The 56,218-nt window shown below is 70.0% G+C and carries 54 protein-coding genes, 1 tRNA gene and 2 pseudogenes (1 of these 57 cut by a window edge); 35 read left to right on the top strand and 22 right to left on the bottom strand.

From position 1 onward, the window contains the following. Positions 1-101: 101 nt before the first annotated feature. On the bottom strand, positions 102-323 hold the full coding sequence (locus ACIREO_RS28020) for a nuclear transport factor 2 family protein (protein ID WP_404115110.1): 222 nt from the start codon (positions 321-323) through the stop codon (positions 102-104). A 111-nt stretch (positions 324-434) separates the two neighbouring features. Between ACIREO_RS28020 and ACIREO_RS28025 the strand changes: the two genes are divergently transcribed. After that, positions 435-656 (top strand): DUF397 domain-containing protein, encoded by a 222-nt coding sequence (locus ACIREO_RS28025; protein ID WP_404115112.1) that lies wholly within the window; start codon positions 435-437, stop codon positions 654-656. 42 nt (positions 657-698) lie between these two features. On the opposite strand, the gene ACIREO_RS28030 is transcribed toward ACIREO_RS28025, so the two are convergent. Beyond that, positions 699-1,553 carry an alpha/beta fold hydrolase gene (locus ACIREO_RS28030; RefSeq protein ID WP_404115115.1) on the bottom strand — a complete coding sequence of 285 codons (855 nt, stop codon included), beginning with the start codon at positions 1,551-1,553 and terminating at the stop codon, positions 699-701. Between the two features lie 197 nt (positions 1,554-1,750). Between ACIREO_RS28030 and ACIREO_RS28035 the strand changes: the two genes are divergently transcribed. Genes ACIREO_RS28035 through ACIREO_RS28060 form a run of 6 tightly spaced genes read left to right on the top strand, consistent with a single transcriptional unit; the run spans position 1,751 to position 10,245 of the window. Beyond that, on the top strand, positions 1,751-3,043 hold the full coding sequence (locus ACIREO_RS28035; RefSeq protein ID WP_404115117.1) for an ABC transporter substrate-binding protein: 1,293 nt from the start codon (positions 1,751-1,753) through the stop codon (positions 3,041-3,043). A gap of 31 nt (positions 3,044-3,074) precedes the next feature. Next, entirely contained in the window at positions 3,075-4,016 is a 942-nt protein-coding gene (locus ACIREO_RS28040) for a carbohydrate ABC transporter permease (RefSeq protein ID WP_404115120.1), read from the top strand. A gap of 14 nt (positions 4,017-4,030) precedes the next feature. Next, positions 4,031-4,858 carry a carbohydrate ABC transporter permease gene (locus tag ACIREO_RS28045; protein ID WP_404115122.1) on the top strand — a complete coding sequence of 276 codons (828 nt, stop codon included), beginning with the start codon at positions 4,031-4,033 and terminating at the stop codon, positions 4,856-4,858. Further along, positions 4,855-5,907, top strand: coding sequence for a LacI family DNA-binding transcriptional regulator (locus tag ACIREO_RS28050; protein WP_404115125.1), 1,053 nt, complete (start codon positions 4,855-4,857; stop codon positions 5,905-5,907). The genes ACIREO_RS28045 and ACIREO_RS28050 overlap by 4 nt, the downstream gene beginning before the upstream one ends. A 50-nt stretch (positions 5,908-5,957) precedes the next feature. Further along, positions 5,958-7,892, top strand: a complete 1,935-nt coding sequence (locus ACIREO_RS28055) for a cellulase family glycosylhydrolase (protein WP_404115127.1) — start codon at positions 5,958-5,960, stop codon at positions 7,890-7,892. Between the two features lie 28 nt (positions 7,893-7,920). Continuing rightward, on the top strand, positions 7,921-10,245 hold the full coding sequence (locus ACIREO_RS28060) for a glycoside hydrolase family 3 N-terminal domain-containing protein (protein ID WP_404115129.1): 2,325 nt from the start codon (positions 7,921-7,923) through the stop codon (positions 10,243-10,245). On the opposite strand, the gene ACIREO_RS28065 is transcribed toward ACIREO_RS28060, so the two are convergent. Then, a complete protein-coding gene (locus ACIREO_RS28065) occupies positions 10,229-10,810 on the bottom strand; it encodes a TetR/AcrR family transcriptional regulator (RefSeq protein ID WP_404115132.1) in 582 nt (193 codons plus the stop codon). The two genes, ACIREO_RS28060 and ACIREO_RS28065, sit on opposite strands and share 17 nt — an antisense overlap. A gap of 123 nt (positions 10,811-10,933) precedes the next feature. On the opposite strand from ACIREO_RS28065, the gene ACIREO_RS28070 reads away from it, so the two are divergent. Next, positions 10,934-11,668 carry an SDR family oxidoreductase gene (locus ACIREO_RS28070; RefSeq protein WP_404115134.1) on the top strand — a complete coding sequence of 245 codons (735 nt, stop codon included), beginning with the start codon at positions 10,934-10,936 and terminating at the stop codon, positions 11,666-11,668. Between the two features lie 76 nt (positions 11,669-11,744). Here the strand turns inward: ACIREO_RS28070 and ACIREO_RS28075 are convergent, their stop codons facing one another. Beyond that, positions 11,745-12,221 (bottom strand): Asp23/Gls24 family envelope stress response protein, encoded by a 477-nt coding sequence (locus ACIREO_RS28075; RefSeq protein WP_404115136.1) that lies wholly within the window; start codon positions 12,219-12,221, stop codon positions 11,745-11,747. A gap of 267 nt (positions 12,222-12,488) precedes the next feature. Here ACIREO_RS28075 and ACIREO_RS28080 point away from each other — a divergent pair, with 267 nt between their 5' ends. The 4 genes and pseudogenes from ACIREO_RS28080 to ACIREO_RS28095 form a co-directional block, all read left to right on the top strand. Next, positions 12,489-13,646: an acyl-CoA dehydrogenase family protein gene (locus ACIREO_RS28080; RefSeq protein ID WP_404115138.1), complete on the top strand. Its 1,158-nt coding sequence runs from the start codon at positions 12,489-12,491 to the stop codon at positions 13,644-13,646. A 21-nt stretch (positions 13,647-13,667) separates the two neighbouring features. Then, positions 13,668-14,543, top strand: a complete 876-nt coding sequence (tesB, locus tag ACIREO_RS28085) for an acyl-CoA thioesterase II (protein ID WP_404115140.1) — start codon at positions 13,668-13,670, stop codon at positions 14,541-14,543. 28 nt (positions 14,544-14,571) lie between these two features. After that, positions 14,572-15,579, top strand: coding sequence for a cation diffusion facilitator family transporter (locus tag ACIREO_RS28090; protein ID WP_404115142.1), 1,008 nt, complete (start codon positions 14,572-14,574; stop codon positions 15,577-15,579). Between the two features lie 4 nt (positions 15,580-15,583). Then, a pseudogene (locus tag ACIREO_RS28095) lies at positions 15,584-15,958 on the top strand (helix-turn-helix domain-containing protein); the annotation flags it as partial. Here ACIREO_RS28095 and ACIREO_RS28100 read toward each other — a convergent pair. Together ACIREO_RS28100 and ACIREO_RS28105 are read right to left on the bottom strand one after the other, a co-directional pair. Continuing rightward, positions 15,910-16,707 carry a phosphatase gene (locus ACIREO_RS28100; protein WP_404115145.1) on the bottom strand — a complete coding sequence of 266 codons (798 nt, stop codon included), beginning with the start codon at positions 16,705-16,707 and terminating at the stop codon, positions 15,910-15,912. The pseudogene ACIREO_RS28095 and the gene ACIREO_RS28100 overlap by 49 nt on opposite strands. Before the next feature lie 78 nt (positions 16,708-16,785). Further along, complete coding sequence (locus ACIREO_RS28105; protein ID WP_404115147.1) at positions 16,786-17,400, bottom strand: TetR/AcrR family transcriptional regulator; 615 nt, start codon at positions 17,398-17,400, stop codon at positions 16,786-16,788. A gap of 109 nt (positions 17,401-17,509) precedes the next feature. Between ACIREO_RS28105 and ACIREO_RS28110 the strand changes: the two genes are divergently transcribed. From ACIREO_RS28110 to glmS, 7 genes are all read left to right on the top strand, one after another. Beyond that, on the top strand, positions 17,510-19,126 hold the full coding sequence (locus ACIREO_RS28110) for a carboxyl transferase domain-containing protein (RefSeq protein WP_404115149.1): 1,617 nt from the start codon (positions 17,510-17,512) through the stop codon (positions 19,124-19,126). 13 nt (positions 19,127-19,139) lie between these two features. After that, positions 19,140-21,188 (top strand): biotin carboxylase N-terminal domain-containing protein, encoded by a 2,049-nt coding sequence (locus ACIREO_RS28115; RefSeq protein WP_404115151.1) that lies wholly within the window; start codon positions 19,140-19,142, stop codon positions 21,186-21,188. 17 nt (positions 21,189-21,205) lie between these two features. Continuing rightward, positions 21,206-22,135: a hydroxymethylglutaryl-CoA lyase gene (locus ACIREO_RS28120; protein ID WP_404115607.1), complete on the top strand. Its 930-nt coding sequence runs from the start codon at positions 21,206-21,208 to the stop codon at positions 22,133-22,135. Between the two features lie 7 nt (positions 22,136-22,142). Next, positions 22,143-23,309 carry an acyl-CoA dehydrogenase family protein gene (locus ACIREO_RS28125; RefSeq protein ID WP_404115153.1) on the top strand — a complete coding sequence of 389 codons (1,167 nt, stop codon included), beginning with the start codon at positions 22,143-22,145 and terminating at the stop codon, positions 23,307-23,309. A gap of 173 nt (positions 23,310-23,482) precedes the next feature. Beyond that, positions 23,483-24,334 carry a siderophore-interacting protein gene (locus ACIREO_RS28130; RefSeq protein WP_404115155.1) on the top strand — a complete coding sequence of 284 codons (852 nt, stop codon included), beginning with the start codon at positions 23,483-23,485 and terminating at the stop codon, positions 24,332-24,334. Between the two features lie 428 nt (positions 24,335-24,762). Then, positions 24,763-25,038 carry a hypothetical protein gene (locus tag ACIREO_RS28135; protein WP_404115157.1) on the top strand — a complete coding sequence of 92 codons (276 nt, stop codon included), beginning with the start codon at positions 24,763-24,765 and terminating at the stop codon, positions 25,036-25,038. 53 nt (positions 25,039-25,091) lie between these two features. Beyond that, positions 25,092-26,921, top strand: a complete 1,830-nt coding sequence (glmS, locus tag ACIREO_RS28140; protein WP_404115609.1) for a glutamine--fructose-6-phosphate transaminase (isomerizing) — start codon at positions 25,092-25,094, stop codon at positions 26,919-26,921. Between the two features lie 128 nt (positions 26,922-27,049). Here the strand turns inward: glmS and ACIREO_RS28145 are convergent, their stop codons facing one another. After that, a complete protein-coding gene (locus ACIREO_RS28145) occupies positions 27,050-27,571 on the bottom strand; it encodes a universal stress protein (protein ID WP_404115160.1) in 522 nt (173 codons plus the stop codon). 825 nt (positions 27,572-28,396) lie between these two features. On the opposite strand from ACIREO_RS28145, the gene ACIREO_RS28150 reads away from it, so the two are divergent. The 3 genes from ACIREO_RS28150 to ACIREO_RS28160 all read left to right on the top strand — a co-directional run bounded on the left by ACIREO_RS28150 (position 28,397) and on the right by ACIREO_RS28160 (position 30,442). After that, the gene (locus ACIREO_RS28150; protein WP_404115163.1) at positions 28,397-29,629 is read left to right on the top strand and encodes a helix-turn-helix domain-containing protein; all 1,233 of its coding nucleotides are present in this window, start codon (positions 28,397-28,399) and stop codon (positions 29,627-29,629) included. Positions 29,630-29,639: 10 nt separating this feature from the next. Then, complete coding sequence (gene orn, locus ACIREO_RS28155; protein WP_404115165.1) at positions 29,640-30,245, top strand: oligoribonuclease; 606 nt, start codon at positions 29,640-29,642, stop codon at positions 30,243-30,245. Between the two features lie 124 nt (positions 30,246-30,369). Beyond that, positions 30,370-30,442, top strand: a tRNA-His gene (locus ACIREO_RS28160). A gap of 377 nt (positions 30,443-30,819) precedes the next feature. Here ACIREO_RS28160 and ACIREO_RS28165 read toward each other — a convergent pair. From ACIREO_RS28165 to ACIREO_RS28180, 4 genes and pseudogenes are all read right to left on the bottom strand, one after another. Further along, positions 30,820-30,915 (bottom strand): annotated as a pseudogene (locus ACIREO_RS28165) (DUF2662 domain-containing protein); the annotation flags it as partial. Positions 30,916-31,099: 184 nt separating this feature from the next. Further along, a complete protein-coding gene (locus ACIREO_RS28170; RefSeq protein WP_404115168.1) occupies positions 31,100-32,212 on the bottom strand; it encodes a hypothetical protein in 1,113 nt (370 codons plus the stop codon). Next, a complete protein-coding gene (locus ACIREO_RS28175) occupies positions 32,209-33,114 on the bottom strand; it encodes a lactate dehydrogenase (RefSeq protein ID WP_404115169.1) in 906 nt (301 codons plus the stop codon). The genes ACIREO_RS28170 and ACIREO_RS28175 overlap by 4 nt, the downstream gene beginning before the upstream one ends. Then, on the bottom strand, positions 33,111-33,656 hold the full coding sequence (locus tag ACIREO_RS28180) for a hypothetical protein (protein WP_404115171.1): 546 nt from the start codon (positions 33,654-33,656) through the stop codon (positions 33,111-33,113). Before ACIREO_RS28180 ends, ACIREO_RS28175 begins: the two co-directional genes overlap by 4 nt. Before the next feature lie 190 nt (positions 33,657-33,846). On the opposite strand from ACIREO_RS28180, the gene ACIREO_RS28185 reads away from it, so the two are divergent. From ACIREO_RS28185 to ACIREO_RS28240, 12 genes are all read left to right on the top strand, one after another. After that, a complete protein-coding gene (locus tag ACIREO_RS28185) occupies positions 33,847-34,182 on the top strand; it encodes a hypothetical protein (RefSeq protein WP_404115611.1) in 336 nt (111 codons plus the stop codon). Positions 34,183-34,294: 112 nt separating this feature from the next. Beyond that, positions 34,295-34,603, top strand: a complete 309-nt coding sequence (locus tag ACIREO_RS28190; RefSeq protein ID WP_404115173.1) for a gas vesicle protein — start codon at positions 34,295-34,297, stop codon at positions 34,601-34,603. 60 nt (positions 34,604-34,663) lie between these two features. Continuing rightward, a complete protein-coding gene (locus tag ACIREO_RS28195) occupies positions 34,664-35,122 on the top strand; it encodes a gas vesicle structural protein GvpA (RefSeq protein WP_404115175.1) in 459 nt (152 codons plus the stop codon). A gap of 3 nt (positions 35,123-35,125) precedes the next feature. Continuing rightward, positions 35,126-35,839, top strand: a complete 714-nt coding sequence (locus ACIREO_RS28200; RefSeq protein WP_404115177.1) for a GvpL/GvpF family gas vesicle protein — start codon at positions 35,126-35,128, stop codon at positions 35,837-35,839. 40 nt (positions 35,840-35,879) lie between these two features. After that, entirely contained in the window at positions 35,880-36,137 is a 258-nt protein-coding gene (locus ACIREO_RS28205; RefSeq protein WP_404115178.1) for a gas vesicle protein GvpG, read from the top strand. Positions 36,138-36,163: 26 nt separating this feature from the next. Next, positions 36,164-36,754, top strand: coding sequence for a hypothetical protein (locus tag ACIREO_RS28210; RefSeq protein ID WP_404115180.1), 591 nt, complete (start codon positions 36,164-36,166; stop codon positions 36,752-36,754). Then, positions 36,747-37,913: an SRPBCC family protein gene (locus tag ACIREO_RS28215; protein ID WP_404115183.1), complete on the top strand. Its 1,167-nt coding sequence runs from the start codon at positions 36,747-36,749 to the stop codon at positions 37,911-37,913. Before ACIREO_RS28210 ends, ACIREO_RS28215 begins: the two co-directional genes overlap by 8 nt. A 37-nt stretch (positions 37,914-37,950) precedes the next feature. Beyond that, positions 37,951-38,370, top strand: a complete 420-nt coding sequence (locus tag ACIREO_RS28220) for a gas vesicle protein (RefSeq protein WP_404115185.1) — start codon at positions 37,951-37,953, stop codon at positions 38,368-38,370. Further along, positions 38,367-39,185 carry a GvpL/GvpF family gas vesicle protein gene (locus tag ACIREO_RS28225; protein WP_404115187.1) on the top strand — a complete coding sequence of 273 codons (819 nt, stop codon included), beginning with the start codon at positions 38,367-38,369 and terminating at the stop codon, positions 39,183-39,185. The genes ACIREO_RS28220 and ACIREO_RS28225 overlap by 4 nt, the downstream gene beginning before the upstream one ends. Next, a complete protein-coding gene (locus ACIREO_RS28230; RefSeq protein WP_404115189.1) occupies positions 39,182-39,442 on the top strand; it encodes a gas vesicle protein in 261 nt (86 codons plus the stop codon). Before ACIREO_RS28225 ends, ACIREO_RS28230 begins: the two co-directional genes overlap by 4 nt. A gap of 51 nt (positions 39,443-39,493) precedes the next feature. Then, positions 39,494-39,907: a gas vesicle protein K gene (locus ACIREO_RS28235; RefSeq protein WP_404115191.1), complete on the top strand. Its 414-nt coding sequence runs from the start codon at positions 39,494-39,496 to the stop codon at positions 39,905-39,907. A 47-nt stretch (positions 39,908-39,954) separates the two neighbouring features. Then, complete coding sequence (locus tag ACIREO_RS28240; protein WP_404115193.1) at positions 39,955-40,428, top strand: hypothetical protein; 474 nt, start codon at positions 39,955-39,957, stop codon at positions 40,426-40,428. 135 nt (positions 40,429-40,563) lie between these two features. Here the strand turns inward: ACIREO_RS28240 and ACIREO_RS28245 are convergent, their stop codons facing one another. The 10 genes from ACIREO_RS28245 to ACIREO_RS28290 all read right to left on the bottom strand — a co-directional run bounded on the left by ACIREO_RS28245 (position 40,564) and on the right by ACIREO_RS28290 (position 55,463). After that, the gene (locus ACIREO_RS28245) at positions 40,564-42,615 is read right to left on the bottom strand and encodes a TerD family protein (RefSeq protein ID WP_404115613.1); all 2,052 of its coding nucleotides are present in this window, start codon (positions 42,613-42,615) and stop codon (positions 40,564-40,566) included. Between the two features lie 167 nt (positions 42,616-42,782). Further along, positions 42,783-44,513, bottom strand: a complete 1,731-nt coding sequence (locus ACIREO_RS28250) for a TerD family protein (RefSeq protein WP_404115615.1) — start codon at positions 44,511-44,513, stop codon at positions 42,783-42,785. A 164-nt stretch (positions 44,514-44,677) separates the two neighbouring features. Further along, on the bottom strand, positions 44,678-45,724 hold the full coding sequence (locus ACIREO_RS28255) for a LacI family DNA-binding transcriptional regulator (protein ID WP_404115195.1): 1,047 nt from the start codon (positions 45,722-45,724) through the stop codon (positions 44,678-44,680). Between the two features lie 242 nt (positions 45,725-45,966). Next, the gene (locus tag ACIREO_RS28260) at positions 45,967-47,424 is read right to left on the bottom strand and encodes a GH1 family beta-glucosidase (protein WP_404115197.1); all 1,458 of its coding nucleotides are present in this window, start codon (positions 47,422-47,424) and stop codon (positions 45,967-45,969) included. Positions 47,425-47,555: 131 nt separating this feature from the next. After that, on the bottom strand, positions 47,556-48,479 hold the full coding sequence (locus tag ACIREO_RS28265; RefSeq protein WP_404115199.1) for a carbohydrate ABC transporter permease: 924 nt from the start codon (positions 48,477-48,479) through the stop codon (positions 47,556-47,558). Between the two features lie 15 nt (positions 48,480-48,494). Continuing rightward, positions 48,495-49,493 (bottom strand): carbohydrate ABC transporter permease, encoded by a 999-nt coding sequence (locus ACIREO_RS28270; RefSeq protein ID WP_404115201.1) that lies wholly within the window; start codon positions 49,491-49,493, stop codon positions 48,495-48,497. Positions 49,494-49,656: 163 nt separating this feature from the next. Continuing rightward, the gene (locus tag ACIREO_RS28275) at positions 49,657-50,979 is read right to left on the bottom strand and encodes an ABC transporter substrate-binding protein (protein ID WP_404115202.1); all 1,323 of its coding nucleotides are present in this window, start codon (positions 50,977-50,979) and stop codon (positions 49,657-49,659) included. 695 nt (positions 50,980-51,674) lie between these two features. After that, positions 51,675-53,162: a cellulose binding domain-containing protein gene (locus ACIREO_RS28280; RefSeq protein ID WP_404115204.1), complete on the bottom strand. Its 1,488-nt coding sequence runs from the start codon at positions 53,160-53,162 to the stop codon at positions 51,675-51,677. A gap of 130 nt (positions 53,163-53,292) precedes the next feature. Next, positions 53,293-54,762, bottom strand: a complete 1,470-nt coding sequence (locus tag ACIREO_RS28285; protein WP_404115206.1) for a sensor histidine kinase — start codon at positions 54,760-54,762, stop codon at positions 53,293-53,295. After that, positions 54,759-55,463: a response regulator transcription factor gene (locus ACIREO_RS28290; protein ID WP_404115208.1), complete on the bottom strand. Its 705-nt coding sequence runs from the start codon at positions 55,461-55,463 to the stop codon at positions 54,759-54,761. The genes ACIREO_RS28285 and ACIREO_RS28290 overlap by 4 nt, the downstream gene beginning before the upstream one ends. A gap of 78 nt (positions 55,464-55,541) precedes the next feature. Between ACIREO_RS28290 and ACIREO_RS28295 the strand changes: the two genes are divergently transcribed. Next, positions 55,542-56,096, top strand: a complete 555-nt coding sequence (locus ACIREO_RS28295) for a hypothetical protein (protein WP_404115210.1) — start codon at positions 55,542-55,544, stop codon at positions 56,094-56,096. 3 nt (positions 56,097-56,099) lie between these two features. Here the strand turns inward: ACIREO_RS28295 and ACIREO_RS28300 are convergent, their stop codons facing one another. Then, positions 56,100-56,218: the end of a spermidine synthase gene (locus tag ACIREO_RS28300; protein WP_404115212.1), read on the bottom strand. 769 nt of this gene lie beyond the right edge of the window; 119 of the gene's 888 nt are visible here — the last part of the coding sequence; its start codon lies off the right edge, out of view; the stop codon is at positions 56,100-56,102.

Genomic DNA, 56,218 nt, shown 5'->3' on the forward strand with positions numbered 1-56,218 from the left:
TCCCGAACCCCCGCCGTCACCCTCGCCGCATAAACGGGACCGGCACCCCTAAAACCGACAGCGCGGGATTGACGAACGACATAGAGGCACCCCCCGGCCTGTCAGCAGAACGGATCGCCGGCCGGCCGGAGCACCCCGAAGTCTCCGATCCGGATCCTCATGTCGAAGTCCCGGTGGTTCAGCCGCCAGCCGGACTCCGTACGCACCCACCGGTCGTCGTACTCGCCCATGCACTCGAAGAACTTGCCCTGCATGCTGCCGATCCCCACGTGGTGGGCCCGCATGTAGCTGAGACTCTGCGCGCGGTCGCCCTCAATGACCACCCTCGTGTTGCCGAGCAGGTGCTGGGTCGGACGATGTTGCGCTGGGCGATGCAATGCCGCTCAAGGAGACATTGGCCTTCATGAGGTCGACCGCAAAGGACTACGGATACCGTGACTGACCGCACCCTCCCCGACGCCTCCGCACTGACCGGCTGGCGCAAGTCCACCTACAGCGGCAACGAAGGCGGCAGCTGCCTAGAGGTCCTGGACGGCCACCCCGACGGCGTCCCCGTCCGTGACTCCAAGTCGCCCCAGGGGCCCGCCCTCCTGATCCCGGCAGCAGGCTGGTCCTCCTTCGTCGCCGCCGTCAAGGCCGGGCGCTTCCCCGCCTGACCGCCTGACCGAGGGCGCATCCGAGCCCGGCCCGGCGGGGTGTCAGTGCGCCGCGAGGCCCGCGAGCAGCGCGGCGGCAGGCTTCGGGTGGACGAGCCAGCGCAGGTGACTCCCCTCGAGTGTCCGGACGTCGAAGGGATTGTCCGGTGTGAGCGCGTCGGCTTCGCGAATCATGCGGTCCTGCACGGCGGGCGGAACGCTGGCATCGGCGGCCAGGCGCACATACGTCTTCGGAATCCGGCCCCAGGTCGCGGCCTGTGCCCGGTCGGCGGACGTACCGGCGTCGAGGTTCTCGTCGGGCTGGAAGGTGTTCAGGAAGGTCCGGAACTCGTCATCGGCGAGGTCGGCGGCGAACGCCTGCCTGAACGCGGCGAGCGCCACCGGGTCGGCGGTGCGGAAATTGACCCGCAGGAGGCCCAGTTCGGCCGGGTTCCCGACGAGAGCGGGAGCCAGGGTCCCCGGGTCGACATCCGCCATCTCCGGCTCGGCGTAGTAGCCGGCCACGTCCAGATCGACGGGGCACCAGGCGGAGACGTAGACGATCCGGTCGACCAGCTCGGGCCGGGCGTTGGCGACGGCGGTGACGGTGATGCCGCCCCTGCTGTGGGCGACGAGGATGGTGGGGCCGTTCCGCTTGGCCCGTTCGAGGGCTTCGATCACGCGGGCGGCGTTGTCCGCGAGCGTGACTCCCTTGATGCTCCCCGGTTCCGCGGAGAGGGCGTCCAGCTCCTGAGGGGCCTGGTAGGCCGGGGGGAAGGTCGCCTCGAACCCGTGCCCGGGAAGGTCGACCGCGACCGAGCGGTGCCCCAGCAGGGCGAGTTCGGCTTGCAGAGGCGCAAACGAGAACGAATTCGCGAAGGCGCCATGGACGAGGACGAAGGTCGGCAGATTCTGCATGTCTCAGCCTCCAACAGAACGATCTTCGGAGCAATACCCGTACCAGGACCGGCACCTCACTCCCGCCCGAAATGTCGGCTCTTCCAGCATGTGCAACCGGGGGTTGACCATTCATTCGCGCGGCTCTAAGTTTCTCGCAACCTGCTGGTACATCGATTAACCACCCTGGTCAACGTCCTGGTTGGAGACATCCCGCTGTGCGCTCACCCCTGAGTCGGCGCGGTTTCCTAGCCGCTGGTTCCGGCCTCGCCGCCGCTACCGCGCTGCCCGCAATGTCCGGCTGCTCCACGCTCGCCTCGGCCGATTCCGACCCCGGCACGCTCCTCGTCCACACCCAGCTCGGAACCACCGCGCCGGGCTCCGCCACCTACACCGCCGTCGTCAAGGCCTTCGAGAAGGAGAACCCGGACATCCGGGTCAAGAACCTCGTCAACGGCGACGACCTCCCCCAGGTGTACGAGACCTCGCGTCTGGCCCGCAAGGAGCCGGACGTGGTCATGGTCAACCTGTACGACAAGACGCTCGCCTGGACCGATGTCGGTGCCACCGTCGACGTCAAGGGCTATCTCGACGACTGGGGTCTGCGCGGCCGCGTCCTGCCCGCCGCACTGACGGAGTGGACCGACGACAAGGGCAGGCTCCGCGCCTTCCCGTACTTCGCCACCAACTGGCCCGTCGCCTTCAACACCCATCTGCTCGACCGGGCCGGCGTCGGCTCCGTCCCCACCACTGGGGACCAGCTCATCGGCGCCGCCCGGAAGCTGCGGGCCAAGGGCATCGCGCCGGTCACCGTCGGCGGCAACGACTGGACGGGGCAGAAGCTGCTCGCCCAGATCGTCCAGACCTTCCTCACCCCCGAGGAGGCCCGGCAGGTCTACACGACCGGGGACTTCAGCGGCAGCCGGGGGGCGCGCGCGGGCATCGACTACTTCGTGACCCTGCGGGACGCCGGGGTCTTCGCCGACAAGGCGCAGGGGCTGACCTCCGACACGATGACCACGCAGTACAACACGGAGGCGGCGGCCATCCAGTCCGCGATGTCCTCCGCCCTGGCCAAGGTCCCGGCCAAGGCGGCCGGGCACACCGAGATCGGAGGCTGGCCCCTCGCGCCGGGCGCCGCGCACGACAACCCGACCATCCTGCGCTCGTACACCCTCATCGGCTTCTGGATCAGCCCCAACGGCGTCAAGAAGCTGTCGTCCGTCGAGAAGTTCCTCCGCTTCATGTACCGCCCCGACGTGGTGTCGCGCTTCATCACCGAGAGCGGCCGGGACATGGCGCTGGTCACCGACACGGTCAGCAAGGACTTCCCGCTCGTGGCGAAGGCCCAGCAGCTCGGCGACCGGGTCGGCCAGGTGCTCCTGCCCGATCTGTACGTCCCCCCGACCGCCACCCAGCCGCTGATCACCGCGACCAGCACCGCCTTCACCCGGGGAACGAGCGCGGCCTCCGTGCGCTCCGCCCTGGAATCCGCCTACCGCACGGCCTGATCCGCGCGCCCGAGCCTCTGCGAGTCCTGCTATGACGATGCTCTCGTCCGCCCCGGGCGGCGCCTCGGTCCGCGGACCGGCCACTCCCCCGACGCCCGTCTCCACCACGAAGCGCCGCACCCAGGGCGGGGTCATCCTCGCCGTGCCCGCGCTGGTCTGGTACCTCGTCTTCATGGTCGGCCCGCTGGTCGCCATCTTCGTGATCGCCGTCCTGCACTGGCCCGGCATGCTCCAGCCTGTCTCCTTCGCCGGCACCGGCAACGTCCGCGCCGTCCTTGACGACCCGGTCTTCTGGGACGCGGTGCAGAACACCGCCGTACAGCTCGCCGTGGCCGTGCCCCTGATGATCATCGGCGCGTACATGCTCGGGTACTACGTCGCCCAGAAACCGCCGGGCCACCGCGTCCTGCGATATCTGCTCTTCATCCCCGGGCTGATCTCCACCCCCGCCAAGGCGATGGTGTTCTACGCGGTCCTCTCACCGGACGGCCTGCTCAACGGTGCCCTGGACAAGGCCGGTCTCGGCTCGCTGACCGACGCCTGGCTCGCCTCGCCCTCCACCGCGCTCGGCTCGCTCATCCTCCTCGACGTGTGGAGCGGCATCGGGTTCACCGCCGTGCTGTTCGCGGCCCGGCTCGGCAGCGTCCCGGACGAGATCAGTGAGGCCGCGCAGCTCGACGGCGCCGGGCACTGGCGCGCCATGTGGCGCATCCACTTCCCCGTCATACGTGACTTCGTGGGCGTCGTGACGATGCTCCAGTTCCTCTGGACGCTGTTCGGCTCCGCGCAGAACGTGCTGCTGCTGACCCAGGGCGGGCCGGGGAGCTCGTCCACGACGTTGTCCTTCCTCGTCTACCAGAAGGCGTTCATCGCGGCCGATCTCGGCTACAGCCAGACCGTCGGTGTGGTCCTCTTCCTGGTCGGCCTGGCCGGGCTGCTGGCCATCCGTCGTGTCTTCCGCCAGAACTACTGATCGGAGCTGGTCCCATGAAGTTCGGAAGGTCCTGGCTGCCGGCGCACATCTTCGCGTGGCTGTACATGGTGCTGCTGGTCGTCCCCCTCTACTACCTGCTGGTCTCGGCGTTCAAGACGAACGACCAGATCTTCGGAAGCCCGTTCTCCCTGCCGACCTCCCTCTCCACCGCCAACTTCACCGAGTCGTTCTCCTCGGCGCACCTCGGGCCGGCGATCATCAACTCGATGCTGGTCACGGTGCTGGCGCTGGTGCTCACGCTGGGGCTCGCGATACCGGCGGCCTTCGCCATCGCCCGTACCGAGGGGCGCCTCGGGGCCCTGGTGGAGCGGGTGTTCTCGCTGGGCTTCCTGATCCCCACGTTCGCCGCGCTCTTCCCGACGTTCCTGCTCGCGGCGGCCACCGGCCTGTTCCACACCCGCGCGTTCATGGTGCTGTTCCTGCCCGCCACGGCGATGCCGCTCTCCGTCGTCATCCTGGTGCAGTTCATGCGGACCATCCCGCGTGAGATGGAGGAGGCGGCGCGCATCGACGGGGCGTCCACCTTCGCCGTCCTGCGGCACGTCTACACACCGATGTGCATGCCGGGGATCGCGACGATCCTGCTGCTGAACTTCCTGACCTTCTGGAACGAGTACCTCTACTCTCTCGTCATCATCGGCCCCGACCCGGACCTGCGGACCGTGCAGGTCGCCCTGCCCACGCTCAAGTCCCTGACGGGTACGGACTACGGCATCCTTACGGCGGGCACGGTGCTGACCCTGGTCCCGGTCTGGGTGGTCTACACCGTGCTCCAGAAGCGGATGCAGCAGGCTCTCGTCAGCGGAGCGGTGAAGATGTGAACAAGCCTCTCGAAGGGCGTACCGCCGTGCGCCCCACCATCAAGGCCGTGGCCGCGGCGGCGGGTGTGTCCACCGCCGCGGTCTCCCAGGCCGTCAACGGCACCGGCCGGATCTCGGAGGCCACCCGCCGCCGGGTCCTGGACGCGGCCACCGAGCTGGGCTGGTCCCCGAGTGCCTCCGCGACGGCGCTGCGCCGGGCCCGTACGCGCACGATCGCGCTCGTCGTCCGGCGGCCCACCGATGTGCTCGGCTCCGACCCGCACTTCAGTGAGCTGATCACCGGTCTGGAGGGCGAACTCGCGCCGCGTGGCTACGGTCTGCTGCTCCACCTGGTCGCCGACATGGCCCAGGAGAACGCGCTGTACGAGCGGCTGGTCGCGGAGGGCCGTATAGACGGCGCCGTGCTGACCGACGCCCGCGCCGACGACCCGCGTCCGGAGCTGCTGCGCGGCCTCGGACTGCCCGCCGTGCTGCTGGGCGCCCCCGACGCCGGATCGCCCGTGCCCCGGGTAGGGCTCGGGCAGCAGGGTGCGGGCATAAAGGAGGCCGTGGCCCATCTGCTGGAGCTCGGTCACCGGCGCGTCGCCTATATCGCGGGGCCTTCCGAACTCCTGCACACCCGGCTGAGGTTGCATGCCTTCGAGGAAGCCCTCGCCGAGGCGGAACTGGCGCCGGTCGCCGTACGGCACAGCGACTTCACCGAGCAGGCCGCCGTCGCCGTCACCGAGGAACTGCTCGCCCTGCCCGGCCGGCCGACGGCCCTCGTGTTCCCCAACGACTCCATGGCCGTCTGCGGCATCGGCACGGCGCAGCGCGCCGGGCTCCGGGTGCCGGGCGACCTGTCGGTGGTCGGTTACGACAACCTCTCGCTCGGCCGCTGGGTGCACCCCCGGCTCACCACCGTCGACCAGCAGGTGCAGCGCGTCGGCGCCGCCGCCGCCCGCACGCTGCTCGCCGGCTGCGGGGAGGACGTGCCCCCACCCGTGCTCGACGGCCGCCCACGTCTCGTCGTACGGGAGTCGACCGGCCCGCTGACCTCCCCGGACTGAACCGCCGAACCGCCCCGCACCCCCCGCACACCGAAGAGGACCAGAACACCATGCGACGCCACAGCGCCCAGCTCACCCACGACTCCGCCGTCCTCCCGTGGCTCGGCACCAACTTCTGGTCCCGCACCGGCGGTCCGCTGATGTGGCGGAACTACGAGCCGAAGACGGTGCGCGAGGAGCTGGCCGTACTCCGGGAGCACGGGCTGAACATGACCCGGTCGTTCTTCTACTGGCCCGACTTCCACCCGGAGCCGGGACGGATCGACGAGGAACTCTGCGACCGGTTCCGTGACTTCCTGGACGCGCACCACGAGCTGGGCATGGGCACGGTCCCCACGTTCATCGTCGGTCACATGTCGGGCGAGAACTGGGATCCGGCCTGGCGCGGTGACCGTGATCTGTACGAGGACGTGTGGCTCGTCGGCCGGCAGGCGTGGTTCGTCTCCCAGATGACACGCCGCTTCAAGGACCACCCTGCGGTCACGGGCTGGCTGATCACCAACGAGATGCCCGGCTACGGACGGATCTACCAGCTCGACCCGCCGTCGAGCGACGTCGTCACCGCCTGGGCGCAGTTCATGTGCGACGCGGTGCGTGCGGCGGGCGGCACCCAGCCGGTGTCGCTCGGCGACGGCGCCTGGGGCATCGAGGTGACGGGCCGCGACAACGGCTTCTCGCTTCGGGAGACCGCCGAGTACGTCGACTTCGTGGGGCCGCACGTCTACCGCTCCGACACGGACCGGCCGCGTCAGCACTACCGGGCCGCGTTCGAGTGCGAGCTGGCCGCCGTCACGGGTCAGCCGGTCGTCCTGGAGGAGTTCGGGCTCTCCACGGACACGGTCTCGGCCGCGAACGCCGGCATCTTCTACCGGCAGACGCTGCACAACTCGCTGCTGGGCGGGGCCACCGGCTGGATGGCCTGGAACAACACGGACTACGACGACCTGTGGGAGCAGTCGCCCTACGACCACCACCCCTTCGAGATGCACTTCGGGATCACCGACAGCGCCGGGCGTCCGAAGGAGCCGCTGCGTGAACTGGCCGCCTTCGCGAAGGTCCTGGAGCAGGTCGACTTCCCGCGCTGCCGCCGTACCGACGCGGACGCGGCCCTCGTCGTGCCCGCCTTCCTGGAGCGCGGCTACCCCTACAGCCGGCCCGCCGACCGCCCGCTGATCTTCACTTCGCTGCACCAGGGCTATGTGGCGGCGCGCGGCGCGGACCTGCCGGTGGCGTTCGCCCGGGAGGCCGACGGGCTGCCGCAGGACGCCTCGCTGTATCTGCTGCCGTCGACCCGGCAGCTGACCACCCGCACCCGCCGTGCGCTGGAGCAGCGGGCGAGGGAGGGGGCCACGGTCTACCTGTCCTTCTGCTCGGGCGAGTACCCGACGACGCGCGGCCCCTGGTTCCATGACCTCGACGGGCTGTTCGGGGTGGAGCTCCAGCTGTCCTACGGTGTCGCCGAGCCCATCGAGGACGACGTCCTGGAGATGACCTTCACCGAGGACTTCGGTTCGATCGCGGCCGGCGAGGTGCTGACGTTCCCGGTCGCGGGCAACGAGGACAGCCGCGCCTATCTGCCGGTCGTCCCGGACGGCGCACGGGTCGTCGCCACCGACGCGCACGGCCGCCCGGCGCTCCTGCGGTACGAGACGGGCGCGGGCCGCACCGTCCTGGCCACGTATCCGCTGGAGCACATGGCCGCCCGTACGGCCCGTGCCAACCCTGAGCAGACCCATCGGCTGTACGCGGCGCTCGCCGAACTCGCCGGTGCCGCACGCCCGGTGACGGTCTCCACGCCGTACGTCAGCGCCGACACGCTGGTCCGCGAGGACGGCGCGCGTTTCGTGTGGCTGGTGAGCCAGTCCGGCGAGGAGCTGACCGTGTGCCCCTCGGCGGACGGCGAACTGCGCGAGCTGGCCGGCGGGGACCCGGTGCGGGACGTGACCCTCGCCCCGTACGGCGTGCGCGTGCTCGAACTCCGCTGATCGCCCGACCCCCTTGAGGAGCCGACCGATGTCCGAGCCCCTGTTCCGCGACCCGGAGGCGCCCGTCGCCGACCGGGTGCGCGACCTGCTGTCGCGGATGACGCTCGCCGAGAAGGTGGGCCAGGTCAACCAGCGGATGTACGGATGGGACGCGTATGAGCGCACCCCGTCCGGCCACCGTCTGACGGACGCGTTCCGTACGGAGGTGGCGGCCTACGACGGGATGGGCGCGCTGTACGGCCTCCAGCGAGCCGACCCGTGGTCCGGTGTGACGGCGGAGACCGGCATCGGGGCGGCGGACGGGGCGCGGGTCGCCGACGCCGTGCAGCGGCACGTCGTCGAGAACACCAGGCTCGGCATCCCGGTGCTGCTGGTCGAGGAGATGCCGCACGGCATCCAGGCGCTGGACGGGACCGTGCTGCCGGTGAACCTGGCGGTCGGCGCGACCTGGAATCCGGAGCTGTACGAGGAGGCTGCCGCCGTCGCCGCCGCACAGCTACGGGCCCGTGGCGGCCATGTGGCGCTGGTGTCCGCGCTCGATCTGGTGCGGGATCCGCGCTGGGGCCGCGCGGAGGAGTGCTTCGGGGAGGACCCGTATCTGGCGGCGCGGTTCACCGAGGCGCTGGTGCGCGGTGTGCAGGGTCCGGCCGGGGAGCGTATCGGGCCGGATCGTGCGGCCGTCGTGCTCAAGCACTTCGCCGGGCAGGGTGCCACGGTCGGCGGCCGCAACAGCGCGGCCACCGAGCTGGGCGCCAGGGAGCTGCACGAGATCCATCTCGTGGCGGCGCTGGCAGGCGTACGGGCCGGAGCCGCGGGCGTCATGGCCGCGTACAACGAGTTCGACGGCGTGCCGTGTACGGCGAACCGCCACCTGCTGACCGGGATCCTCCGGGAGCAGTGGGGATTCGGCGGTCTGGTGATGGCCGACGGGCTCGCGATCGACCGCCTGGTGCGGATGGCGGGTGATCCGGTGGCGGCCGGTGCGCTGGCGCTGCGGGCGGGGACCGACCTGAGCCTGTGGGACGACTGTTATCCCCGGCTGGCGGAGGCGGTCGGGCGGGGTCTGGTCGAGGAGTCCACGCTCGACACGGCCGTCGGGCGGGTCCTGGCGCTGAAGTTCCGCCTCGGTCTCTTCGAGCGTCCGTACGCCGGCGACCGGGTGGCGGACCCCGCGCGCCTGGAGCGGCTGAGCGAGCGCGTCGCCCGCGAGTCCGTCACTCTCCTCGAACACGACGGGGTGACGCTGCCGCTGGCCGGCCGCCGCATCGGGACCGTCGCGGTGATCGGCCCGAACGCCGACTCCGTGCCCCAGCAGATCGGCGACTACACCGCGCCGCAACGGCCCGGCTCGGGCAGCAGTGTGCTCGACGGCCTCCGGGCCGCGGCGCCCGACGGCACGGACGTCACGTACGCACGGGGCTGCGGCCTCATCGGTGGCGACCGTTCGGAGCTGCCCGAGGCCGTGGCGCTGGCGGCCGGCGCCGATGTGGCGGTGCTGGTGCTCGGCGGATCGAGCGCGCGCGAGCCGGACACGCGTTTCGACGCCAACGGGGCGGCCGTCGTCGCCTCCGGGAACCCGGTGGAGATGACGTGCGGCGAGGGCGTCGACCTGGCCGGACTCGGCCTGCCGGAAGGACAGTCGGCTCTGCTGGACGCGGTCGCCGCGACGGGCACCCCGGTCGTCGTGGTGCTGGTCCAGGGCCGGCCGCACGCCCTGCCCGACCTCTCCGGGAAGGCGGCGGCGGTGCTGAGCGCCTGGTATCCGGGCCCGTGGGGCGGAAGGGCGGTCGCGGACGTGCTGTTCGGCGCGGCGGGGCCGCGGGGGCGGCTGCCGGTCTCGGTGCCCCGCTCGGCGGCCCAGCTGCCCGTGTTCTACAACGGCAAGGACCACGGCTACCGGGGCTACGTCGACCAGCCCGCCACGGCGCGTCATCCCTTCGGCCACGGGCTGTCGTACACGACGGTCGAATACGGCGTGCCCCGGCTGTCGGTGCCGTCCCTGGCCGCGGACCGGTTCGACGGGTCCACGGCCACCGACGGCGGGGCGGCACCGCTGAGCTGCACGGTCCGGGTCGCCAACACGGGCGGCCGGGCGGTGTCGGAGACGGTGCAGCTCTACGTGCGCCGGGTCTCCGGCGGCACCGCGTGGCCACGGGTCCGCGAACTGCGGGGCTTCGCCCGGGTGGAGCTGGCACCGGGCGAGAGCACCGAGGTCATGTTCCCGGTGGACGCGCCGGCCCTCGCCTCGTTCACGTACGCGGGGGAATGGGCCGTGGAACCGGGCGAGTTCGCGATCGAGACGGGACCGTCCTCACAGGGCACCGGCGCGGCGCGGTTCATGGTGACGGCGTAGGCCGCTCCCGCCCGCCGCGCAGACCGTCGATGACGATGGCGAGCATGCGTTCGCCGCGCTCCCGCCAGTCGGGGCCGTCGGCCTTCCACAGGAACGACACGAGCAGCAGGACCTCGTCGGCGTCGGCGTCGGGGCGCACCTCCCCCGCCTTCTTGCAGGCGGCCAGCAGCCGGTCCAGTGCCGCGATGACCGGCGCGTAGTACTCGTTGCCCAGGCCGACCCGGGTGGCGGCCTCGACGGCCAGGGACGCGCCGTGCTTGATCCGCCCGTACGCGGCGAGCCGGTCGAACCAGAGGCGGAGCGCGTCCAGCGGCTCGTGCTCCGCGAGCAGGGCCGGGGCCGCGTCGACGAGGGCCTCGACGTCCTCCCGGTAGACCGCGACCAGCAGCGCCTCGCGGTTCGGGAAGTGCCGGTACATGGTGCCCTGGCCGATGCCGGCCGCCTTCGCGATCGACTGGAGCGTCGCGTCGGGGACTTCGGTGAACACGGTGCGCGCGGTCTCGATGATGCGCGCGCGGTTGTCCTGCGCGTCCGACCGTGTGGCGCGGCGGCGTGGCTGTGTCATCCGCTCTCTCCGTTCCTGGCCGACGGCACCGATTGCTTATCCGGACACGTGTCCGCTAACGTGGAATTCGTACTGGACACGTGTCCGCTTAACAGTCTAGAGCGTCTGGAACGGAGATTCGGCATGTCCGGAATCGAGGGCAAGGTAGTGGCGATCACAGGAGCGAGCAGCGGGATCGGTGCCGCCACCGCGCGCCTGCTGGCCGAGGGAGGGGCGAAGCTCGTGCTCGGCGCCCGCCGGGAGCACCGGCTCGCGGCCCTGGCCGACGAGCTGCGGGACAAGGGGTGCGAGGTGGCGTTCACCTCGGTCGATGTCACCCGGCGTGCGGACCCGGCCCGCCTGGTGGCGCTCGCGCGCGACCACTTCGGCAGGCTGGACGTCCTGGTCGGCAACGCGGGGATCGGCCCGGTGTCACCACTCGACGACCTGCGGGTGGACGACTGGGACGCGATGATCGACGTCAACGTCAAGGGACTGCTGTACGGCATCGCCGCCGCCCTCCCCGTCTTCCGGGAGCAGGGGCACGGCCAGTTCGTGCACACCGTGTCGACCGCCGCCTACAGGACGGTCCCCACCATGGCCGTCTACTCGGCGTCCAAGGTGGCCGCGCGCACCCTCACCGAAGGCCTGCGGCAGGAGGCCGGGCCGTCGATCCGGGTCTCCATGGTCTCCCCGGGGTTCGTGGCGACCGACTTCGTCGACTCCGTACCGGACGCGGATCTGCGCGCGCGGCTGAACGAGTCGAAGGAGGACGCCATCCCGCCGGCGGCGGTCGCGCGGGCCATCCGGTTCGCGATCGAACAGCCCGACGATGTCGACGTCAACGAGATCGTCGTCCGGCCGACGGCCCAGGCCTGAGCCCGCCGCCACGTTCACGCGGCACGCACAGGCGGCACGTCGGCCGAAGGACCTGCCGGGGAGGGGGGCGAGGTGCTCACTGCACGCGCGCGGCCACCGTGCTGCCGCCGGAGCGGTTGTCGTCGCCCCGTTCGTCCTCGTCCTCGTCCTCGTCCGGCACATGGACGTCGAAGACATAGATGTTGATCTCGACGACCTCCAGACCGGTCATCGTCTCCACCGCGTCCGTCACCTGAGCCCTGATCCTGTCGGCGAGCTTATGGATCTGGACTCCGTACTCCACCTCCACATCGACATCGATCGCGGCCTCCTTCTCACCCACTTCCACCTTGACGGCACGCCCCGCCCCGGAGGACCCGGACCTCCGCCCGGTGACCGCGCCTATCGCCTTCGACGCTCCGCGACCGACCGAATGCACGCCGTCGGTCTCGCGGATGGCGATTCCGGCGATGGTGGCCACGACACCGTCAGCGATGGTCGTCGTACCACGTCCGGTTCGCCCCGCACTCCTGTCCGTTGCTGAACTCCCGCCCTGGGTCCCGACATCAGCCATGACTGCCTCACAGTGAGTTGATGCGGCGAGGCTGCTCTCGTCCTCGCCGGCTCCTCATTTCACTGTGCGCCCGACCGCGGCAGCCCGCCATCGAGGCGTACTCAGCGCTCGCCGCGGCCACGCTCCGCAACCGGCCGCCTCCTCGGAGCCCGGCGTGCTCAGCATCACCCTGGACAGCCACCGTGACCGCCGGGTAACTTTTGACCAGGACTGAGCAAGCGCTTAGCCGCTGCGACCGACGCTGAAGCTGACACCAGGAGGCATCCCGTGCGCCGTACGGTTTACAACGAGGACCACGAGGCGTTCCGGGAGACCATCCGCGCCTTCATCGAGTCCGAGGTCGTTCCCGTCTACGACGAGTGGTTCGCGGCGGGCCAGGCGCCTCGCGACTTCTACTACAAGCTCGCCGAGCTGGGCATCTTCGGCATCGAGGTGCCCGAGGAGTACGGCGGCGCGGGCGTGGAGTCCTTCAAGTTCGAGGCGATCCTCTACGAGGAGACCGCCCGCGCGGGCATCTCCTTCGGCGGCTCCGGGGTGCACGTCCTGCTCTGCCTGCCCTACCTCAAGGCGTACGCCACCGAGGAGCAGAAGAAGCGCTGGCTGCCGGACTTCGTCTCCGGCAAGTCCATGTACGCGATAGCAATGACCGAGCCGGGCACCGGTTCGGACCTGGCCGGCATGAAGACGACCGCCAAGCTCTCCGAGGACGGTACGCACTACGTCCTCAACGGCGCCAAGACCTTCATCACCGGTGGTGTGCACGCCGACAAGGTCATCGTCTGCGCCCGCACGGACGCCCCCAAGGCCGACGACCGCCGCCACGGCATCTCGCTCCTGGTGGTCGACACCAAGTCCGAGGGCTACTCGGTCGGCCGCAAGCTCGACAAGCTGGGCCTGAAGGTCTCCGACACCGCCGAACTGGCCTTCGTGGACGTCAAGGTGCCCGTCGAGGACCTGCTGGGCGAGGAGAACAAGGGCTTCTCCTACCTCGGCCAGAACCTCCCGCAGGAGCGCCTGGGCATCGCCGTCGGCGCGTACGCGCAGGCCGCCGCCGCCGTGCGGTTCGCCCAGCAGTACACGCAGGACCGCACCGTCTTCGGCAAGACCGTCGCCTCCTTCCAGAACACCAAGTTCGAACTGGCCGCCTGCAAGACCGAGGTCGACGCGGCCGAGGCCGTCTGCGACCGGGCGATCGAGGCCCTGGACGCCGGCGAGCTCACCCCCGCCGAGGCCGCCTCGGCGAAGCTGTTCTGCACCGAGGTCGCGCACCGCGTGATCGACCGCTGCCTCCAGCTGCACGGCGGCTACGGCTTCATGAACGAGTACCCGATCGCCCGCCTGTACACGGACAACCGGGTCAACCGCATCTACGGCGGCACCAGCGAGGTCATGAAGTCGATCATCGCCAAGTCCATGGGCCTCTGAGATCGGCTACGTTCCTCTTCCATGAGCGCAGCACTTGACTCCCTGCTCGATCTGCTCGACCTGGAGCAGATCGAGCAGGACATCTTCCGGGGCATGAGCCGTTCCGCCGTCGTGCCCCGTGTCTTCGGCGGCCAGGTCGCGGCCCAGGCCCTGGTCGCCGCCGGGCGTACGGTCCCCGAGGACCGGGGAGCCCACTCCCTGCACGCGTACTTCCTGCGCCCCGGGGACCCGGGCGCGCCGATCGTCTACAGCGTGGACCGGATCCGCGACGGCCGGTCCTTCACCACGCGCCGGGTCGTCGCCGTCCAGCACGGCAAGCCGATCTTCCATCTCTCGGCGTCCTTCCAGGTGCACGAGGAAGGCATGGACCACCAGGCGGTCATGCCCTCGGCCCCGGATCCGGAGACCCTGCCGACAGCGGCACAGATGCTGCCCCGGTACGCGGACCGCTTCACCGACCCCCGCATGGTGGACCGGCTGCTGGAAGCCCGGGCAGCGGTCGACCTGCGGTATGTCGACGCCCCGCCGTTCGCCACCGCCGGCGAGCCGCGCGAGCCGCGTTCCCAGGTCTGGTTCCGCACACACGGCAAGCTGGCGGACGATCCGCTGCTGCACGTCTGCATGGCGACGTACGTCTCGGACATGACGCTGCTCGACTCGGTGCTGCTGGCCCACGGACGCGGCGGCTGGTCGGTCGGTGACGTGGTGGGCGCCAGCCTGGACCACGCGATGTGGTTCCACCGCCCCTTCCGGGCGGACGAGTGGCTGCTGTACGACCAGGAGTCGCCCTCCGCGTCCGGCGGGCGCGGTCTCGGCCAGGCCAGGATCTACACGGCCGACGGGAAGCTGGCCATCACGGTCATCCAGGAGGGCCTGGTCCGCGTCCCGAGGGACTGAAGCCGCACATTCGGACATACTGCCCCCCATGACTGACGTCACGAGTGACTCCGGGCGCGGCTCCGGGAACGACTCCGGGCGCGACGAGCAGGCCGACGGCGGTGAGTCCACGTCCACCGTCGTCATCGCGGCGGCCGCCAATCTCGGCATCGCGCTGGCGAAGCTGGTGGCGGGACTGATCAGCGGTTCGAGCGCGATGCTGTCGGAGGCCGCGCACTCGGTCGCCGACACCGTCACCGAGGTCATGCTCCTCACCGCGCTCAGGCGCAGCGAGAAGCCCGCCGACGAGGACCATCCGCTGGGGTACGGCCCCGAGCGGTACATCTGGGCGATGCTCGCCGCCGTCGCGACGTTCGTCGGCGGCGCGGTGTTCTCCCTGTACGACGGCATCCACACCCTGCTGCGGGGCGAGGAGCTCGGCGATCCGCTGGTCTCGTACCTCGTGCTCGCGGTCGCCTTCCTGCTGGAGGGCTTCTCGCTGCGTACGGGGCTCCGGCAGGTGCGCGGCGAGGCCGCGCGGCTGCGGATGCCCGCGCCGCACTATCTGCGCCGGACCCCCGACACGGCGGTCAAGGCCGTGGTGATGGAGGACTCGGCGGCCCTGGCCGGGCTGCTGCTGGCGGCCGGCGGCCTCCTCGGCGGGCAGCTGTCCGGGTCCGGGGTCTGGGACGGCATCGCCTCGGTCCTCATCGGCGTGCTGCTGGTGTACGTGGCGTGGGTGCTCTGCCGGTCCAACGCCCAGCTGCTGATCGGCCGGCCGTTTCCGGCGGAGATGCGCGCCGGGGTGCGCGAGGAGCTGCTGTCCGTGCCGCACATCGTCGAGGTGCTGGAGCTGACCACACTGATCCAGGGCCCGTCGGAACTGCTGGTCGCGGCGAAGATCGATTTCCGGGACGCGTCGACGGCCGCGCAGATCGAGTGGGCGTGCGAGGAGGCGGAGCAGCAGCTGCGGGAGCGGTACCCGTCGATCCAGCGCGTGTACCTGGATCCGACACCAGGGCGCGCCCAGCGGCGGGCGGCGCGCTCCGGCGGCTGAGCAGTACATCCGGGCGAACCTCGCCGACCCCGGCCTTTCCCCGGCACGCATCGCCGCGGCGCACGGTGTTTCGGTCCGCCACCTCTACACTGTGCTGGGCAGGTCGGGGATCAGCCTCGGAGACTGGATCCGCACGCACCGCCTGGCGGAATGCCGGCGGGAGCTGGCCGGCCCGGGAGGGCGGCACAGGACCATCGCGGCGATCGCACGGAGCTGGGGCTTCGCGGACGCGACGCACTTCAGCAAGGTGTTCCGGCAGGTCTACGGTATGTCGCCCCGCGACTGGCGGGACCGTGGCCGCGCCGGCCCCTCGGCCGAGCCGGTGGCTCGCTACGCCTGGCCCGCGGCGGGGAGCAGCCCGGCCGCGTCCAGGAGGTAGTCCGTCATCGGGTCGTAGTAGCGCGGGTCGGTGACGTGGTCGTCCAGCGGCACGGTGACCTGGAGGGTGCCCTCCGCCTCGCCGAGGAACAGCGCGGGGTCGTTGCTGTCCGCGTAACCGATCGAGTCGATCCCGCGCTGCCCGGCGCAGCCGGCCCAGCCGTGGTCGGCCACCACCAGGTCGGGCAGCGGCCGGCCCTCGCGCTCCAGGCCGTCCAGGATGGCGGCCATCGGGACCGGTGAGTGCGTGTGCCACAGGGTCGCGCCGCGCTCCAGCACGGCGACGTCGGCGAACTGGAAGACCATGCCCTCGTCCGCCATCAGGCCGCCGGGGATCCGTACGATCTCGCATCCGGCGGCCCGCAGCGCGTCCGCGGTCTGCCGGTGCACGTCGAGCAGCCCGCCAGGGTGCCCGGTGGCGAGGAGGACCCGCTCCCCGTCGGCCGCCGCCTTCCGCAGCCGGGCGGCCATCCGGTCGAGGGCGTCGACCGTCAGCTCCGGGTCGATGGTGTCCTGGCCCTGCCGGTGCTCGGGGTCGTCGTTGACCCCGCACCTCTCGGCCATCACGGCCAGCACGTCCTGCTCGTCCGCCCAGCGGTCGCCGAGCTCCAGCCCCAGCCAGAAATGGCGGTTGCCGTTGGCGAGCTGGCGGTAGTGGGAGAGGTTGTTGTCGCGGGGGGTGGCGACGTCGCCCGCGATGCGGGTGCGGACGAGGTGCTCGACGAGGGCGGCGCGGCTGGGTATCGGCATGCACCCATTGTGCCGTCGGTGCCGCGCTGTGTGCCCGGTGTCTCGTACGGCGGGATCCGCGGCCGGTACGGCGCCCGGCTACGAGGCCGCCGCCTCGAAGGCCCCCCGTGCCAGCCGGTGCAGCAGGGCGGCCGTGGCCTCCCGGCCGGGGAGCGCTTCGGGGCGGGTCAGATGGGGGGTGGAGTTCAGCAGGCCGAACACGGCGTGGACGGTGACCCGGGCCTCGTTCTCCGCGAGGGCCGGGTAGAGGGCGCGGACGGCCTCGACCCAGACCTCCACGTACTGCCGCTGGAGCTGGCGCACGCGCTTGCGGTCGGTGTCACGCAGGCGGTCCAGCTCACGGTCGTGGAGGGTGATCAGGGGGCGGTCGTCCAGGGCGAAGTCGATGTGGCCCTCGATGAGGGCGTCCAGGAGCGTGGCCGGGGAGCCGTCCGGGGAGGCGCCGCCCTCGGTGACGCGCAGCTTCCCGCCCGCCAGCAGGCGCTCGCTGATGCCGACGAGCAGCTCGGCGAGCATCGCGTCCTTGCCGGGGAAGTGGCGGTAGAGGCCGGGGCCGCTGATGCCGACCGCAGCCCCTATCTCGTCGACCCCGACACCGTGGAAGCCGCGCTCGGCGAAGAGGCGGGCGGCCTCTCTGAGGATCTGCTCGCGGCGGGTGGGAGCCGCGACACGGGCGGCGGCATGGGTGCTCATGGGGATTCATTCTAGACAGGCGGGTTAGCGCTCGTTAACCTGACCGCAACGCGTTAACGCTCATTAACTCTGATCGACTACTGCGGTACGGGCAAGGGGGCTCGACAGGATGCAGCAGGCACCGGTCCTGGTGAGCGCGGCCGATCCCGCCTCGGAGGCCTGGCAGGCCAACGAGGCGGCGCATCACGCGCTCACCGAGGAGCTGCGCACGCGGCTCGCCACGGCACGGCTCGGCGGGGGTGAGAAGGCCCGCGCCCGGCATGTGGCGCGCGGCAAGCTGCTGCCCCGGGAGCGGGTGGACACGCTGCTCGATCCGGGCTCGCCCTTCCTGGAGCTGGCACCGCTCGCGGCCGAGGGTCTTTACGGGGGCGCGGCGCCAGCCGCCGGGGTGATCGCCGGGATCGGGCGGGTCAGCGGCCGGGAGTGTGTGATCGTCGCCAACGACGCGACCGTCAAGGGCGGCACGTACTACCCGATGACGGTGAAGAAGCACCTCCGCGCCCAGGAGGTGGCCCTGGAGAACCGGCTGCCCTGTCTGTACCTGGTGGACTCGGGGGGTGCGTTCCTCCCGATGCAGGACGAGGTGTTCCCGGACCGGGACCACTTCGGGCGGATCTTCTACAACCAGGCGAGGATGTCGGGCGCCGGCATCCCGCAGATCGCGGCGGTGCTCGGTTCGTGCACGGCCGGCGGGGCGTACGTCCCGGCCATGAGCGACGAGGCCGTCATCGTCCGGAACCAGGGCACGATCTTCCTGGGCGGCCCCCCGCTGGTGAAGGCGGCCACCGGTGAGGTCGTGACGGCGGAGGAGCTGGGCGGCGGCGAGGTGCACTCCCGTACGTCCGGGGTCACCGACCATCTCGCCGAGGACGACGCGCACGCGCTGCGGATCGTTCGGAACATCGTCGCGACGCTCCCTGACCGTGGCCCGCTCCCCTGGTCCGTGGAGCCCGCCGAGGAGCCGAAGACGGACCCCGCGGGCCTGTACGGCGCGGTGCCCGTCGACTCCCGTACGCCCTACGACGTGCGGGAGGTCATCGCCCGGGTGGTGGACGGCTCCCGCTTCCAGGAGTTCAAGGCGGAGTACGGCCAGACGCTGATCACCGGCTTCGCCCGGGTCCACGGCCACCCCGTCGGCATCGTCGCCAACAACGGGATCCTGTTCTCGGAGTCCGCCCAGAAGGGCGCCCACTTCATCGAGCTGTGCGACCAGCGGGGCATCCCGCTGGTGTTCCTGCAGAACATCTCGGGCTTCATGGTCGGCCGGGACTACGAGGCCGGGGGCATCGCGAAGCACGGCGCGAAGATGGTCACGGCCGTGGCGTGCACGAGGGTGCCGAAGCTGACGATTGTGATCGGCGGGTCCTACGGCGCGGGGAACTACTCCATGTGCGGCAGGGCGTACGGACCGCGCTTCCTGTGGATGTGGCCGAACGCCAAGATCTCGGTCATGGGCGGCGAGCAGGCCGCCTCGGTGCTGGCCACCGTCAAGCGCGACCAGATCGAGGGCCGCGGCGAGGAGTGGCCGGCCGAGGAGGAAGAGGCCTTCAAGGACCCGGTCCGCGCGCAGTACGAGCAGCAGGGCAACGCCTACTACGCCACCGCCCGGCTCTGGGACGACGGTGTGATCGACCCGGCGGAGACCCGGCAGGTGCTGGGGCTCGCCCTGACCGCGTGTGCCAACGCCCCGCTGGGCGAGCCCAGTTTCGGCGTCTTCCGGATGTGATGTGAGGACTTCCATGTTCAGCACTGTTCTGGTCGCCAACCGTGGCGAGATCGCGGTCCGGGTCATCCGGACCCTGCGCGAGCTCGGCGTGCGGTCGGTGGCCGTCTTCAGCGACGCCGACGCGGACGCCCGGCACGTACGGGAGGCGGATACGGCGGTCCGGATCGGGCCCGCGCCCGCCTCCGAGAGCTATCTGTCGGTGGAGCGGCTGCTGGACGCCGCCCGCCGCACGGGCGCGGAGGCGGTCCACCCGGGTTACGGCTTCCTCGCGGAGAACGCGGGCTTCGCCCAGGCGTGCGCGGAGGCGGGGCTGGTCTTCATCGGCCCGCCCGCTCCGGCGATCTCGCTGATGGGCGACAAGATCCGCGCCAAGGAGACCGTGGCCGCCGCCGGCGTGCCCGTGGTGCCCGGCTCCTCGGGGAGCGGCCTCACCGATGCGCAACTCGCTGCTGCGGCCCGGGAGATCGGCATGCCCGTCCTGCTGAAGCCGTCGGCGGGCGGCGGCGGCAAGGGCATGCGCCTGGTGCGCGAGGAGGCGCTGCTCGCCGACGAGATCGCGGCGGCCAGGCGCGAGGCGCGCGCCTCGTTCGGTGACGACACGCTCCTCGTGGAGCGGTGGATCGACCGGCCGCGCCACATCGAGATCCAGGTCCTGGCCGACGGACACGGCAACGTGGTGCATCTCGGTGAGCGCGAGTGCTCGCTCCAGCGCCGTCACCAGAAGATCATCGAGGAGGCGCCCTCGGTCCTGCTCGACGAGGGGACCCGGGCCGCGATGGGTGAGGCGGCCGTGCAGGCTGCCCGCTCCTGCGGATACGTCGGCGCGGGCACGGTCGAGTTCATCGTCCCTGGCAGCGACCCGTCCTCGTACTTCTTCATGGAGATGAACACCCGCCTCCAGGTCGAGCACCCGGTCACCGAGCTGGTCACCGGGCTCGACCTGGTGGAGTGGCAGCTGCGGATCGCAGCCGGGGAGCAACTGCCGTACGGCCAGGCGGACATCACGCTCACCGGCCATGCCGTCGAGGCCCGGGTCTGCGCGGAGGACCCGGCCCGCGGCTTCCTGCCCTCCGGCGGCACGGTGCTCGCGCTGCACGAGCCGCAGGGCGGCGGGGTGCGGACGGACTCAGGGCTCAGCGAGGGCGTGCCGGTCGGCAGCACGTACGACCCGATGCTGTCGAAGGTCATCGCGTACGGCCCCGACCGGGCGACGGCACTGCGCCGGCTGCGCGCGGCGCTGGCGGGCACGGTGGTGCTGGGCGTTCCGACGAACGCCGGGTTCCTGCGGCGGCTGCTGGCCCATCCGGCGGTCGCCGCGGGCGAACTGGACACCGGCCTGGTGGAGCGGGAGGCGGACGGCCTGATCCCGGACGGGGTGCCGGAGGAGGTGTACGCGGCGGCGGCGCTGCTGCGGCAGCCGTCCCCCGCTCCCGCCGCCGGCTGGGTCGATCCGTTCTCGGTGCCCAGCGGATGGCGGCTGGGCGGCACCCCCGCGGAGACGTTCCACCACTTCCGCGTCCCGGGCCACGACCCGGTGCGGGTGGGGCTGCGTACGGGTGGGGAGGGCACGGCCGCGCTGACGTTCGGCCATGCCGGGGACCGGGAGGAGCCGGCGGACACCTGCGGTCCTGTTCCGTCGCTGCCCGGCGCGGAGACGTCCCGCCTGGTCGAGGCGTCGGGGCGCCGGGTCGTCGTCGAACTCGACGGTCTGACCCACACGTTCAGCCTGGCGTCGTCCCCGGAGGGGGTCTGGCTCGGCCGGGACGGGGACACCTGGCACGTCCAGGACCACGACCCGGTGGAGGCGTCCCTCAGCGGCGCCGCCCGTTCGGGCGCCGACACCCTCGCCGCGCCCATGCCCGGGACCGTCACGGTGGTGAAGGTGGCGGTCGGGGACGAGGTCGTGGCCGGGCAGAGTCTGCTGGTCGTCGAGGCGATGAAGATGGAGCACGTCATCTCCGCCCCGCACTCCGGGACCGTCACCGAGCTGGATGTCACCGCCGGTGCCACGGTCGCCATGGACCAGATCCTGGCCGTGGTGGCCCCGAGGGAGGAATCGTGACCGACACCGGACTGCCCATGACGGTGCCCGCACCGGGGCTGCCCGCCCGGGTCCGTATCCATGAGGTCGGTGCCCGCGACGGACTGCAGAACGAGAAGTCCGTCGTACCGACAGGGGTGAAGGCGGAGTTCGTCCGCCGGCTCGCGGAGGCCGGGCTCTCCACGATCGAGGCGACCAGCTTCGTCCACCCGAAGTGGGTGCCCCAACTGGCGGACGCGGAACAGCTGTTCCCGATGCTCGGGGACGTCGCTGACGTCGGTGACGTGGCCCTGCCCGTCCTCGTGCCGAACGAACGCGGCCTGGACCGGGCGCTCGCGCTCGGTGCCCGCAGGATCGCCGTGTTCGGTTCGGCGACGGAGACGTTCGCCGCCCGCAACCTCAACCGCACGGTGGACGAGTCGCTCGCCATGTTCGAGCCGGTCGTGGCCCGGGCGAAGGTGGCCGGGGTGCATGTGCGCGGCTATCTGTCGATGTGCTTCGGCGACCCGTGGGAGGGCGCCGTGCCCGTCGCGCAGGTCGTGCGGGTCGCCAAGGCGCTGATGGACCTCGGCTGCGACGAGCTCTCCCTCGGCGACACGATCGGCGTGGCCACCCCGGGCCATGTGACGGCGCTGCTGGCCGCGCTGAACGATTCGGGGGTCCCCACGGACACGATCGGGGTTCACTTCCACGACACGTACGGCCAGGCGCTCTCCAACACCCTGGCCGCGCTCCAGCACGGGGTGACGACGGTGGACGCCTCGGCGGGCGGCCTGGGCGGCTGCCCGTACGCGAAGAGCGCGACCGGAAACCTCGCCACCGAGGATCTCGTGTGGATGCTCGACGGCCTCGGTGTCGAAACCGGGGTCGATCTCGGCGCACTCACCGCCACAAGCGTGTGGATGGCCGAACAACTGGGCCGCCCGAGCCCGTCCCGTACCGTCCGCGCGCTGTCCCACAAGGAGTGAAGCACCCATGTCCCTTGACCACCGGCTGACCGCCGAACACGAGGAACTGCGCAGCACCGTCGAGGAGTTCGCACACGATGTGATCGCCCCGAAGATCGGTGACTTCTACGAGCGCCACGAGTTCCCGTACGAGATCGTGCGGGAGATGGGGCGCATGGGCCTGTTCGGCCTGCCCTTCCCCGAGGAGTACGGCGGCATGGGCGGCGACTATCTCGCCCTCGGGATCGCCCTGGAGGAGCTGGCCCGGGTCGACTCCTCCGTGGCGATCACACTGGAGGCCGGGGTCTCGCTCGGCGCCATGCCGGTCTACCGCTTCGGGACGGAGGAGCAGAAGCAGCGGTGGCTGCCGAAGCTCTGCGCGGGCGAGGCGCTCGGCGCGTTCGGGCTTACGGAGCCTGACGGCGGCTCGGACGCGGGCGGCACCCGGACGACGGCCGTGCTGGACGAGGCCGCCGGCGAGTGGGTGATCAACGGCTCCAAGTGCTTCATCACCAACTCCGGTACGGACATCACGGAGCTGGTCACGGTCACGGCGGTCACCGGCCGCAAGGAGAACGGCGCCCCGCGCATCTCCGCGATCATCGTCCCGTCCGGCACCCCCGGCTTCACGGTGGCCGCCCCGTACTCCAAGGTCGGGTGGAACGCCTCGGACACCCGCGAGCTGTCCTTCTCCGACGTCCGCGTCCCGGTGGCGAACCTGCTGGGCGAGGAGGGCCGCGGCTACGCGCAGTTCCTGCGGATCCTGGACGAGGGCCGAGTCGCGATCTCGGCGCTGTCGACGGGCCTGGCGCAGGGCTGTGTGGACGAGTCGCTGAAGTACGCGAAGGAGCGGCACGCCTTCGGGAAGCCGATCGGCGCCAACCAGGCCATCCAGTTCAAGATCGCGGACATGGAGACACGGGCGCACATGGCCCGGGTCGGCTGGCGCGACGCGGCCTCACGGCTGGTGGCGGGCGAGCCGTTCAAGAAGGAGGCTGCCATCGCGAAGCTGTACTCCTCGACGGTGGCGGTGGACAACGCCCGCGAGGCGACGCAGATCCACGGCGGCTACGGCTTCATGAACGAGTACCCGGTGGCCCGGATGTGGCGCGACTCCAAGATCCTGGAGATCGGCGAGGGCACGAGCGAGGTCCAGCGGATGCTGATCGCCCGGGAGCTGGGCATGGACGCCTGACGGGCGGACTCCACCCCAGGCGTTGTCAGTCCGGCCCCAGGAGGCCCACCCCGCCGATACATCCGCCGTCCCCCTTGCCCTCCCCCTCCGCGATATGTGAGGTTAGGCTAGCCTTTCCTCTAATCGTCTCCCGGCAACGTCCTGGCCGTTCCGGTTCCTGGGAGGACCCCCGCATGACGACCGCCACCGCATCCGCCGTCGCCCCCTTCCGGTTCTTCGACCTGACGGTCCTGAGGACCAGCAGGCTGAGCCCGTCCATGCAGCGAATCACTCTCGGCGGACCGGGAAGCGACGGCTTCGTCGCCGGGGGACGGGACCAGAGCCTCTCGGTCTTCCTGCCGCATCCGGGCCAGACGGAGGCCGTGGTCCCGGTCGACGAGAACGGTGAGTGGTTCCCGGCCTGGCGGGCCCTGCCCCCGGACGTCCGGGCGGTCATGCGGTCGTACACCGTGCGCGCCCAGCGGTACACCGCGGACGGCTCTGCCGAGATCGACATCGACTTCGCGCTGCACGCGGACGGTGGACCGGCCTGCCGCTGGGCGGAGGCCGCCGCGCCTGGACAGCGGCTCACCGTGCTGGGCCCCACCGGTGAGGACAACAACGGGATCCGCTTCCAGCCGCCGCAGGACACCGGGTGGGTGCTGATCTGCGCCGACGAGACCGCGCTGCCCGCGGCGTCGGCCGCGCTGGAGTGGCTGCCCGCCGGGACCAGGGCCAAGGTCTGGCTGGAGGTCCCGCACACCCAGGACCGGCTGGACATCCGCACCGAGGCCGACGCACACATCACCTGGCTCGTAGGGGACGACGGCGCCCCCTCCGCCGTGGACGCCGTGCGTGCCGCGGAACTGCCCGAGGGCACCCCGTACGTCTGGATCGCCGGCGAGGCCGCAGGGGTCAGGGCGCTGCGCCGCCACTTCGTCCAGGAGCGGCGGTTCGACCGCAGGCGCGTCACGTTCGTCGGCTACTGGCGGCGTGGACTGAGCGAGGAACAGCTCAGGGAGGAAGCGACGCGGGTGGCCGCGTAACCCTGAGCGGTATCCGTTTCAACCAGACCGTGCAGTCGGTTACGTACGGTGAGGACGCCGGGCCGTGCGCCGCCCGTACCGTCGACAGTGCCCTCCGCGCCCTCCGCGCCTGGCACCTCGCCCCGGTCACCGGGAAATCCGGCCCGCCGGCACGATCTTCGCCACGCTGGCCGGAACCGCGTACGGGCCGGCCGAGGAACCGACCGCCGCGGGACAGTCCGCCGCGGCCGGTTTCCACGCCGCCGGGACCCGCATGGCCGAGGAGCGGCCGGCGCGATCGCGCCACATCGCCGAGGGGCTCTCGGCGCACCGAGGTCGGATGAGAATGTAAGCGACATTTCCGCCACACCAGCCCCACTGGATGAGAAATCTGCCCGATATCGGGCAGATTTCTTGCGTAGCGCCACCGATCCACGCAATATCGACGAGTGCTCGAACACCGCCCTGCGCATGACGACCTCATCGACCACCTCGTACGCTCCACCGCGCTCCAGCGCGGCGAGGCCGCCCGGGTGATCCTCGACGTGCTGGCGTACTTCGACGAGACGACCGAGGTCTTCGTCCGGCGCCGCCACCGCGAGATGCAGGCCGGCGGCCTGGTGAACACGGAGATCTTCGAACGGATCGCGGCCGAGCTGCCGCACCGCGCGGTGGCGCCGCAGGAGCTCTCGCTCCGCCAGCTGCGCCGCATCGTCTACGGCTGAGCAGGACGGGCCGGGCACCGAACTTTTGTACGTCGATGGAGGGCAGAGAATCCATGTGCGGGATCGTCGGTTACATCGGGAAGCGTGACGTGGCTCCACTGCTGCTGGAGGGCCTTCAGCGGCTGGAGTACCGGGGTTACGACTCCGCGGGCATCGTCATCACGGGCAAGGCCGCGGCGGGGAAGCCCGGCACCCTGAAGATGGTCAAGGCCAAGGGCCGGGTCCGCGAGCTGGAGGCCCGCGTGCCCAAGCGGTTCGCCGGCACCACCGGCATCGCCCACACCCGCTGGGCCACGCACGGCGCCCCGAGCGACGAGAACGCGCACCCCCACCTGGACACGGAGAGCAAGGTCGCCGTCGTCCACAACGGCATCATCGACAACGCCTCCGAGCTCCGCGCGAAGCTCGTCGCCGACGGCGTCGTCTTCCTCTCCGAGACCGACACCGAGGTGCTGGTCCACCTGATCTCCCGCTCGCAGGCGCTGACGCTGGAGGAGAAGGTCCGCGAGGCGCTGAAGTCCGTCGAGGGCACGTACGGCGTCGCCGTCCTGCACGCCGACTTCAACGACCGCATCGTCGTCGCCCGCAACGGCTCCCCCGTGGTGCTCGGCATCGGCGAGAAGGAGATGTTCGTCGCCTCCGACGTGGCCGCCCTCGTCGCGCACACCCGCCAGATCGTCACCCTGGACGACGGCGAGATGGCCACCCTCAAGGCCGACGACTTCCGTACGTACACCACGGAGGGCTCGACCACGACGGCCACGCCGACCACCGTGGAGTGGGAGGCCGAGTCGTACGACATGGGCGGCCACGACACGTACATGCACAAGGAGATCTCCGAGCAGGCCGACGCCGTGGACCGCGTGCTGCGCGGGCGCATCGACGACCGCTTCTCCACGGTGCACCTGGGCGGCCTGAATCTGGACGCCCGCGAGGCGCGCGGGGTCCGCCGGATCAAGATCCTGGGCTGCGGCACCTCGTACCACGCGGGAATGATCGGCGCCGGCCTCATCGAGGAGCTGGCCCGCATCCCGGCGGACGCGGAGCCCGCGTCGGAGTTCCGCTATCGCAACCCGGTCGTGGACCCCGACACCCTGTACGTCGCCGTTTCGCAGTCCGGTGAGACCTACGACGTGCTGGCCGCCGTGCAGGAGCTCAAGCGCAAGGGCGCGCGCGTCCTGGGCGTGGTGAACGTCGTAGGCTCGGCGATCGCCCGTGAGGCGGACGGCGGCATGTACGTCCACGCGGGCCCCGAGGTCTGCGTCGTCTCCACCAAGTGCTTCACCAACACCGTCGTGGCCTTCGCGCTGCTCGCCCTGCACCTGGGCCGCATCCGCGACCTGTCGGTGGCCGACGGGAAGCGGATCATCGAGGGGCTGCGCAAGCTGCCGGAGCAGATCGGTCAGATCCTGGAGTCGGAGGACGAGATCAAGAAGCTGGCCGAGGAGTACGCGGGCGCGCAGTCGATGATGTTCATCGGCCGTGTCCGGGGCTACCCCGTCGCGCTGGAGGCCTCCCTGAAGCTCAAGGAGATCTCGTACATCCACGCCGAGGCCTACCCCGCCTCGGAGCTGAAGCACGGCCCGCTCGCGCTCATCGAGCCGGCACTCCCCACCGTCGCGATCGTCCCGGACGACGACCTGCTGGAGAAGAACCGCGCCGCGCTGGAGGAGATCAAGGCCCGCAGCGGCCGCATCCTCGCCGTCGCCCACCGCGACCAGGAGAAGGCCGACCACACGATCGTCGTCCCGAAGAACGAGAACGAGCTGGACCCGATCCTGATGGGCATCCCGCTCCAGTTGCTCGCCTACCACACGGCACTGGCCATGGGCCGTGACATCGACAAGCCGCGCAACCTGGCGAAGTCGGTCACCGTCGAGTAGCGCGCACCCCTTCCCACCTCCCACGAAAAGGGCCCCTGGCGCGGCGCCAGGGGCCCTTTTCGTACGCCCATGAGATGACTTGGCGTGCCCATGAGATGTCTTCGTGCGCCCAGGACGACTTCGTGCGCTCAGGGGATGACGATGACCGGACGCTGGGCGCGGCGCGCGAGACGGCCGGCCACGGACCCGAAGATCCGGCCCACGATGCCGTGCGTCGAACCGACCACGATCGCGTCGGCCGAATACTCGCGGCCGACCTCCTCCAGCTCGTGACAGATGTCCCCGCCGCGCTCCACGAGCACCCAGGGCACCTCGGCGAGATAGTCCGCGCAGGCCAGCTCCAGCCCGAGGACCTCGGTGCGGTGGTCGGGCACATCGACGAAGACGGGCGGCTCGCAGCCGGCCCAGACCGTGGTCGGCAGCCGGTTGGCCACATGGACGATGATCAGTCCGGAGCTGTGCCGGTGCGCCATTCCGATGGCGTACGCGAGGGCTCGTTCGCTCGACATGGAGCCGTCGAAGCCGACCACGACGCCATGCCGGAAGGCGGGATCGCAGGAAGGGCGCGACTCTTCGACCGTCTGCGGTTCCGACCCGGGGTCGGCTACCTGCTTGCGGTCTGCGGGTTCAGGGATTTCGTGACCGGCCATCGGTGTCTCGGCGAAGAGAGTCCTCGTGAGGAGGGAGCGGTTTTGGAGGTGTACCTGCGAGCGGTGAAGCTGTGTCCGGGAAACATCTTCCCAACCCCTTACCCCTAAGGGTACGGCGCCACTCCTCCACTGCCCAGCCCTCGCACATCGCAGGCGGTGATGGAGGGAGCATGCCGGAGACCACCCCTGTATGGCAATGCCGGTTGCGTCGTACATCCAGCTCGTGAAGGCTCTGACGGGTTCCGGTCACGGTGTCCGGCCGGCTCCCGCCGGGTCGCCGCGCGGCGGCCGAATGTGCCACTCGCCCCTGCGGGCCGGGCCGTCACCCCCCGCCATCATGCAATTGCACAACGTTCACCTGAGGACCCCGGACGGCCCTGAGAGACCCCAGAGGCGCATGGAGGCTCCCGTGAACTGGGGGCGTACGCCGGTCGCATGACTGGAATGCGCGCACGCAACCATCGCTTTTCAGCCAACTTCACCTGCACCCGGTTCTCTTGGTGTCATGGCCGCCCAACCCGCGTGCCACCAGGCAGGAATAGACCGCGCGGTACGCTTTGACCCTATGGGGACGGGCCATGATCGCCATGCGCACTTCCCTGTGGCGCTCACGGGTGAAACGCTTCGTGATCGAACGCTTCGCGCCAAGTTGCCTTGTCGACATAGTGCCGGTGGGGGAACGTGTCACGTCGGGACCACGGGACGCAGTAGATTCGATCTTGAGTGTCGAGGACTGGGGACGCGTGCGAGACCGAGGGGAAACGTGCAGGAGCGACAGGCCCGTAGGGACCAGGAAGACGCGAACACCGAGGGGGGCTTAGCGTCATGAGCCAGGACTCCGCCACCGCAACGGAGGCCGCACGGAAGCTGACCGGGCGGCGGCGCCGGGAAGTCGTAGCCGTGCTGCTGTTCAGCGGCGGCCCTATCTTCGAGAGCTCCATTCCGCTCTCAGTTTTCGGAATCGACCGGCAGGACGCGGGCGTTCCGCGCTACCGCCTGCTGGTCTGTGGGGGTGAGGAAGGACCGCTGCGCACCACCGGCGGGCTCGAACTCAGCGCACCGTACGGACTGGAGGCCATCAGCAGGGCCGGCACCGTCGTGGTGCCCGCCTGGCGGTCCATCACATCACCACCGCCCGCGGAGGCCCTGGACGCTCTGCGCCGCGCCCACGAGGAGGGCGCCCGCATCGTCGGACTCTGCACGGGGGCCTTCGTCCTCGCCGCGGCCGGCCTGCTGGACGGCCGCCCGGCCACCACCCACTGGATGTACGCACCGACGCTGGCCAAGCGCTATCCGTCGGTGCACGTCGATCCGCGTGAGCTGTTCGTCGACGACGGCGACGTGCTCACCTCGGCCGGAACAGCGGCCGGAATCGATCTGTGCCTCCATATAGTCCGTACCGACCACGGCACCGAGGCGGCAGGGGCCCTGGCCCGCCGGCTCGTCGTACCGCCGCGGCGCAGTGGCGGTCAGGAGCGCTACCTCGACAGGTCTTTACCTGAGGAGATCGGCTCCGACCCGCTCGCCGAGGTCGTGGCGTGGGCGCTGGAGCATCTCCACGAGCAGTTCGACGTGGAGACGCTGGCCGCGCGTGCCTACATGAGCCGGCGGACCTTCGACCGCAGGTTCCGTTCGCTCACGGGCAGCGCGCCGCTCCAGTGGCTCATCACCCAGCGCGTGCTGCAGGCGCAGCGGCTGCTCGAGACCTCCGACTACTCCGTCGACGAGGTGGCGGGCCGCTGCGGCTTCCGCTCACCGGTCGCGCTGCGCGGGCACTTCCGCCGCCAGCTGGGCTCCTCGCCCGCCGCGTACCGGGCCGCCTACCGGGCCCGCCGTCCGCAGGGCGGGGTGCTGGAGAGCGTCACCACGGTGCTGGAGACGTCCGTGCCCGCCCAGGGCACGGCGTCACACCGGCGGGCCGCCGCGGCGGCCTCACCCGGCCCGCCCCCGGTCACCGCGACGGCCGCTCCCGGCGGCCCCGTGGAGCGCCTCGGAGTGGGCCCCGAGGCGTATGTTCCGGGCCGCCCGGCCCTGCCGGGGCAGCGCAGCGCCCCGTAGGGTGGGGCCCATGAACGACCGTATGGTGTGGATCGACTGCGAGATGACCGGGCTCTCGCTGACGGACGACGCACTCGTCGAGGTGGCCGCGCTGGTCACCGACTCGGAACTGAACGTGCTCGGTGAAGGGGTGGACATCGTGATCCGCCCACCGGACGCGGCCCTGGAGACCATGCCCGAGGTGGTGCGGCAGATGCACACCGCCTCGGGCCTCCTCGACGAGCTGGCCGGGGGCACGACCCTGGCCGACGCGGAGGAGCGGGTCCTGGCCTACATCCGTGAGCATGTGAAGGAGCCGGGCAAGGCCCCGCTGTGCGGAAACTCGGTCGGCACCGACCGGGGCTTCCTCGCGCGTGACATGCCGTCGCTGGAGGGCTACCTCCACTACCGGATCGTCGATGTGTCCTCGGTCAAGGAGCTGGCGCGCCGCTGGTACCCGAGGGCGTACTTCAACAGTCCGGACAAGAACGGCAACCACCGGGCACTGGCCGACATCCGCGACTCCATCACGGAGCTGCGTTACTACCGGGACGCGGTCTTCGTACCGCAGCCCGGCCCGGACTCGGCCCGCGCCAAGGAGATCGCGGCACGCCACACGCCGCCCGCCGGACAGTAGACACACCCGCTGGTCACGGGCCCTCCGGGGCCCGTGCACCCCTTCCGAAGAACCGGGGCGCGAGCACCCGCTCGGACCCTGTACACTTTTTCTCGGCCGGTCAGGAAAGCGACCGGGCGACATGGTGGGTATAGCTCAGCTGGCAGAGCACCTGGTTGTGGTCCAGGATGTCGCGGGTTCAAGTCCCGTTACTCACCCTGAATGATCAAGCCCTGACCTGTGGAAACAGGTCAGGGCTTCTTCATGCCCGAGACTTTGGGAACACGGCGGGAACACAGAACGGCGATTTCGCCCTACTGTCCCCTCATGGGGGGCATCGTGGGACGCGGGAAGCCGAGGTCCATGCCGGACGGGTGGATCATTTGAAGCACCTGCTTCGGGGTGCTCAGCGAGTCGTGAGCCACGCCGCGAACGCTGACCCGGCACATGTCCCCAGGGCGGCCAAGAGCCGTGCGGGGATGCGCTGGAAGGTCATACGAAATCCGCCGATGCGGATGTCCAGTGCAGGGCTGGCATGACTGGTTTCCATGGACAGGTCCTCCATCACGCTCTCCGGGGTGCTGCGAGGTGTGGTGACCGTAGCGCTGGGGGTGGGGTGCGCGTCCACCGCAGTGCTATTGGTAGACCCGAGATCCTGGATCGTCGGGGCCGGTCCTGTACGGATCTCACAGGCACCACAGTTTTAAGAGCCTGATGCTCACTGCGTATCCATGCGGAGGGAAAACGACTGACTCCTGAGCTGGACGGCATCTCTCAACGGCAAGGGCTCAGAGCGACAGTGCGTGCGAACTTCGTGCCAATGGGGGCGTCCGCCCCTCCGGGTACGAAGGGATGGGCGCCCCAGAGGAGGAGGGTCAGAGAATGCTCTCGGCTGCCTTCACCAGGGCGGCGGCGCTGGCATCGATGTCGTGGTTCATGGTGAGGGCCTGGTGTGGGAGCTGCGCGAGGCGATCGGCCAACTCCTCGCTGGGGGTCTCGAGGGGAAGGAGCCCGAAGACGTCGGGGTATCGGTCCTCTGTCCCGGCAGTGAAGAAGTCTTCCGCCACAACGCCGCGGGCTCCGGCGACGAGCTCGGGGCCGGTGTCCGGGACGATCTGCGGGAAGAGGATTCCGCCCGCGTGGCCCTCGGTAGCCAGGGTCAGGCCGAGCCACGAGCTGAGCTGGTCCGGGAAGAACTGCGGTTTCATCTCCGTCCCGTTGGACTTCCACAGCGGTCTCCGGTCGCCGGCCAGGAGCGCGTCGGTGACCTTCTGCTTCTGGGTCGGGTGCATCTGCTCGCCTGCCGCGAGGCGAGTGCGTACCAGTTCGAACCAATCGAGAGCGTCCAGGAGACCGAACCCGATCGCTGCCGCGCTGGGCCAGGGCAGGACACGGATGGTGTCGCCGTCCGCGCGGACGAAAACCCTGTCGTTGGCCAGGAGGTGGAGCCCGGTGCGGGCCAGGAGGAAACTGCTGGTGGTCTTGCCTGCTCCCTTGGCGCCGAGGGTGAGGAGCGTTGCGTTGTCGGTCGGGCGGGTGACTGCGGAGGCGTGGAGGATCTGCCAGCCCTCGGCGAGGAGCTGGCCGCGCACGATCTCCCGGGCGAGGCGGGCTGTGGCGGTGGCGACGGTTGTCTCGTCGGTGCCGACGATGCGCAGGATGCGAGCGGCAGGGTCCCACTCGTAGGCCAGGCCCTCCTGCGTCGCGATGATCAAGCCGGTCTCGGTACAGATGAGCAGCATTGGGTCCGTGGCGTAGATGACCTCCTCCGGGCCTCCGGCTGTGACGCGTGCGGTGAGCGTGGCGTGCTGCTCGGAGTCGACGTCGGCGTGGATGGCCGGTCCGGTGGTGTCGTCCGGGTTGGTGGCCGCGGCTGTCCACCAGAGGCCGAGGTAGCGGGCGGTCCAGTTGGTGATGGCCCGGGACCGGCTGATGACCGTGACGGCCTGGCCGTCAGCCGTCGTGATGCGGGTAGCGAAGGTGGTCATGCGTGTGTCATCTCCTTGAGTGTCGCGATGAGTTGTGCGTACGCGGTGTGCAGCTTGGCTTCGGCCGCCGCGAAGTCGCGGGCCTCGGCCCGGTCCAGGGTCGGGAGGCACACGGTGGGGTGTCCGGCGGTGAAGCGCAACGGCATTCCCAAGTAGGTGCTGGTGTCGCCAGGGGCGGACATCTCGATGACCCCGTCCATGACGCCGAGGACGTGAGCGAGTGCGGACACCGTGGCGCCGGCAGGGCCGGAGCGGACCCGGCCGATGCCGGCGCTGATCCGGCCGGGGCGGTCGGCCAGCTCTTCGCGGATGTGCTGGACGGGGATACGGGCCGGTCGCCCGTAGATGGTGGTGGAGGAGGCGCAGATCACCGCGTGGTCGCCGTGCTCTCCGATCACGTGGCCGTGGACCGAGTCGGTGGGCACGCCCACCATGCGCGCCAGAATGAGACGGTAGCGGGCGGTGTCGGTGCTGGAGCCGACGCCCCAGACCCGGGTACAGCCGGATACGTCTGCGAACAGTCGGCTCATGATGTCCACAGGGTTCGTCACCATCAGCACCGGCCCGGTGTACCCCGCCAGTTCCCGGGCCAGATGACGGACGGCGGCGCCGTTCGCCTCCAGGCCGGCCATGCGGACATCGGTCGTTCGGGCGTTGGTGAACTGGGCGCGGGGGCAGACGACGATGGCGTCGCATGACCCCATCTGCGACGGGCCGGCACGGTGCGCCCGTACGGAGGATGCGCTGAGAAGGCTCATGTCCTCCAGATCAGTGACCAGCCCATCGGCGCTCCGGCCGTGGCGAGAGGCGATCAGAACGGTGTCGCACCAGCCGGTGGAGACCAGGAGGGCGCCTACGGCCTGGCCGACAGCTCCGGCTCCGATGATGCCGACGGCGGTCACAGAGCCATCGCCTGCGCGGCCTGGGACAGGCACAGCTGCCACGTGTCCCGTGCGGAGTGCCGGGCGGTCAGTGCTGCGCTGGACTGGTCGAGCATCCGGCAGACGGCCCCTGCGCGGGCGGCTACGGCCGCACCGTGAGGAGACAGCGGCAGGCCCTCGGGGTTGGCGAGGTACGTGGTCAGGATGTTGGTGGTGTCCATCAGCCACAGCACGAGGAGTTGTCGGATCCACGCGCTCTCGTCGGCGGCGGACAGCAGCCCGGTTGTCTCGGCGGTGTGGGTGCGGACCGCCTCGATGACTGTGCGCACGTCGTCACCTGCGGGCTGGCGGGCGACCAACCCGAGGACGAGGCGGGACAAGAGCTTGGCGGGGTCGGCGCAGAGCCGGCCGCGCATGAGCCCGGGGTCGATGAACACCGGGCGGTTCTCGCCCGGAGGGAAGATCACGTGTTCCGGCTTGAGGTCGCCGAACACGCACGGCCGTGCCAGGGAAGGCGTGGCGGCGTTGCTGATGCGCAGGCGGGAGACCACACCGCTGAGCACGTCGCGTCCGGCAGGGGCTCGATTCCAAAGTCCGGGCGGACGGAGTCCATGAGGGCTGCACCTTCCTGGACCACGGCGACATCCGCCTGGGCGACGGCGTCCTGATCGGCCCGAAGACCAGCCTCATCTCCTCCGACCACCCGCTCCCGGCATCCGAGCGCAGCGAGTTCATCACGCGTGCGCCCTCACGATCGAAGCGAACGCGTGGCTCGGCTCGACGGTCACGGTTCTCCCCGACGTCACGGTCGGACTCGGTGCCGTGGTCGGAGCCGGAGCCGTCGTCACGCAGGACGTCCCGTCCGACACCCTGGTGACCGGACCGGCCGCGAACGCAATCGATGGAACGACTGAGCCAGGAGACCGGCGGCCTGATCCGTGTGCGGCCGGGCGGCCGGGCGGCCCCGCCGCGTCGGGGGAATGCGCGGCGGGGCCGCTCTGTCGGCTGCCCGGCGGCAGGCGATCCATGCAGGGCGTGGGGAGGGGGACCGCTGGTGCCAAAAAATCCGCAGCTGTGTGGAACGCGTGATGAGGCTCCATGCATACGTTCGGATCCCATGGGCACGCGCAGTGCAGCCCGAACGAATGGCTGACCGAACGAAGCCGACCGAAGCCACAATGACGCCCGGCAGGTGAAGCACATGGCCACGACCGAGAACACCAAGAGCGATGAGGACAGCAGTGGCGGCAACGGCCGGATCGGTGTCTCCACAGCGATGCGGAAAGCGGCCGAACAGCTTGCCGAACTCCTCCAGCGCCAGCCCGACTCGGTGTCCTCGCTGAATGCGACGGACGACGGCTGGGCAGCGGATGTGGAAGTCGTCGAGATCGAGAAGATCCCGGACACCATGAGCGTGATGGCTTCTTATCGCGTCAGGCTCGACGGTCAGGGTCAACTCATGGGCTACGAACGAATTCGACGGTACTCGCGAGGACAGGTCGACCGCTGAGCCGGCTCCTCACCGAGCAGCCGTACCGCGTAACACAACTCATTGGAAGGAAGACCGACCATGAGTCTCGTACAGCAGAGCAACGCCTCCAGCAACGGCGGGGGTGGATCCGGAAATCTCTACGACGTTCTTGAGCTCATTCTCGACAGGGGGCTCGTCATCGATGCCTTCATCCGTGTCTCGGTTGTCGGAATCGAAATCCTCAAGATCGATGTGCGCGTCGTCGTGGCCAGCGTGGATACGTATCTGCGCTTCGCCGAGGCGTGCAACCGCCTGGACCTGGAGTCCGGCCGTAAGGCGCCGACCCAGCTCACCGACATCGTCGGAGACACCGTCGAGAGCGGTGCCAAGGGCAAGTCGAAAGGGGCACTGACCGGCGCGGTCGAAGCCTTCACGGACTCCTTCCAGGGTGGCCGTGACGACTCCGACGACAAGGAGCAGGAGAAGGAGAAGCGGCCGGCGCGCAAGACCTCCGCTTCGAGCAGCAGCCGCCGGACGGCCCAGCGGCGGGAGGAGTAGCTCATGCCCACCTACATCTACGCCATCACCGCGGCTGAGCACCCGCTGCGGCTGGACGGTCTACCCGGCGTCGGGGAGCCGGCCGCGGACCTGCGGACCGTCAAGACGCGGGAGCTCGCCGCAGTGGTCAGTGACACACCGGCCGACCTGCGGGCGAAGCGACGGGACCTCGTCGCGCACCAGAGCGTGCTGGAGAGGCTGATGGCCGACGGCGCGGCACTGCCGATGCGTTTCGGTCTCGTAGGGCCCGACGACGAACAGGTACGCGCCGCGCTCGATCAGGGCAAGGACAGTTACACGGCCCGCCTTTCCGAACTCGACGGCCGGCTCGAATACAACGTGAAGGTCGCGCGCGACGAGGAAAGTCTGCTGCGGGAGATCCTCACGGAATCGCCGGAGGCCCGGCGGCTCAGCGAGCACACCCGGGAGAATCCGGGGGACCAGAACCAGAAGATGGCCCTCGGTGAACTCGTGTCGCACGAGGTCCAGGCACGGCAGGAAGCAGTGGCAGGAGAAGTGGCGACCGTACTGGCGTCGTCCGCGGAGCGGGTCTCGGAAGGAGAACCCACGAAGGCCCACTTCCTGAACGTCTCCTACCTCGTACGGCGTGACGACGCAGCCGCCTTTTCGCAGGCTGTCCACGAAGAGGCCGAGCGCAGGGGCGATGATTACACGTTCGCCCTGAACGGCCCTCTTCCGCCCTACAGCTTCGTCTGACGCACAGCCCTCGCAGACTCGCAGAGGGGAGGCACCTTTCATGGGCCTCATTACACAACTGCTCACCCTTCCGCTGGCCCCGGTGCGCGGTACGGCATGGGTTCTCGATCAAGTGGTGCTGGCCGCCGAACGCGAGCACTACGACCCGGGAGCCGTACGCACGGAGTTGGCCGAGCTGGAACGTGAGTTGCTGAGCGGGAATATCGACGAGGAAGAATTCGACCGACGCGAGGACGAATTGCTTGACCGGCTCGCCGAGTGCGACGCCTACCAGCGACGTCTGAACGAAAATTCCTGATCGTGGGAGATTGAGGTGCTCAACAGATGACCGGCAACGTCAAGATAGGTGTGGCCCTTGTGGGCGGATACCTACTGGGACGCACGAAGAAAGCCAAGCTGGCGATCGGCTTCGGAATGTTCCTGGCAGGAAAGAAGCTGAGCCTGGACCCGAAGCAGATCGGCAAGATGCTGGCCGACTCACCGCTCCTGGGCAGCGTCAGCGACCAGGTCCGCACGGAGCTGGTGGGCGCCACGAAGACAGCTGCCACCAACGCCCTCACTCAGCGGGCGACCGGCCTCGCCGACTCCCTGCACAAGCGCACCCTCGAACTCGAGGATCCGTCCGGCGCACAGGCGCGGGACGAGGAGGACGAGGGCGACGAGGAGCCCGAGGAGGACGACTCCCCCGACGCCCGGGACGCGCAGGACGACGAGGACACGGGCAGCGAGGGCACGGAGGAGGAGAAGCCGGCCCCGCGCCGCACGGCAGCGGCCAAGAAGACGGCCAAGTCTGCGGGAGGTGCCACCTCCGGAGCCCGTCGTACCGCATCGGGCGGCGCCCGGAAGAAGGCCGCTCCGGCCACTCGCAAGGCCGCCTCCGGGGCCCGCGGAAAGCGGGGTGGCAGCAATGGCTGACTCCGCTTTCAGCAAGCTCAAGGACGACGTGGCGAAGAATCCCGCCACCGACCGTCTCAAGGAAGAACTGCAGAACTACGTCAGCGCACGGGCACAGCACGCGGTCACCAGCCTCGGCCACAAGCTGGGCGAGGGGGTGGGCAAACTCGCGGACGGCAAGGACGCCCCCGGCGGCGCGGTGAAGAGCCTCGCCAAGGGCGGCAAGGCGCTCAGCGAGGGCAAGTCACCCGCACAGGCCGCCTTCAGCGCCGGGGCCTCCCATGTGAAGGACGCCGTCAAGGACAAGGTCAAGGGACTGTTCGGCAAGGGGCGCAAGGGCGGCGGAGGCAAGTCCAAGAGCGTCACGATCACCGAGGACATCGACGTCGGTGTGCCGGTGCGCGAGGCCTACGACCAGTGGACGCAGTTCCAGGAGTTCAGCACGTTCGCCAAGGGCGTCGTGAGTGTCGAGAAGTCCGACGACACGAGCAGCAACTGGAAGGTGAAGGTCGCCAAGTCCACGCGCAGCTGGAAGGCGAACGTCACCGAGCAGGTTCCGGACGAGCGGATCACCTGGACCACCGAGGGTGCCAAGGGGACGGTCAAGGGAGTGGTGACGTTCCACGCCCTCACCGACGACCTGACACGGGTCCTGCTCGTTCTCGAGTACTTCCCCAAGGGGCTGTTCGAGAAGACCGGGAACATCTGGCGCGCCCAGGGCCGCAGGGCCCGCCTCGACCTGAAGCTCTATCGCAAGTTCATCATGATGCGCGGCGAGGCGACCGACGGCTGGCGCGGTGAGATCCGCGACGGAGAGGTCGTCGTGGGGCACGACGAGGCCGTCGAGGAGGAAGAGGCCCGCGCCGAGGAGGAGAACGGTTCCGAGGCGGAGGAGCCCGGGTCCGGCGACGACGAGGCGGAGTCCGAGCACACGGACGAAGCCGCCGGCGAGGACGAGGAGCCCGCCGCAGAGTACGACGACGAGGACGGCGAGGACGGCGAAAACCCCCCGGAGGACGAGGCGTACGAGGACGAGGAGGAGGACGAAGCTCCCGCCGAGGACGCCCCCGAAGACGCCTCCGAGGACGAGGACGAGGAGGAGGAGCCTCTTGAGGACGAGGAAGAAGCGGAGGAGCCTGCCCCGCGCACCCGGCGCCGTACCGCCTCCGCACGTAGCTGACATGCTCCGCCTACAGCACGGATGGGACTGATCCGACGTGTCCGATTCACTGGCCGGCCGTATGGGGGCCTCTTCGGCAGCGTCCCCGTACGGCCAGCAGCAGTCCTCCGCGAATCTGGCCGACATCCTCGAACGAGTCCTGGACAAGGGCGTCGTCATCGCCGGTGACATCCAGATCAATCTGCTCGACATCGAACTCCTGACGATCAAGCTGCGCCTGCTGGTCGCCTCCGTGGACAAGGCCAAGGAGATGGGCATCGACTGGTGGGAGCACGATCCCTCGCTCTCCTCCCGGGCCCGCCCGGCACAGGGGCCACAGGCGGTCGGCGCTTCGAGGGACGAGGCGGCGGTGGAGGCGGAGAACGCACGGCTGCGGGCCGAGATAGCCGAGTTGAGGGCCGCTGTGGGGCTGCCGGCCGCGCAGTCCGCACACGCGGAAGGTGAGGAGTCGAAGTGACTGCGGAAGCGACCCCGGCGACGGGCCCGGCCATGTCCTACGTCTACGCCGTCAGCCGCGCCGAAGCCCCTCTCGAAGCGGCGCTCACGGGGCGGCCGGGCCTGGAGGGAGCCCCTCTGCGCACGGTCCGCGCCGGGGACCTCGTGGCCCTGGTCTCGTCGGTCCCCTCCGCCTCGTACGGAACCGAGGGTGTGAAGGCGCAGATGGAGGATCTCGACCGGCTCGAAGTGCTGGCCCGTACCCACCACTCGGTGGTCGAGGCGGCCTACGAGCACGCGACCGTCCTGCCCATGCGCCTGGTGACGGTCTACCTCGACGACGGGCGGGTCCGGGACATGCTCGGTGCCCGTGAGCCGGAGTTCTCCGCGCTGCTCGCCCGCCTCGAAGGCCATGTCGAGATCGGCGTCAAGATCTACGCCGACCCGCGCGAGGCGGTCACGGTGAGCGCACCGGCAACGGACACGGCGGCCGGACCGGGGCGGGCCTACCTGCAGAGGCGCCGGTCCCAGCAGCAGAACCACCGCGAGACCTACCGGGCAGCGGGTTCGGTGGCCGCCGAGGTGCCCGTCCGGGTGGCCGGCACCGCCAGGGCGCATGTCACGCACCGTCCGCAGCAGGGGGATCTCGCCCAGGCCGCGGGCGAGAACATCGTCAACGACGCCTACCTGGTCCAGGACGCGCAGGCCGAGGCGTTTCGCGCGGCTCTCGCGGGGCTCGCCGACGGCGTACCGGGCGTGCGCGTCGAGATCACCGGTCCGTGGGCGCCGTACTCCTTCGCGACGCCGCCCGCGGCGGACGGCGATGGTCCGCGATGAACGAAGAACTGGGAGTCGCCATGCCCGGCGCCGGCTTCGCCGAGCCCCGTGCCGGGCATTCGGCGCCGCCCGACGACTCCGTCGAATCCCTGGCCGGGCGCCAGGTGGCGCTCATCGACCTGCTGGACCGCTTGCTGAACGGAGGAGCGGTGCTCACGGGAGACCTGGTCCTCTCCGTCGCCGACGTCGACCTGGTGCACATCAACCTGAGAGCCGTGATCCGGTCGATCACGTCGGAGGAACCGGCGCCGTGGTGAGAACCGTACGGACGCCCCGGCACGGCAACGGCGATGAACGAGGAGCACTCCATGCCTGAGGAACCCGAGAAGGCGGAACCGCGTACACAGGCGACGAGCCTCCAGGAGGTCGCCCAGGCCGCGGCCCACGCTTTCGACCTCGTGCCCGCGGGGCCCGACGAACAGGCAACGACCCGCAGCGGACTGGCCCAGCGCCTGGAGACCGACCCGGAGACGGTGGAACGCGATCTCATCAAACTGGTGCTGACGATCGTCGAACTGCTGCGCCAGCTCATGGAGCGCACCGCTCTGCACCGGGTCGACGTGGGCGACCTGCGTGAGGAACAGGAAGAACGCATCGGCATGACGCTGATGATCCTTCAGGACCGGATGTCGGAGCTCTGCGAGCGATACGACCTCACCATGGAGGACCTCAATCTGGACCTGGGGCCGCTGGGTTCGCTGCTACCAAGGGATTCCGGCTGAGTTCCGCCAATCCGTTTCGAGCCGCATCGAGAGGTAACACGAAGACCATGACTGCAGAGAGCGAAGAATCCAACCATGTGAACGGTTCTACGGCGAAGTCCGGTACGGGTGCCAACACGGCCGGCGCCAAGGGGCGACGGACCACCGTGGCGGCCGGCAACCATGCCAAGTCCGGCTCGGCGGTCGCAGCCTCGAAGGCCAAGTCATCCGCGCAGGACGCCAAGTCCTCGGCCCAGGAGTCCGCCGAGTCGGCGGAGACCGGCGTACGGTCGGCCGGCCTGGCGACGAAGCGGGCCGCTGCCGCCGGCTGGGACACGGGCAGGCAGACTGTCCTGGACACGGCAGGCAAGGTGACCTCGACCGCGACCACCGCGTGGACCGTCGTCAAGCACCGCAAGGCCATTGCCGCGGGAGCCGCCGCAGGTCTCGGATCCATCGTGGGTGGCGCGTTCGTCCTCGGACGCCAGACGGCCAGGACCCATGCCGGGCCGATCACCCGCCTCACCGGCGGCCGGATCTGACCCGCCCGCGGCACACACCGCAACCCCGCTCCCACAGAGGGCCGACAGACCACTGTCGGCCCTCTTTCGGGCACAGCACGCGGTGGTGTTCCAGGATGTCGCGGATCAGGTCCCGTTACCGGCTGCCTTGGACGGTCAGCCCCCGGCCGGGGAGTTCAGGTCAGGGGCTGACTGCGCCCCGCTCCCGGCACGGCGGGCGCCACGCACTTCCAGCTGAGCGATCACCAGGGCGTGGAAGCGGTCCACCGCCTCGTCGACGCTGCGGATGAATCCGGACTCCGCGCTGCCGCGCCCGTTGCCCATCCCCTTGAACAGGGAGAGACGGAAGCCCACGATCTCCCCGCCGTCCTTCGGCAGAAGGTCCGCAGGTTCGGGGCGCAGCCGTTCCAGTGTTCCGCGTGGGCCCGCGCCGTCGGCTTCGACGAGCGTCTCGATATGCAGGTCTGCGGGTGCGGAGGCAAGCTGCCGGATCAGCCTCTTCGCCCTGCTGAGCGGATAGCCCTGTTCGGAAGCGGCCACCTCGATCGATGTACGCAGTTTTCCCGTGCGCAGATCCGCGGCGAGGGCCAGAATCCCCGGAGTCCCCTCGATGCGGAGCTCGGCGTCCAGCCGCCCCTGGGAACAGAGCTTGTCGGCGAGATCGACGCGGCGGGTGCGGGGGTCGGCCCCCCGCTTGGTGCGCTGGACAGGGAGTACCTTCTGTCCGAGCTCCCCTCCGAGCCGCAGACACACCTGCCGGATCAGCCTCTCCCAGCTTTCGATGACTTCAGTGGCCCGCGGGTCGCCCTGGCAGAGCGTCTCGTCATCGATGCCCCTGCGGACAGGCACCCAGGCCGCGCCCATGTTCTGGAACCCGTGGCAGCCCGAGTGCTCGTGCTGAAGGTAGTGCAGCAGTTCCTGGAGCAGCCACGCGTGCGTGACGTTGCCCACTCCCTCGTGGCGGATCAACATCTGCGCCTGGTGGGCGACTTCGGCCCACGAAAGGTGCCAGAGCGCGACCTTGTGCTTGCGCCTGCCGTCGATCCTGACATCGACGAGAGGGCTGCCCTCGAGCGCCACGTCGTTGGACAGGGTGATGACGGCCTCGTAGCCCCGTCGAGCGGCGATGTCCATGTACGCCTGCACCTGGTCCGGCTTGAGGGGATTGCCGTTCGTCTTCGTCTCGACCAGGGCGGTCCACAGTTTGCCCGCCCGCTCGACACGGATGACTCCGTCCGGACGACGAGGTGAGTCGCCGTGGGGCAGCGAGACCTCGGTGAATGTCTCCATCCGTCCGGCAGGCGCACCGAAACCGGCCGTGAGACGACGACCGAACTCGGGCACCTGGGTCATCACCGACAACAGGACCGAGGTGGCGCGCGTCTCACGTTCGCGATCGTTCTTGAGTGCCGAGAGGGGGAACAGCCGGGCCGTGCGCCATGCGTCGTTCTCGGCGAGCGACTTCTTCGCGATTTTCGGAAGCGTGACCTTCTTCCTGGCCGTACGTGGCCTGGAGCGCCTCTTCGGCTCGGGAGGAGCCGTCTCACCACCGCCCTCCACAGGGGCGGGTTCGGGGGCCCGCTGCGCGGGGACGACCGCCTCCTGAGACCGATCCTGGTGGTCCTGCTGCCCAGGCTCTTCCCCAGAGGCTTCCTCCTCGGCGTCGTCGTCGATGTCGACGCCGAAATCCGTCGCCAGCCCGCCCAGTCCGGATTCGTAGCCCTGCCCGACAGCACGGAACTTCCACTCGCCGCCGCGCCGGTAGAGCTCTCCGAAGATGAAGGCGCTCACGGCGCCCGCATCCTCGATGGAGAACTGGACCAGACTGTCACCGGAGCTGTCCGCGAGCGTCAGGTGGAGGTCGTTCAGGTCCCCGAATCGGGATCCGCCGTAACGGCTCGCCGCCACCACGATCTGCTCGACCTCGGGCGGTACCGCGTCGAGATCGAAACTGATGCGGTCCTCGTTGCCGTCAGCGGTGGGAGTCTTCCCGAGCAGCTGGATACTGCCGTTGCCGGCGATCGGGTTGTTGTAGAAACAGAAGTCGGCATCGCTGCCCACCTTGCCGTTGCCGTCGAGCAGCAGGACGGAAACATCCGCGTCGCCCTCGCCCGTCGGGCTGCTCCACCCCAGGCTCATCATCACGGAGCCGACGTCTTCGCTCAGCGCGGCCAGCCCGACGTTCGCGCCTTTGACCATCTTCTGCATGCGGGCCCCCAGATGCGCTGCCGGGCCAGAACGCACGCGCGGCAGGTTATTGCGTGACGTTGTGTGGTGCGTCACACGTTCGCCGGACCCCGGGAACTTTATCGGCCGACAGACATTTCATGGAGGACTTGTGAAAACTTTGCCCATCATGTGTACGGATGACGGTGTCAGGCTCGGCGGCAGCGATCTCGAAGCTCGGAGATGACGGCACTCTCGAGCGCGTTGACGGCACCGTCCACAGTGGCCACCCGGTTGGCCACGTCGACGATGTCGCTCAGATCCCCTGGCTCGGCGTCCAGGCGTCGCCACACCTCGTCGGGGTCGATGTCGACAAGGTGAGCGAGCTGTTCGTCGACCACCTGATGCTGATCCCGGACCAGCCTCACCAGGTGCCGAACCAGCAGCGCCTCGTCATCCGCGATCTTCTCGTCCGCCATGATGACGAGCCACGCGACCCACAGCATCAACTGCGGGTGCTGACTCCGCTTGCTCAGATCGTCGGCGAGTTCGATCACCCGCGCCTCGTTCCGGAAGACGGCTTGCGCGTGCCGCCCCGCGAGAAGCGTCGTATAGCGGTTCAGCACCACCGCAAGGGGAACGCCGACCACCGGGATACCGATCTTGATGACGTTGCGCTGCAGAAGGTACTTCCCGACGACGGGGAGCCCCTTCGCGGCGGCCAGTACCCCTTTGGAGTAGAAGCGCTTGACCACCGGCCGCACCAGGGCCGGGACCGCCTTGACCACGCCTCCCCGGACCGCTTCCCCGCCCTTGATCGTGAAGGCCACTCGAATCAGCTTCCACATGTCATCGGGGTCGGACAGGTCGAGCGGGACCCGGTAGAGGACCGCGATGTCGTAGGCCAGACGGAGCTGGAGCCGGGTGATGAACGCGACATCGACCATCATGGTCGCAACGGCGGCCGGGACAGTCGCCGCCGAGGCGCCACCGAGGGTCCCGAGGGTGGCGGCGACGGCCGCCGTGTAGGCCCCGGCGGAGAGCCCGCCTTCGAGCGCGGCGTACCGAGCAGCCATCTTGATCCGCTGGTCGACGACGGCATCGGCGGGTACGCCCTCGTACCGCTCCTGGAAGTACTGCCAGTCGACCTTGTCGGTGTAGGAACTCAGGGCCTGAGCGCTGAGCTTGGTGAACCAGCCGCCCGACTTGATGTCGTCCGGGCTCAGCCCCTTGACGAAGTCCCGTAGCTCGGACCGCTCATGCTCGACGCGCTCCCGGTCGGCATCGTCGTCGCCGCCTGCGTCAGTCGCAGCTTCGGTCATGGCGAGGTCTTCCGCTGCCCGGGGTGGAGGGACTGTCGCCGCCGGGGACACGGCCTGCGGGCCGGAGCCCGTACCGCCGTCCTTCTCCAGGGCGTCGACGCCGAAGTCCGCCGCCAGTCCGGCCAGTCCGGACTCGTACCCCTGGCCGACGGCCCGGAACTTCCACTCGCCGCCGCGCCGGTAGAGCGCGCCGAAGACGAAGGCGCTCACGGCACCCGCGTCCTCGACGGAGAACTGGACCAGACCGCCGCCGGAGCTGTCGGCAAGGGTCAGACGGAGGTCGTTCAGGTCCCCGAAGCGGGATCCGCCGTAGCGGCTCGCCGCCACCACGATCTGCTCGACCTCCGCCGGTACGGCGTCCAGGTCGAAACTGATCCGGTCCTCGTAGCCGTCAGCCGTGGAAGTCTTCCCGAGCAGCCGCACACTGCCGTTGCCGGCGCCCGGGTTGTCGTAGGAACAGAAGTCGCCGTCGCTCCGCACCTTGCCATTGCCGTCGAGCAGGAGCACGGAGACGTCCGCGTCCCCCTCCCCGGTCGCGCTGCTCCAGCCAAGGCTCATCACCACGGAGGCGACATCCTCGCCCAGTGCGGCCAGACCGACGTTGGCACCCTTGATCATCTTTTGCACGCGGCCCCCCGAAGCGCTGCCCGACCAGGGCGCACGCCCGGCAGGATGTGTGTGGCGCGTCACATGCTCGCCGCACTCGGGGAATCCTAACGGCCGGGTGCTCCAATTGTGGAGAAGTCGTGAAAGCCTTGCTGTTCACGGTCGAACAGCTCGCCTCAGGACGACTCGCGAACCACCAGCTCCGTCGGCAGCACGATCCTCGGGCGCTCCTTCGTGCCGTCACCCGACGAGCGGTTCGCGATCTCCTGGAGCAGGACGCGGGTCATCGTGCGGCCCATCTCCTCGATCGGCTGACGCACGCTCGTCAGGGGCGGGTCCATGTGGCGGGCCACGGCGGAGTCGTCGAAGCCGATCAGGGCCACGTCGTCCGGGATGCGGCGGCCGGACTCGCGCAGGACGTGGCGGGCGCCGGCGGCCATGACGTCGGAGGCGGCGAACACCGCGTCCACGTCGGGGCGACGGTCCAGCAGCTCCCGCATCGCGCGGGCGCCGCCCTCCTCGCTGAAGTCGGCGGGCGCGATGAGCCGTTCGTCGGGGTCGAGGCCGGCCGAGGCGACGGCCTTGCGGTATCCGTCGAGGCGGCGCTGGGCGCCGTAGACGTCCAGGCGGCCGGTGATCGTGGCGATGGAACGGCGGCCTCGCGATATGAAGTGGTCGACGGCCGCGCGGGCGCCCTCGAAGTTGTCGGAGTCGACGGAGGGCAGCGTCTCCGCCGCGTGCCTGCGACCGCTGATCACGGAGGGCATGCCGAGCTGTTCGAGGAGGTCCGGCAGTGGATCGTCGGCGTGCACGGAGACCAGGAGCACCCCGTCCACCCGGTGCGCGGTCAGGTACTGGGCCAGCCGGCGGCGCTCGCGGTCGTTGCCCGCGAGGGTCAGCAGCAGCTGCATCTCCGTGTCGGCGAGTGCCGCCCCGACACCCCGCACGATGTCGGAGAAGTACGGCTCGGCGAAGAAGCGGGTCTCGGACTCGGGCACGACGAGAGCGATGGCGTCCGTGCGGTTGCCTGCGAGCGCGCGGGCCGCGCGGTTGGGTACGTAACCCAGTTCGGCGACCGCAGCCTCGACGGCCTCCCTGGTCTGTGCGCTGACCCGCGGCGAGCCGTTGATGACGCGCGAGGCCGTGCCCCGCCCGACTCCGGCACGGGCCGCTACCTCTTCGAGCGTCGGCCGCCCGCCACTCCGTACTCGCGCTGCCGCCATGGCTGCCTCCCGTTCGCGGTCAATTTCTCACAGCGGATGAGCCAAACCAAGTCCCACCGCCCGATCCCTCGACACTTGTCCGGACCAGGGTCCTTGCCAGCGCCACAACTCTTGGGAGCGCTCCCAAGACTACGGGGTCCGGATGACGAACAGGTAAGGCGGGCCTGTGAATGGAGGGCGGCGGGCACGGAAAAGCGGGACCTGGCGGTGTGCCGGGTCCCGCTTCTTCCGTGCCGGTCGGGTCAGACGGTCCCGCCCGGGGGCAGTGCGTGGCGACGGATCACGTCGGAGTACCAGTGGGCGCTCGTCTTGGGGATGCGGCGCTGGGAGGCGTAGTCGACGTACACCGCACCGAAGCGCTTCGAATAGCCGTACGCCCACTCGAAGTTGTCCATCAGCGACCACAGGAAGTAGCCGCGGACGTCGGCGCCGTCGGCGACGGCCCGCTGTACGGCGTCGAGGTGACCGTGCAGGTACTCGACCCGCTCCGGGTCCTCGACCTTGCCCTCGGGCGAGACATAGTCGTCGAACGCGGCGCCGTTCTCGGTGACCATCAGCGGGAGGCCGGGGTGGTCACGAGTGACGTCCATGAGCAGGTTGTAGAGCCCGTCGGGGTCGATCGACCAGTCCATCGCGGTGCGCCGCTTCCCCTCGGGGAGGTGGAAGGCGACGTGCTCGGAACCGGGCCACGGGGAGTGCTCGCTGGAGCCGTGGGCCTCGCTGCGCGCGTAGTCGGCCCCTTCCGCCGGGTTGGAGACCAGCGTCGGGGTGTAGTAGTTGATGCCGAGGGCGTCGACCGGGCGGGAGATGGTGGCGAGGTCGCCGTCCTTGACCAGCTTCGACCAGTCCACCAGGTGCGAGGTGTCGGCGATCAGGTCCTCGGGGTACTCCCCCCGCAGCATCGGACCGGTGAAGACGCGGTTGCCGACCGCGTCGATGCGGCGGGCGGCGTCGACGTCGGCCGCGCTGTCGGTCAGCGGGCGGACCTGGTGGAGATTGAGGGTGACCGAGGTCTGCGCAGAAGCGGGGAGTTGGGCGCGCAGAACCTCGATCGCCCGGCCATGGGCGAGGTTGAGGTGATGGGCCGCCTGCAGCGCCGCTGCGGGCTCGGTACGGCCGGGGGCGTGCACACCGGAGCCGTAACCGAGATAGGCCGAGCACCAGGGCTCGTTGAGAGTGGTCCACATGCCGACGCGGTCGCCGAGGGCGCCCGAGACGATGGCGGCGTAGTCGGCGAAACGGTCGGCGGTCACGCGCTCGGGCCAGCCGCCGGCGTCCTCGAGCTCCTGGGGCAGGTCCCAGTGGTAGAGCGTGGCGACGGGCATGATGCCGGCGTCCAGCAGCTCGTCGACGAGCTTGCGGTAGAAGTCCAGGCCCCGCTCGACGGCCGGGCCGCGGCCGGTGGGCTGGACCCGGGACCAGGAGACGGAGAAGCGGTACGCCTTCAGCCCGAGCTGCTTCATGAGCGCGACGTCGTCGCGGTAGCGGTGGTAGTGGTCGGCGGCGATGTCACCGGTGTCGCCGTTGCGGACCTTGCCGGGTGTGCGGCTGAAGGTGTCCCAGATGGACGGCGTGCGGCCGCCCTCGGCTGCGGCGCCCTCGATCTGGTACGAGGCGGTCGCCGCACCCCAGATGAAGCCCGTGGGGAACTGTGCCTCAGGCGCCTGCTTCGGTGTGGTGTCGGGTCGTACGGCTGTCATGCGGGAGCGCTCCCATGGGTGGAGGGACGAGGACGGTTCGGCGCGGGTCCCGGGGCCCGCACGGCCTGTGGTCAGATACAGGCCGCGCGGACCGCCAGGGTTCGGACCAGGGGCGGTCGGCGGACAAAAGGTCAGCCCTTGACCGCACCGGACATGATGCCTCCGACGATCTGCTTGCCGAAAATCACGAAGACGACGAGCAGCGGAAGGGTGCTGATCAGCGCACCGGCCATGACGATGCTCTGGTCGGGCACATAGGACGCGCTCAGCTGGCCGAGGGCCACCTGGATCGTGGGGTTCTCCTGATTCAGCGCGAGGTAGGGCCAGAAGAAGTCGTTCCAGGCCTGGACGAAGGTGAGCATGCCGAGCACCATCATGGCCGGTCGGGCGACCGGAAGCACGATGCTCCACACGATGCGGAGGTTGTTCGCCCCGTCCACCCGGCCCGCCTCGATGAGCTCGTACGGCAGGGCCTCGATGAGGTACTGGCGCATGAAGAACACACCGAAGGCACTCACCAGGGTCGGGAAGATCACCGACTCCAGCTGACCGCCCCAGCCGATGTCGGACATCAGCATGAAGAGCGGTACGACGCTGAGCTGCGGCGGGATCGTCAGCGTGGCGATGACTGCCGTCATCAGGGCGCCGCGGCCCTTGAAGCGCATCTTGGCGAAGGCGTAACCGGCCAGGGTGCAGAAGAACAGGGTCGCCAGCGTGATGCTGGCGGACACGACCAGCGTGTTGACGATGGCCTTGCCGAGGTGCGCCTGTTCCCAGGCCGCCTGGAGGTTGTGGAACAGGTTGCCGCCCGGGATGAGCGGCGGGCTGGTGTCCAGGATCTCGTCCTGCGTACGGGACGCCGCCACGAGCGTCCAGTACAGCGGGAACAGCGAGCCGATGCCGACCACGGCGAGGGCGAAGTAGGCGAAGGGGCCGGCGTGGTGCTGGCGGCCGGCGCCCGGCTTGAAGCGGCGGCGGCGCGGGGGTTCGTCGCCGACGGGGGCCTTGGAGACGGGCCTGTGGTCCGGCGCGGTGATGGGGCTTGTGGTGGTCATGTGTATCGCTCCCCGTCAGGCCGCGGACTTGCGCACGAAGCGCCCGACGAGCCAGTTGATCGCGGCAATGAGCAGCAGCAGGACGAGCATGGCCCAGGCGACTGCGGCGGCCTGGCCGAGGTGCCCGAGGTTCCAGCCGTAGTTGTAGAGATAGACGCTGAGCGTCTCGTACTGGTGCTCGGTACCGCCCGACGCGCCGTTGGTGCCGCCTTCGATCAGGAGGGGCTCACCGAAGAGCTGCATCGAGCCGATGGTCGAGATGACGATCGTGAAGAGGATCGTCGGCCGCAGCGCCGGGATCGTCACGTTGCGGAACTGCTGCCAGCGCGAGGCGCCGTCGAGCGAGGCGGCTTCGTACAGATCGGACGGGACGGCCTGCATGGCGGCGAGGTAGATCAGCGTGTTGTAGCCCGTCCAGCGCCAGATCACGATGACGGCGATGGCTATGTTGGACGTCCAGTGGCCGTTGACCCAGTTCGTCTCACCGGCGCCGAAGAACCCGAGGACCCAGTTCAGCAGGCCGCCGTCCGCCCGGAACACCAGGGCGAAGACAAGGGCCGCGGAGGCCACCGAGGTGGCGTACGGGGTGAGGATCACCGTGCGCCAGAAGGTGCTGGCCCGCAGTTTGTAGTTCAGCAGGTGGGCGAGGCCCAGCGCGACCATCAGCTGAGGCACGGTCGAGATGACGCCGATGACGAAGGTGTTGGTGACCGCGGTCCAGAATTCGGAGTCCTGCAGGATGGTGCTGAAGTTCTCCCAGCCCACCCATTCCATCTGGTCGAGGCCGGTCATCTCCACCTTGTGGAGGGCGATCCAGCCGGTGTAGATGAGCGGGTAGAGCCCGAAGGCGCCGAAGACGAGGAAGAAGGGCGCGATGTAGGCGTACGGCGATGCCTTGTCGTCCCAGCGCCACAGCCGGCTGCGCCATGCCTGACGGCTGGGGGTCATGGGCTTCGGGGCGCGGCGGCTGGGCCGGGAGCCTTGTGCGCCCCGCGTGGGGGTCGTGGTTGCCACAGGTGGGAGTCCTTCCCTGGGGTGTGCCGACACCGCAGGGGCAGGCCGGGCCTCTGGTCAGGTCCGGCGGAGGTGTCGGAGAGGTGCACGGAGCCGGTGGGAGAACCGGCACCTGCGCGGGCCGGCCGGGACGCGTGGTCCCGGCCGGCCGCACAGGTGAGGATCAGCCGACCACCTTGTCGATGGACTCGATGGCGGCGTCCCAGGCGGCGTCCGGCTTGGTGCCCCGCTGCTCCATGTTGTTGATCTGCTTGGAGAACTCGTCCTTGATCTTGGCGTCCTTCGCGCCGAGAACGGCGGCGGGGATGGCGTTGGCCTCGTCGGCGTAGATCTCACCGATGGGGGCGTTGTTGAAGTACTCGAGCTTGGCGGTCTTCACGTCGGGGAGGTCGTAGGCGCCCTTGTTCGACGGGAAGAGGCCGGCGGCCTTGAACACGGCGGCCTGCTGCTCGGGCGCGGTCAGCCACTTGACGAGCTCACCCGCCTCCTTGACGTGCTTGCCCTTCGCGGGCACGGAGAGGAAGGAACCGCCCCAGTTGGCCGCGGTCTCACCCGGGGTGCGGGCGATGTCCCACTTGCCCTTGTACTGGTCACCGGCGTATTCGGAGATCTGGGCGGCCATCCACGCGGGGCAGGCCACGGTTGCCATGGTGCCCTTGCGCAGGGCGGCCTTCCACGGGTCCTGGAACTGGGCCAGGCCCTGGGTCAGCTTCTTGTCGGCCGCCTCGCCCGCCAGCTTCCAGCCCTCCTTGACACTGGCGCTCGTCTTGTAGATCGGGTCGCCGTTCTTCGCGTAGTACTGCTCCGACTGGGAGCTGACGACACCGTTGTACATGGCGCTGGCGGAGTCCATGTAGAAGGTGCCCTCCGGCGCCTTCTTCTTGTACTCCTCACCGAGCTTGAGGTAGTCCTCCCAGCCACCCGCGAGCTTCGCGGCGACGTCCTCGCGGTCGGTGGGCAGTCCGGCCTGCTCGAACAGGTCACGGCGGTAGCAGATGGACATCGGGCCGATGTCGGTGCCGGCGCCTATGACCTTGCCGTCCCCGGTGGTCGCCTGCAGCGCCTTCCAGTTCACCCACTGGTCGGTGTCGATCACCTTGGAGAGGTCGGCGAAGGCGTCCGCCTTGGTGTCGACGAGCTCCTTGGCGCGGCCGACCTCGATGCCCTGGATGTCGGCCAGGCCGCTGCCTGTGTTGAGCTGCTGGAGGAACTTGGCGTAGTAGACCGGCTCTTCGGCCGCCGTGCTCGCCTTGACCGTGATGTTCGGGTGAAGCTCGTGGTACTTCTCGAAGAGCTTCGCCTCCTTGTACCCGAACTGCCCGTAGTCGGCGAGGGTCAGGGTGATGTTCCCGTCCGCGTCTGCGGCGTCGGAATCCGAGCCGGAATCGCTGCAGCCGGTCAGCAGCAGGGCGGCGGCCGTGAGGCCCGTGGTAGCCAGGACGGCTGTTCTGCGGCTTCGACCTGCAACGGTGCGGGTGATGCGCATTCCACTACTCCTTGTTCCAGGGTGGGACTTGCGTTCGATCTGTGGCATACGCGCTGGTGGGTGCGGGTGCCACGGGTACGGAGAGGACATGGGCGGTGCCGTCCCCGTACGAGCGAAAAACATCGTTCGAGATGGGAGCGCTCCCATGCGCTGATGCCGGAAGATTGCTACCTCGCGAGGTGGGTGTCAAGAGTTGAAGACGCTTCCGTTGCGCGAGCGTGTCCTGCAAGTCACGGGAACGTGTCCGACCGAGGGCTTGTGTTTACCTTCGCACCCTGCATGCGGCGTTGAAGGGGGTACGAATTACCGCAGGTCAGCGCGGCGTTGGGCCACCTGAGGCCCTTCCGGGGGCGGGAAAAGCCGGTCTGCGGCTCAGATTTCCGCGCCATGCCCAAAAGGGACCCGGGGGCCCCTCCCGTCCCGCGAAGCCCGCCGGAAGATGAACGGGGCGGCCCGCCGGAGGGGCACACAGGGGGTCATGAAGTGTTTCCGTGTTCTTTCCCCGAACTCCACTGCCGCGCGGGGAGGTTCCTCTTCATTCGGCCCGGGTGGGGCGGGGACCGACACGACGAACCCCTCCACGCGCCGGGGCGGCGTGGAGGGGAGAAGGGTGGGGCGCGCGCCCCGGCCGGGTGTGGGGGGATGTGGGGGGGCGGCCGGGACGCGCGGGTCGTGGTGGCCGGAGAGGCGCCGGACTATCCGAAGGCGCCGAACGCCTTGGTGAAGGCCAGCGGCTCCTGGAGGATCGAGCTGCAGGTGGCGTCCGCGGTCGGCTTCTCGCCGCCCTCGCACTGCGCGTCCCGGGTGCCCGACCACATCGACAGCCGGCCGATGCCCTTCTCCTGCGCGAACTTCACCAGCTGCGTGGCGTCCTCGACGGTGAAGATCTCGGTGGCGACGTCGTTCACGCCGATCATCGGGGTGACCGCGACGGCCTCCCAGGCCGCCGCGTCCGTGAGCCCGAGTACGCCCTTGATCTGGGCCTGCGTGGCGGTGGCCGCCTGGGTGGCGTAGTCGCCCATGTCATCGCTGTACGAGGCCCCGTAGTCCATCGCCATGATGTTGACCGCGTCGATCCCGACGCCGTTGGCCTTCGCGTCCGCGATCAGGTCCACACCCGGCTGGGTCAGCCCCTCGGGCATCACGGGCAGCGTGAAGGACACGTCGAGACCGGGGTGCGACTTCTGGAGCTGGGCGATGGCCTGCGAACGGCGGGTGTTGGCGGCGGTGTCGGGCAGCGCCCCGCCCTCGATGTCGAAGTCGACCTTGGTCAGCTCGTACGTGTCGATGACCTCGGCGTACGCGGCGGCGAGCTCGTCCGCCGAGGAGCAGTGCAGCGCCAGCTCGGCGCCGGCGGCTCCGCCGAAGGAGACCCGGACGTCGCCGCCCTCGGCCCGCAGCGCGCCGATCTGGGAGGCCACCTGGTCGTCGGCGAGTCCGGTGACTCCGCCCCACAGCGGCGCGCAGCTGCCGCCGGATGTGATGAAGGCCAGGTTGAACTCCTTGACGCCCGTGCTGGACGCGGTGCCCAGCAGGTCGTAGGCGGGGTGGAGCGACGTGTCGACGTACGGGGCGAATCCGGCCCCGTCGGCCGTCCCGGACGGCCCGGACGGTTCGGACGGTTCGGACGGTTCGGATGCCTCGGACGTCGGGGTCTGCGTGGGCTCGGCCGTCGCGCTCCCGGTGGGCGTGGTGTCCCCGGTCGGCCGTCCGCCCGGTTCCGGTGCCTCGCCGCCGTCCGCGGAACAGGCGGCGCCGTTGATGCGGCAGCCCTCCGGATCGGCGGCGGCCGCAGCGGAGGCCGCCGCGGAGGCCGTGACGAAGCCGACCGTCACGGATTCGCCCGGGGCGATGTCCTTGTTCCAGCTCTCGGGCTTCACGGTGACGTGGTCGCCGCTGACGGTGTGCTCACCGTTCCAGAGCGAGTCGATCTTCGTGCCGGCGGGCAGGTCGAATTCGAGCGTCCAGCCCGACTGGACCGTCCCGGTGTCGTTCGAGACGACGTACTGCCCGGTGTAGCCACCGGTCCAGCCGCTGGCCCTGGTGTAGGCGGCGCCGACCGCCGCTGCCTGAGCCGTGCCGGTCAGTGCGAAGACCGTCCCGCCCACGACTGCGGCGGCGACGAGGGCGCCGACGGCCTTGGTGCGGGTGCTCGTCCTGCGGCGGTGCGTGCTGGTGCCCATCGCGTGCCTCTGTCCTGCCGGGGGGGTGGTGATTGCGTCTGCACGCTAGCCGCCGCGAACCGGGCAAAAGGCACTCATGGGACATGGGGTGATGTCCTTAGGGTTTACTTAAGGAGGACATCGGTGCGGGTTAAGACCGGCGGTCCTGGAGGTCCGGGGCGGAGCCCGCAGCGCCGCGGAACTCCGCGTTCCGGCTTCTCGCTCCCCGCCTTCCGCTACGCCGCCCCACCCGGTGCCCCCGGCGGGCGCGTTCGGCCGGGCCGCCGTCCAGCCCTATCCAGATGCGCACCTCCGTGCCACCGAGCACCGAACGCCCGATCCGCAGGTCGCCGCCCGTGGACTCGGCGACCCTGCGGACGATGTCGAGGCCGAGGCCGGTCGACCCCACCTCGGCCCGCGCTCCGTTCCGTCCGCTCGCACCCCGGGCCAGGGCGGATTCCGGATCGGGTATGCCTGGCCCCGCGTCCGAGACCAGCACCAGCACCGCGTCGCCGCTGTGGTGCACATCGACGGCGAAGGCGGTGCCCTCCGGGGTGTGCCGGAAGACGTTGCCGAGCAACGCGTCGAGAGCGGCGGCCAGTTCGGGCCTGGCCACCGGGATCCGTACGGTGCGGTCCACGCCGGCCAGCCGCACCGTACGTCCCTCGTCCTCGGCCAGCGCCGACCAGAACCCCATGCGTTCCCGGATGACCTCCGACGCGTCGCACCCGGCACCCGCGCCCGTCTGCGCGCCCTGGGTCTGCGGTCGCTGCTCCCGGGCCGTACGGATGATCGTGTCGACCTCGTGCTCCAGCTGTTCGACGGCGGCCCTGGTCTGCTCGACGGCCGGGCCCTCGCCCAGTGAGGCGGCGTTGAGACGGAGCACGGTCAGCGGGGTGCGGAGCCGGTGCGAGAGGTCTGCGGCCAGTTCGCGTTCGTTGGCCAGGAGCTGGACCACCTGGTCGGCCATGGAGTTGAACGCGACGGCGGCGGAGCGGAGCTCGGTGGGGCCCTCCTCGGGGACCCTGGTGCCCAGCCGCCCCTCCCCCAGGTCCTGGGCGGCGCCCGCGAGCCGCTGGGCGGGCTCCACCATCCGTACGCCGAGCCGGTCGGCGACGGCCACCGAGCCGACGATCAGCGCGGCCCCGACGCCGGCGAGCACCAGCCAGGCCGTGCCGACGCCGTTGGAGACCTCGTCCTCGGGCACGAACACCTCGACGACCGCGATGCCTCCGGAGCCGAGCGCGGTGGGCTGGAGCAGCGCGGAGCCGCCGGGCACATCGGCGATGGAGGCGCGGCCCGACTTCCGTACGGTCTCCAGGTCCTCGCGGGTGGCGCGGCGGGTTCCGATCTCCAGGCGGTCGCCGCCCTCCCCGGCCGCGGGGACGTGGACAGCGAGGCGTCCACGGCCGCCGGGCTCGGTGGACAGGACGGCCCGGGTCAGCTCTTCACGGTCGGTGGTGATGGTGAGGGTCGGGCCGATGGTGGCGGCCTGCCGCTCGGCGTCGGAGAAGGCGCGGTCACGGGCCATTTCCTTGATGACGAGCCCGAGCGGTACGGCGAACGCGATCACGACCATGGCCGTGACTGCCAGGCAGACCTTGACCAGGGCCCATCTCATGCGGAGGGCCCCGTGGCCGGCGGTTCGAGTTTCACGCCGACTCCGCGCAGGGTGTGCAGATAGCGCGGCCGGGCGGCCGTCTCGCCCAGCTTGCGGCGCAGCCAGGAGAGATGGACGTCGATGGTCTGGTCGTCCCCGTAGGACTGCTTCCAGACCTCGGCCAGCAGCTCGCGGCGCGGGACGACGACGCCGGGGCGGCCGGCCAGGAAGGCCAGCAGGTCGAATTCACGGCGGGTCAGGTCCAGTGCCGTGCCGTCCAGTTCGGCCTGGCGGCGCAGTGGGTCGATGGAGAGCCCGCCGACCTGGAGGACACGCGGGGGCGGGGTCTGGGCGCCGGGGCCACGGGTGCGGCGCAGGACGGCCGCCATGCGGGCAGAGAGGTGCTCCACCGAGAACGGTTTGGTCAGGTAGTCGTCGGCGCCGTCGTTGAGCAGCCTGACTATCTCGGCCTCGTTGTCCCGCGCGGTCGCGATGATCACGGGTACGTCGGTGATGGAGCGCAGCATCTTCAGCGCCTCGGCGCCGTCGAGGTCGGGCAGCCCGAGGTCTAGGACGACCACGTCGAAGCTGAAGTGCGCGACTTCGCGCAGCGCTTCGAGGGCGGTGCCGACGCTCCGTACCGTGTGCGAGGCCTCGGTCAGGTGCCGGATGAGGGCGGAACGTACGAACTGGTCGTCCTCGACCACGAGCACACTAGGCATGCGCCGCACCGTAGCCCATCCGGAGGAACAGCATCCTCTCCAGGACAGCGGTGGTGCGGGTGGTGCAGGATGTGCCGGATGCAACGAGGACTCGTACACGCGGTCGCGTGGTCGCTCGCCACGGGTGCGGCGGTCACCCTGTCGTGGTGGGGCGTGCACACGGTCATGTCGGGTACGGCGTACGACCCTCCGCGGGCCGTTCCGATCTCGGTGGAGGCACGGGGCGCGCAGGCGGGCAACGAGCCGGTGTCGTCCTCGACGCACCGCGCGCTGCCGTCCGCCTCTCCGAGCTCCTCCGCCTCCCGTTCGACGGTCCCGAAGTCCCCCAGCCCCTCCCGGAAGCCGTCCACCCGGCCGCCTGCCACGGGTGAGAGCCCGGCGGAGTCCTCGGCGCCTCCCGCCGCCTCGGGCGAGGTGAGGAGTTACCCGACGCGCGGCGGCAGGGTCGTCCTGGAGCTGGCGGACCACTCGGCGAAGCTGGTCTCGGCGACGCCGGAGCCGGGCTGGTCGATGCAGGTGTGGACGAACCCCGAGTGGATCCGGGTGGACTTCAGCGACGGGGCGGGCGCGACGGTCTCCGTCTTCTGCACCTGGAACGGCCATCCGCCGACGGTGGAGGCCGTCGACCAGTAGTGCTCACGAGAAGGTGCCGGGCGGCGGGGCCGGGGACGGCTTGGCGCCCGCGTCGGTGACGACGGCGGCGCCTCCCGTGAAGTCGGCGAGCGCGCGGCCCTGTTCGACGCGGCCGGGATGCG

The sequence above is a fragment of the Streptomyces sp. NPDC102441 genome, assembly GCF_044765585.1.
GTDB lineage: Bacteria > Actinomycetota > Actinomycetes > Streptomycetales > Streptomycetaceae > Streptomyces.

Bases quoted from the DNA above. Each gene is read 5' to 3' on its own strand.
- ACIREO_RS28030 (WP_404115115.1), bottom strand. From the start codon at position 1,553: ATGCAGAATCTGCCGACCTTCGTCCTCGTCCATGGCGCCTTCGCGAAT.
- ACIREO_RS28040 (WP_404115120.1), top strand. From the start codon at position 3,075: ATGACGATGCTCTCGTCCGCCCCGGGCGGCGCCTCGGTCCGCGGACCG.
- ACIREO_RS28045 (WP_404115122.1), top strand. From the start codon at position 4,031: ATGAAGTTCGGAAGGTCCTGGCTGCCGGCGCACATCTTCGCGTGGCTG.
- ACIREO_RS28055 (WP_404115127.1), top strand. From the start codon at position 5,958: ATGCGACGCCACAGCGCCCAGCTCACCCACGACTCCGCCGTCCTCCCG.
- ACIREO_RS28060 (WP_404115129.1), top strand. From the start codon at position 7,921: ATGTCCGAGCCCCTGTTCCGCGACCCGGAGGCGCCCGTCGCCGACCGG.
- ACIREO_RS28065 (WP_404115132.1), bottom strand. From the start codon at position 10,810: ATGACACAGCCACGCCGCCGCGCCACACGGTCGGACGCGCAGGACAAC.
- ACIREO_RS28070 (WP_404115134.1), top strand. From the start codon at position 10,934: ATGTCCGGAATCGAGGGCAAGGTAGTGGCGATCACAGGAGCGAGCAGC.
- ACIREO_RS28075 (WP_404115136.1), bottom strand. From the start codon at position 12,221: ATGGCTGATGTCGGGACCCAGGGCGGGAGTTCAGCAACGGACAGGAGT.
- tesB (WP_404115140.1), top strand. From the start codon at position 13,668: ATGAGCGCAGCACTTGACTCCCTGCTCGATCTGCTCGACCTGGAGCAG.
- ACIREO_RS28090 (WP_404115142.1), top strand. From the start codon at position 14,572: ATGACTGACGTCACGAGTGACTCCGGGCGCGGCTCCGGGAACGACTCC.
- ACIREO_RS28100 (WP_404115145.1), bottom strand. From the start codon at position 16,707: ATGCCGATACCCAGCCGCGCCGCCCTCGTCGAGCACCTCGTCCGCACC.
- ACIREO_RS28105 (WP_404115147.1), bottom strand. From the start codon at position 17,400: ATGAGCACCCATGCCGCCGCCCGTGTCGCGGCTCCCACCCGCCGCGAG.
- ACIREO_RS28110 (WP_404115149.1), top strand. From the start codon at position 17,510: ATGCAGCAGGCACCGGTCCTGGTGAGCGCGGCCGATCCCGCCTCGGAG.
- ACIREO_RS28115 (WP_404115151.1), top strand. From the start codon at position 19,140: ATGTTCAGCACTGTTCTGGTCGCCAACCGTGGCGAGATCGCGGTCCGG.
- ACIREO_RS28120 (WP_404115607.1), top strand. From the start codon at position 21,206: ATGACGGTGCCCGCACCGGGGCTGCCCGCCCGGGTCCGTATCCATGAG.
- ACIREO_RS28125 (WP_404115153.1), top strand. From the start codon at position 22,143: ATGTCCCTTGACCACCGGCTGACCGCCGAACACGAGGAACTGCGCAGC.
- ACIREO_RS28130 (WP_404115155.1), top strand. From the start codon at position 23,483: ATGACGACCGCCACCGCATCCGCCGTCGCCCCCTTCCGGTTCTTCGAC.
- glmS (WP_404115609.1), top strand. From the start codon at position 25,092: ATGTGCGGGATCGTCGGTTACATCGGGAAGCGTGACGTGGCTCCACTG.
- ACIREO_RS28145 (WP_404115160.1), bottom strand. From the start codon at position 27,571: ATGGCCGGTCACGAAATCCCTGAACCCGCAGACCGCAAGCAGGTAGCC.
- ACIREO_RS28150 (WP_404115163.1), top strand. From the start codon at position 28,397: ATGAGCCAGGACTCCGCCACCGCAACGGAGGCCGCACGGAAGCTGACC.
- orn (WP_404115165.1), top strand. From the start codon at position 29,640: ATGAACGACCGTATGGTGTGGATCGACTGCGAGATGACCGGGCTCTCG.
- ACIREO_RS28170 (WP_404115168.1), bottom strand. From the start codon at position 32,212: ATGACCACCTTCGCTACCCGCATCACGACGGCTGACGGCCAGGCCGTC.
- ACIREO_RS28190 (WP_404115173.1), top strand. From the start codon at position 34,295: ATGGCCACGACCGAGAACACCAAGAGCGATGAGGACAGCAGTGGCGGC.
- ACIREO_RS28195 (WP_404115175.1), top strand. From the start codon at position 34,664: ATGAGTCTCGTACAGCAGAGCAACGCCTCCAGCAACGGCGGGGGTGGA.
- ACIREO_RS28200 (WP_404115177.1), top strand. From the start codon at position 35,126: ATGCCCACCTACATCTACGCCATCACCGCGGCTGAGCACCCGCTGCGG.
- ACIREO_RS28205 (WP_404115178.1), top strand. From the start codon at position 35,880: ATGGGCCTCATTACACAACTGCTCACCCTTCCGCTGGCCCCGGTGCGC.
- ACIREO_RS28210 (WP_404115180.1), top strand. From the start codon at position 36,164: ATGACCGGCAACGTCAAGATAGGTGTGGCCCTTGTGGGCGGATACCTA.
- ACIREO_RS28215 (WP_404115183.1), top strand. From the start codon at position 36,747: ATGGCTGACTCCGCTTTCAGCAAGCTCAAGGACGACGTGGCGAAGAAT.
- ACIREO_RS28230 (WP_404115189.1), top strand. From the start codon at position 39,182: ATGAACGAAGAACTGGGAGTCGCCATGCCCGGCGCCGGCTTCGCCGAG.
- ACIREO_RS28235 (WP_404115191.1), top strand. From the start codon at position 39,494: ATGCCTGAGGAACCCGAGAAGGCGGAACCGCGTACACAGGCGACGAGC.
- ACIREO_RS28240 (WP_404115193.1), top strand. From the start codon at position 39,955: ATGACTGCAGAGAGCGAAGAATCCAACCATGTGAACGGTTCTACGGCG.
- ACIREO_RS28245 (WP_404115613.1), bottom strand. From the start codon at position 42,615: ATGCAGAAGATGGTCAAAGGCGCGAACGTCGGGCTGGCCGCGCTGAGC.
- ACIREO_RS28250 (WP_404115615.1), bottom strand. From the start codon at position 44,513: ATGATCAAGGGTGCCAACGTCGGTCTGGCCGCACTGGGCGAGGATGTC.
- ACIREO_RS28255 (WP_404115195.1), bottom strand. From the start codon at position 45,724: ATGGCGGCAGCGCGAGTACGGAGTGGCGGGCGGCCGACGCTCGAAGAG.
- ACIREO_RS28260 (WP_404115197.1), bottom strand. From the start codon at position 47,424: ATGACAGCCGTACGACCCGACACCACACCGAAGCAGGCGCCTGAGGCA.
- ACIREO_RS28265 (WP_404115199.1), bottom strand. From the start codon at position 48,479: ATGACCACCACAAGCCCCATCACCGCGCCGGACCACAGGCCCGTCTCC.
- ACIREO_RS28275 (WP_404115202.1), bottom strand. From the start codon at position 50,979: ATGCGCATCACCCGCACCGTTGCAGGTCGAAGCCGCAGAACAGCCGTC.
- ACIREO_RS28280 (WP_404115204.1), bottom strand. From the start codon at position 53,162: ATGGGCACCAGCACGCACCGCCGCAGGACGAGCACCCGCACCAAGGCC.
- ACIREO_RS28285 (WP_404115206.1), bottom strand. From the start codon at position 54,762: ATGAGATGGGCCCTGGTCAAGGTCTGCCTGGCAGTCACGGCCATGGTC.
- ACIREO_RS28290 (WP_404115208.1), bottom strand. From the start codon at position 55,463: ATGCCTAGTGTGCTCGTGGTCGAGGACGACCAGTTCGTACGTTCCGCC.
- ACIREO_RS28295 (WP_404115210.1), top strand. From the start codon at position 55,542: ATGCAACGAGGACTCGTACACGCGGTCGCGTGGTCGCTCGCCACGGGT.